Here is a 57671-nt window from a genome sequence, read left to right on the forward strand (position 1 = left end):
GATAATTCCAGCAAACAATTAATTATGCCCCTATAAACAAAGGGACACAGAAACTTTATTGCCCGTTTTCAAAAACTTTTGGACGGCAGTGCCCAAATATAAATTAGCCTCACTTTTGTGAGGCTTTTTATTAAAATATAGTTCATACTTAACAATATTTTTTAAATTCGTAATTATAAAACAAACTCTTTAAATCAATCCTAAATGAAATTCAATAAATATTTAGCAACTATAACTCTACTTGTTTTTTTATCTTTCCCTTTATTTGGACAAAATACTCCCCAAGAAGATGATGACCTTTCATTAGACAAAAGCACGCTTAATAATCAATTTGAATATGTTTTAAAAAAATCAGGAAATTTTAAAGGCACCAACGGACAAATGTATGAAGCGGTAAAACTCAGCATGCTCCTTACTCTTCAGGCACATACGGTAGACTCGTTAAAAACATTATACAAAAATTTAGCAGACACACAGACTATTGTTGATAGCCAAGCTAACGAAATCTCCGATTTAAAAACAAAACTTTCAACAACTCAAAGCGATTTAGATAAAACAAACACAGAAAAAAATAGTATGTCACTTTTTGGGTTACAAATGAGCAAAACAGGGTATAATTTATTAATGTGGTCTATTATTGGTGGTCTTCTTGCATTACTTATTTTATTTATATACAAGTTTAAAAACAGCAACTCTGTCACTACAAAAGCAAAATTAGCTCTCTCTGAAATTGAAGAAGAGTTTGAAGAACACCGTAAAACAGCTTTAGAAAGAGAACAAAAAGTAAGACGTCAACTTCAAGATGAAATTAATAAACATAAAGGAGTTTAACATTCCTTAGTTTAGATTTACAAAATCTGCAATTTTTTGATTGCAGATTTTTTTTGTTTGAATACTATAAGATTTACCTATATACTAAAAAGCTATCTTTGTACCATGAGAATAGATATTATAACAGTATTGCCCGAATTGCTTAAAAGTCCTTTTGAAGCTTCAATATTAAAGCGTGCCATAGAATCTAAATTAGTTGAAGTCCACCTTCACAATTTACGTGACTATGCGACGGACAACTATAAATCGGTTGATGATTACCAATTTGGTGGTGGAGCCGGTATGGTTATGATGATTGAACCTATTGACAAGTGCATTTCAGCACTAAAGGAAGAACGCCCATATGATGAGATTATATACATGACCCCAGATGGGAAAACCTTAAATCAGGGTATCGCAAATCAACTATCACTAAAAGAAAACATTATTATTTTATGTGGTCACTATAAAGGGGTAGACCAACGTGTTCGTGACCACTATATCAGTCGTGAAATTTCTATAGGCGATTATGTCCTGTCTGGCGGCGAATTAGGAGCGGCCGTACTATGCGATGCTGTAATTCGTTTAATTCCTGGTGTTTTAGGCAATGAAACTTCTGCTCTAACCGATTCATTTCAAGATAACTTATTAGCACCACCTATTTACACTAGACCTAGGGATTATAATGGTTTACAGGTGCCTGAAATCCTTTTTAGCGGTAATTTTCCTGAGATAGAAAAATGGCGAGAAGAACAGGCTTACGAACGCACAAAAACACATCGACCTGATTTACTCGATGAATAACAGTTATATCTAATGAAGAAACATATTATAGTCCTTACTGGTGCAGGCATAAGTGCCGAAAGTGGCATTAAAACATTTCGTGATGCCGATGGGTTATGGGAAGGACACGATGTGATGCAAGTTGCTTCACCACAAGGCTTTGCTGCCAACCCAGAACTGGTTTTGGATTTTTATAACCAACGACGAAGACAATTATTAACGGTTGAACCGAATAGTGCTCATTACGCTTTGGCTGAGTTGGAACGAAATTTTAGAATGACCATAATTACTCAAAATATCGATGATCTCCACGAGCGTGCTGGAAGTAGCAATATTGTCCATTTACACGGCGAGTTGTTTAAGGTAAGAAGCACCGTTGACAAAACCGATATACAGGAATGGAAAACCGATTTGATTTTAGGTGATGTATGTAGCAAAGGACATCAGTTGCGTCCACATATTGTTTGGTTTGGTGAGGATGTTCCGATGATTGAAAAGGCCTTAACCATTTGTAAAACATCCGATATTTTAATAGTTATTGGTACATCGATGCAAGTTTATCCCGCTGCTGGTTTAATACATTATATTCCAAAAAATACACCTACGTTTTTTATTGACCCAAAACCTAATATTAACAGTAAAAAAAACTTAATGGTTATTCCTAAAAAGGCTACTATTGGTGTAAAGCAGGCTATTGAAGCTATAAGGAATTTATAACCCTAAATGTTAAGTTTATCCTCGGGTTAATTTCTCTAGTGGTTTTTGGTATTTTGTGCCGCCAAAAATGTTGGGTGGCTCCCTTCATAAGCAATAAACTCCCAGATACTAATGGAATAGTAATCGTTTGTAAGCTAGTATCTACCAAATGTTTTAATTTAAAAGGTCTGGTTTGTCCAAATGAAACTGAGGCTATTATTGGGTTTTGACCAAGTTCCTTTTCATTATCTTGATGCCAATCGTTACTATCTTGCCCAGTTCTATAAAGGTTCAACAAGCACGAATTGAACTTAGTTTCTGTAATTGCCTCAATTCTTTTCTTAATGAATATTAAATCGGAAGTCCAAGATTGGGATTGTAAAGTTATACTAGAATAACTATAAACTTTATTAGCTTCACCATAAAACGCTGTTAGCCTCGGTACATTAAATTCTTTACCATAAAATTTTATTGTATCCTGTTGCCATTTTATGGTTTTAAGTAAACTTGTGAAAAGCGTATGGCTCTCCTCTACATTAAATACATTGTTGTAAAGGCTAACATTAGCATCAGGTAAATCGAATTGTTTCAATTCAAGTGCATTTTCAAATAAGTTAAACTGATTATGATCTAACATTCTTACCTTAAATAATTTTATTCTTTTCTTCTATCCATTTCCCCATATACTTGGTACTTTGCATAGTGTGGTGTTGTAGCATCTGTCCTATAAAGTTGTTTAATCGATTTCCGTTAAGGTGTGTGAAAGTTTCTTCTAACCTACTTAAAAATTTTTTTTGATATATTTCTTTAGTAAAACGCTTATTAATTATATAAAATCCGTTTTGTTGCTTTTTATCCCAAAGTTTTTCATTTTTATACATTTCAACTGCTTTATTAGCAAAACCTTCTGGACTATCTTCAATAAACCCGTTAACTTTTAAACTACCAAACATACCTTCAGCAGCAACGCTAGTCATTAAACAGGGGGTTCCATTTTGCATAGCATCGACCAGTTTGCCTTTTAGTCCAGCACCAAAACGCAAAGGTGCCAAGCATACTCTAGCCTGTTGCATAACATAATTTGCATCCTCAACAAACCCTTTTATTAAAAAGCCTTGATTTTTATTGTGCAACTGTTGTAATTTTTGAGTGGTATAAGCACCATAAATGTGCAATTCAGCATTGGGGAGTTTTTTCTTAATTAAAGGCCAAATTGTTTTCTTTAAATATAAAACACCATTGTAATTGGGCTCATGCAAAAAATTTCCAATAAATATAAAGTAGTGTCGAGCTTCAAATTTCGGCAAAACTTCAGTCATAGCCTTTTGAATTTCATCCAACATAAACGGTAAATAACACAATAAAGTATTATCTACCTTAAAATCATTCTTAAGGATTTCCATTTCCAATTCTGAAATAACCAGACTCAAATCACTCCTATAAATACTAGCTATTTCTCGTTTTGCTATATCATTAAATAAGTAGGACTTATTAAAATGAACCTCGTCCTTATAAGCTTGATATCTTCCTTTACGTAAAAAGTGCAAATCTTCAGTATCCAAAACCCTACAGGCATTGGGGCACTGTTTGGCCACCCGCCATCCAAATTGTTCTTCAACCATAAACCTATCAAACAGTACTACATCTGGAGACAATGCTTTAATAAATTTATCAAAACTAGAATGGTTCAATTCAATTTTAACTTGCGAAATCCCAATACCTTCAAGATTAAAAGCATGTTCTGTTTTTACACTGGTACTGGCAAAAGTAATAGAATAATTTACAGATTTAAAGGTTTCTATAAGCTGCATCATCCTACTTCCTGCAGCAGAACTTTTGGGTTCTGGCCATACAAAACCAATAATCAATAACTTTTTTAACATCATTAATTCACTATTTCTTAGGATGCCGTTTCTTTTTTAACAACAATCAACTAATACTTACTGTTATTAAGAACTTAAACCTTTATTCTGGTTTTGGTTTTAAGGCATAAATGGTGCGAACCATTTTAGCCCAATCGATAACCGACTGAATTTGGACATGGGTTAATTTAGCCTCGGCATGCATCCACGTATAGGATTTCAATGGCATGGTTTTGTCTTCGACCATTTCAATAAGCTCTTCAAACTTATGGTCTTTTCGCTTTATCGAATTTCCCACCCAATTGGATACATTAAAATGCTTTTTTCCTTCTTTTACATGTTCTGCTAACCAATAATTCACAGGAGTAATATTATTATACCATGGGTATCTTGTATAATCGCTATGGCAATCGTAACATGATTCTTTTAATATTAATTTAACATCCTCTGGAGGGGTGGTTTCTGTTAAGAATGGTCCAATTGAACTTATATCTCCTTGATTTTTTTCTGGGCCAAAAAATTGGGCCAATACCAATATAAGCAATAAAACCAATATTATTTTTTTTGTTCGCTTCATCGGTTTAAGATTATTAAATATAGTATTTTTATAACTCATAAATTTATGAAATAATTAGATGACCTCAGCAGGATTATACGAAGAATTAAGTCTTGTTAACGCATCCCGTGAAAACCGATTAAGATATGCTCGATTGGTTTTAAATAATTCGAGCTTACTTGCCGAACTCATAGATATTTTATGTAAAGTAAATGATAAAAATTCTTGTCGGGCCGCTTGGATATTAGAATTTGTTTGTATCGACAATATTTACACCATTACACCTCATTTAAATAAATTTACTAATAACCTAAAACATATTTATTTAGACTCCGCTGTTCGACCTATATCAAAAATCTGTTGCTTAATTGCAAATGTGTACTGCCTCCAAACTTCCAATCCGATAAAAGATATGGTAACACAAATACACAAAGAACTCATTGTTGAAGCTTGTTTTGATTGGATGATTAGTGACCATAAAGTAGCGGCTAAGGTTCATGCCATGGAGACTCTATTTCTATTTGGACAAGAGAACAACCCATGGATACACAACGAACTTGCAATAATTTTACAACGAGAGTTTTATGAACAAAGTGCTGGTTATAAATCCCGTGCGAAACGTATTTTGAAAAGGATGAAAAAATAAAAAGACAACAAGGGTAGAAGAAAATCAAACTGTTTATAGCATTTTAAGTATCGTAAAGGCACTTGTTTCTAAAAACATACTACATTATTCACACTTTAAACTATGCGCTTCAAGCTTCCCTCTTCCAACTTTCTTTCCTATCTTTGCAACTTCTAAAAAAAGATCAGAAACATGTCATTATCAGTCTTAAATGCCATTTCTCCAATTGACGGGAGGTACAGAAATAAAGTAAACGAATTAGCGCCTTTTTTCTCTGAAGAGGCTTTAATTAAATATCGTGTTTTGGTTGAAATAGAATACTTTATCGCGCTTTGCGAATTGCCTTTACCACAGTTAAAATCTGTTGATTCATCTCATTTTGAATCTTTAAGGGGCATTTATAAAAATTTTACAAGTGAAGACGCTATAGAAGTTAAAGACATTGAAAATGTAACCAACCACGACGTAAAAGCTGTTGAATATTTTATTAAGAAAAAATTTGATGCTTTAGGGTTATTGCAGTACAAAGAATTTATTCATTTTGGACTGACATCACAGGACATTAACAATACTGCTATTCCATTAAGCATAAAAGAAGCCGTTAATTCAGTTTACATTCCAGAATATCAAAACGTTTTAAATAAGCTTAAGGCATTGTCCAATGAATGGACACATGTACCTATGCTTGCCAGAACGCATGGACAACCGGCCTCTCCTACTCGACTAGGTAAAGAAATTGATGTTTTTGTTGTACGATTGGAAGAGCAGTTTAATTTGCTTAACGATATACCTAATGCGGCTAAATTTGGTGGAGCTACGGGTAATTTTAATGCACATCATGTGGCGTATCCAAATATTGATTGGAAAGCATTTGGAACTAGCTTTGTACAAGAAAAACTAGGATTACAGCATTCGTTTCCAACAACACAAATTGAACATTACGACCACATGGCTGCTTTGTTCGACACGCTTAAGCGAATAAACACGATTCTTATAGACTTAGACAGGGATATTTGGACCTATGTTTCTATGGATTATTTTAAACAAAAAATTAAAGCAGGTGAAGTTGGTAGTAGTGCCATGCCACACAAGGTAAACCCCATAGATTTTGAAAACAGTGAAGGAAACTTAGGTTTAGCTAATGTCATTTTTGAACATCTTTCAGCAAAACTCCCTATTTCAAGATTGCAGCGTGATTTGACCGATAGTACTGTTTTGCGTAATGTTGGTGTTCCCTTTGGTCATACCATTATTGGATTTAAATCGACATTAAAAGGGTTGAATAAATTATTGTTAAACGATTCAAAGTTTGCTAAAGACTTAGAAAACAACTGGGCTGTTGTGGCCGAAGCAATCCAAACTATTTTGAGACGAGAAGGCTATCCTAATCCCTATGAAGCCTTAAAAGGGTTGACCAGAACCAACGAAGAAATAAATCAAAATTCCATTTCAAATTTTATTGATACCTTAGAGGTGTCTAATGATATTAAAACAGAACTAAAACAAATTACACCGAGAAATTACACAGGCATTTAATGATATTACGCGACAAACAATCGTTATTACTATGTGGTACTTTGGCAGCAGGTTTATTTGTTTGCGGCGTCTTTAATATGCTTGATAATTTTGTCGTTTTAACATTATTAGTACTTATCTATTTATTAATTGTGGTTAATATCGTATACACCAAAAGCAAATATCCAGAAGAGGACATGGACAGTAATACCCCAGAAAAAAACTCCTAGTTGTTGCTAGGAGTTTTTTAAACAAGATTTTTATAATCTATTTAAAGAAGTTCATGATATCCTTAATTTGATTTGCTTGAAAATCACTATCTCGTAAAGCAGAAACCAAAGTTACCATTTTATCGGGGCTCATATTGTTACCCAAAACCCTAACAATAGCAAAACCTAAATTGTTCGCATTTGCAAATACAACAACTTCTTCTGCCTCTTCATTATCTCCAATATATTTAACAACCACTTTATTGCCTTTGTCATTAAATTCAATTAAGTCGTTATACTTTTTATGTTTTAAAATGGAATTAACTTTAGACAATTCTGTGTTGTAAGAGCCTATATTAGTATCGTTAGCTCTGTAAGCCAGAAAGTTTAATCGATTAACCGACTCGTAAGCTTCCCTCTGTTCTTCATTAAATCTAGATTGATCAATTTCTATCATAGATAATGGGACATCTTGTGAGATAAAGTTTTTAGATTCCTGGTTATCTACAAAATACCGTTGTAAACTAACCCCATCGCCACAGCTTGTTAAAAAAAATGTGACAAATAAGGCGAATATTATATATTTAACTGTACGTTGCATGATTGATGATTTGTTTATTTTTTCTTTGTCAAATGTTCTCCAGCAGGAATATTCATTTTTTGGGTAAGCTTAGAAATCTCATTTAAGTCGATATTTCCGGTAAGAGACACAACAACTGTTTCAATTTTTCGCTCCTTACCATTCACCTCAATCTTATCCTCCATAACCTTATCCACGCCATTCACAAAGATTAAAAGTTCTTCTACATGATCAGCATCCCTACCTTCTTTTACATAAAACTTAACTTCGGTGCCATCATCCTTAACCTCCATTAATTCTTCTAAAGCACTAGCTCGCGATTTTACCCATTTAGAAATATCAGCTGATATAGACATGTTGTCCGTTACAATAGTCTTAAAGCTAGTAATGCTTTTAACCATATCCATATAAGCTTTGGCCTCAGCATCATCTGTATCTATGCCTATTTTGGCAATCATCTGAAACATTTTAGGCTTAATGTTTACATAAGTAACATCTGGGTTTTCACTATATTTTTCGAATACATTTTTTTGAGCCATTCCTGCCATTGGTACTAGCATGATGGCTATTACGAATACTATTAATCTATTTTTCATGGTATTTATTTTTTGCGTTTGCATAATTGATTATTTGTTTGTTTTAAAAATTATATTAGTTGTATTTTCTATCTCAGTAAGGTAACTCAAAGTTGAAGTGCCTTTATTTACTTCGTTTAAGTAGCCCACTGTTGAAGTTCCTTTGTTAAAATGATCTGAAATCATCGCTAACGATTTTGAAACTTCGTTAAAAGCAATTTCAGGATCATCAATTGTACCAACATCGCTAGGATTATTAAAATAAAACCCTAACATAAGAACTGCTACTGCTGCGACAGAAATCCACTTGTAATTAAATGCTTTCTTAGTTTTTAATGGAACGTCCTTAGCAAACTGTTCTTGTTGATTTGCCAAAAAATACGTAAACAGTGGTTTATACATTTCTAAATGTGGGGCAACCGTGTCGCTCGTAAAGTAGTTTTTCAACACTTGCTCTTCTTTAAGTGATGTTTCACCATTCTCGTATTTTTCGATTAATTTTTCTATACTATTTAATACCATAATTATGTGTATTAGTTAATTTTTCTCTTATCGTTTTTCTAGCTCTAGATAGGTTTACACGTACAGCTGTGTTATTCATGCCCAGCATTTCAGCAATCTCGTCAAAATCGTATTCCTCAATATCCCGCAACTGAATTATTAAGCGTTGTTGTTCTGGTAATTCTTCAATTATTTTTCCCACCCAGTTAATACTATCGTTTAATTCAACTCGCTTTTGTAAACCCGTTTGCTTATCCTCGTAATTACTATGTACAATTTTTAAGTTTTGAGCCTGTTTCGACTTCAACTTATCCAAACAAAAATTCTTGGTCATGGTCATTGAAAATGCTTCCACATTTTTATAGCCTTCAAGCTTTGTTTTATTGTTCCATAATTTCAATAATATCTCTTGCGTAGCATCTTCAGCTTCCTCAGTAGATATAAGTAATCGTTTTGCTAAACGAAACACTTTGTCCTTAAAGGGCATTACAATATTTAAAAACTCACTTTGAGTCATAATTGATTGGTTATATTATAAATAACTTTATATGCTATTTGAAATTACGACGAACAACATGTCTTTTTGTTACAATTATTTTTTTATTATACAATAATGTAAGTAAATTTAGGGTTTTGTAGACTACTTATGATAAAAAAATTGCTATGAAACATCTAAAAGTCCCAATACTGCTTCTGTGTCTATCAATCATAAATTACGGTTGCTTTGAAGACAATGACGACAACACCATTAGTGCCAACCAAATAAATGATTTTGTTTGGAAAGGTATGAACCTTTTTTACCTATATAAGGACAATATCCCTAACCTAGCTAATGACAGGTTTTTCTCAGATGACGAATATGCCGATTATTTAAATTCGTTTTCCAAACCAGAAGATTTATTTGAGAGTTTAATATACCAAAGGGAAAATGTAGATCGTTACAGTTGGATTGTTAATGATTATATCGCTTTAGAACGTTTTTTTGATGGCTGTAGTGTTATTAACGGTATGGAGTTTAGTCTATTTAACACACCTAATACCTCTAACAATGTTTTTGGCATTGTTCGTATGGTTTTGACTGGTAGTGATGCCGATAGCAAAGGCGTAAAACGAGGTGATATTTTTTATGAGGTTGATGGAGATCAACTATATTATAATTCTGAAAGTGATAACAACTTCAATTTATTTGGTTCAAGTTCTTATTCTATAACATTGGGGACATATAATGATAATGGTACTCCAGAAACTACTGACGATACTATCGATTCAATAAACGAAACAATTACGCTTAACAAAGTAGAGCTATGTGAAAACCCTATATTTAAAACCGATATTTTTGATCTTGGTTCAAAGAAAGTCGGTTATTTAATGTATAATGGGTTTACAGCCGATTATGATGCACAGTTAAATACTATTTTTGGTGATTTTAAATCCAATACTATTGATGATTTAGTTTTAGATTTAAGATATAACCCTGGAGGATCGGTTAATACTGCCATACTGCTTGCGAGTATGATAACCGGCCAGTTTACAGGTGATGTGTTCAGCACTGAAGAATGGAACACAGAGTTTCAAACTGCTATTGAAAATGAAAATCCAGAATTGCTCATCAATAGATTTGTTAATAATGATGCTGGTGCTAGCTTAAACAGTCTTAACTTAAGTAAAGTTTACATTATTGCTACAGATTTTTCAGCATCAGCGAGCGAATTGGTTATAAATAGCCTCGACCCTTATATTGATGTGATTCATATTGGTGAAAATACAGAAGGTAAATACCAAGCCTCCACCACACTCTACGACTCCGAAGATTTTAGTAGAGAAGGTGTAAATCCAAGTCATTCCTATGCTATGCAACCGTTAATCTTTAAATCGCTTAACAGTGTTGGTAAAACAGACTATAACAACGGGCTAACCCCTGACATTTATTTAGAAGAAGATTATTTAAACCTTGGTGTTTTAGGCAATGCAAACGAAACGCTTTTAGCTGCTGCTCTAGCTGTCATTGAGAATTCAGGAAAACTTTCCAAAATCAAATCACAGAATAATTTCACGCCGTTAAAATTAATAGACGACAGCAATAGTTTTGAAACTTCAGGCAGTGGTATGTATGTAGACAAAGAACTTCCATCAGAAATGATAAACAGATTTTTATTTGAACAAAATTAAAACCTACTTCAATTGGAGTACAGGCAAGGACTCTGCATTAGCCTTACATCATTTATTACAAAATCCTAATTATACTGTTGATGAACTTGTTACAACTCTTAATAGTCATTATAACAGGGTATCCATGCATGGATTACGAAAGGAACTTTTAATAGCACAAACCCAAGCCATTGGCATACCATCCACTTTAATAGAGTTGCCCAAAATGCCCAGTATGGACATCTATGAGAAAAAGATGCTTAAAATGGTAAAACGTTTAAAAAATAATGGTTTTACCCATAGTGCCTTTGGTGATATTTTTTTAGAAGACCTAAGAACCTACCGTGAAAAACGATTGGCCCAACAAGGCTTAAAAGCCGTGTTTCCAATTTGGAAACGTAATTCAAAAGATTTGCTAAATGAGTTTTTAGATTTAGGCTTTAAAACTATTGTCGTTTGCGCCAATTCAAAATATTTTGCTAAGGACTTTGTAGGTACTATTATAGATAAAAATTTTATCGACAGTTTACCTGAAGATGTTGATCCCTGTGGCGAAAATGGGGAATTCCATACCTTTTGTTTCGATGGACCAATTTTTAAAAACCCCATTTATTTTAGTATTGGAGAAAAAGTATATCGAGAATATAACAATCCAAAAACCGACGATGATTCCGTTTGTATAAGTGACAAATATGGAGTTTGGTATTGTGATTTGATTCCATAAAAAATGCCTCCAAATAAGGGAGACATTTCAAAAAATGAGGCTAAATAGCAGCTAATATCATTAAAGGCTAATATTCAATCCTAGGTTTACATTTCTGCCTTTAGTTGTGTAACCTAGAATTTCGAAATAATCTTCATTCAACAAATTGGTTACACTAACAAAGAATTTTAACTTATTTTTAATTACTTTCTGGCTAAAATATAAATCAACTAAAGAAAAAGGGGTTAGTTTAACATTTTCAAAGGTAGAAAAATCAGTATCTGTCCTATTACCAATATACTGGTAACTTAAGGAACCAAAAGTGTTTTTACAAAAATTATAGCCTAAATTGGCATTCACCTTATGCTTTGGTAAACGCAAACGCACACCATCTTTTAATTCAGTAAAAGTATAGTTTGCTGATACTTTTAAGTTTTCAATCAATTCTAATTCAGCTTCTATTTCAATACCATGAACCCCAGCATCTGCACTCGCATTTTCATAACCCGTTGTATAGATAATAGTATTCTCTTCTTTTCTATTAAAATACACACCACTTAGCCGAACCCCCTTTTTTAAATTGTATTCAAAACCACCCTCGATAGTCAAATTTTCTTCTGGCTCTAAATCTGGGTTAGCCCCAAAATAACCAAATAACTGAGACAGATTAGGTGCAATAAATGAAGTCGCATAAGAACCAAATATTTTGGCATAACCTTCACCTAAATCTACTCTATAAGATGGATTTAAGCTATACACAAAGTGTGAGCCATATTCACTATGGTTATTTAATCGTATTCCAGCATTAATATTTAGTCCGAAATGTGATATGTAAACTACATTTGCATAAGGATCTGTATTTGTAAAACTCTCTTCTTTAGCAAATTGACTATTATAATCACCGTAATTTAGTCCAACAATGGTATAAAATGTATCATCAAATACATATTTATTAAATGCATCAAAGACATAACTTTTCGCCTTGTTAACAGAGCTTAAGTTTGATACAGTTTCCCTGTTAATTTCGGTGAATGCAGTATTGATTTGAAAGCTTCCGTTTTTGTAGGTGAACTTAGGGGACACCCCTATCCTTTTCTGCTTTGCAATGTATTCATCGTAAGTGTCTGCAAAAGTATAAGTAGGAGCTGGATAACCATCAATATCAGTTTTGAGTTTATCATAACTTGCAAAAGCTGTAAGGTTAAAAGCCTTACATAATTCATAACCTAATTTAACATTGGTGTTAAACCTAGAAAATGGGTCTTTCTCTGGATTATTAGATTTGGCAGCTGAAAGTCCGTCAACAAATCGATTACCAAAACCTATTAAATAATTAAACTTTCTATTACTACCACTAAAGGAAACATTGTTGGTGAAACTAGAAACTTTATAGTTTAAATCGCCTTGTGATTGATTGGTACTAACGACCGTTAAAAAACTCCCTGATACACTTTCTTTTGAAGCCTTTTTAGTTGTAATATTAATAACGGCAGTAGCAGCGGCATTTCCATATAACGTACTCGCAGCACCTTTAATAATTTCAATGGATTCTACCATATTTAAATCCAATAGGCGTAAATCAAAATCATTAGCTACAATAGAAGGATCGTTTACCTGTACTCCATCTATAAGTACCATTATTTGTCTATTGTTTCCTCCTCTAATATAATTACCCAAGTTTTGGCCTTCAACACTTCTACTCCCATTAATTTCAATACCACTCTTTGTATTGATTAATTCTGAAATTGTTCTAGCTTGATTTCTTTCGATTTCTTGCTTGGGAATTTTGATAACCATTTTTCCTGAATTTTCACGTTTTAACTTAAATCGTGAATCCGTAACAACAATTTCTTCTAATTGTTCGACTTTTGTTGAATCGCTTTGCTGTTGCGTAAAACCAACCATAGATATACCTAAACATAGTACACCAAAAACACTTGTTTTTTTGTTCATTTAAATGATTAATTACTCGAGAATCGCATGGATTGTAACATACAAACTTTTATCCCGAAAGCTTAACTTATTTGTTTAAAAAATGGCAGGTCTCCTGACTTATCCTTCACTATTATACCTTCCCATTAATCTATATTAACAGTGGCCTAGAAGAAATAGTGACTCTTAAAGAGATACCCAATCACGTTGAGCATAGTACTTACAGTTGCGGGAACAGCTCTGGAATTTCACCAGATTCCCTTTTTAATCCCACCGAGGCAGGAACCAAATTTCGCGGTAAAAATAAACATTTTGTTTATTCTTTTACTCAAAAGTTTAAATAATGTTACTTTTGAACTTAAAAAATAAACCTTGCGAAAAATAATATTTATAATAGCTATTATATGCTTTAGCTGTAAAAATGCAGCACCCAAACCACTTTTTAATGAAATGGATACAAAAGATTTAAAACTGGAATATGCCAAAGGGTTTTCTGTTAGCGATTTGGGTGTTTATAAAGTGTTAACTATCCATAGTCCTTGGCCAGAATCTAAAACTTCTCATAGTTATGCGGTAATTCATAAAGATTCTCTACCAAAAATCACCCTAAATCCTAATGACTATAGTGGTATAATAGAACTTCCAATCAAAAAAATTGTTGTTACCTCTACGACTCACCTTCCTGCTTTAGAATTACTATCTGTTAATAACACATTAGTTGGATTTCCTGGATTGGATTACATTTCGTCTAAAAAAATAAGAAAACAAATAAATACCAACAATATTAAGGAGTTGGGTAAAAACGAAGTTATAAATACCGAAATACTTTTATCACTAAGCCCAGATGCGGTTGTTGGTTTTGGCATTGATGGAGGTAATAGGGCTTATGAAACTATAAAAAAATCTGGAATCCCTGTTATTTTCAATGGTGATTGGGTTGAAAGCTCTCCTTTGGCAAAAGCTGAATGGATCAAGTTTTTTGGCGTTTTGTATGATAAAAAGGCTCAGGCTGATTCAATTTTTAAGATGATAAAAACTAATTATTTGGAAGTAAAACAATTGGCAAATCATGTAAAATCAATACCAAGGGTTTTAAGCGGTGCCATGCACAACGATATTTGGTATTTACCAAACGGCACTAGTACTGAAGCACAGCTTTTAAAGGATGCCAACGTTAACTATCTATGGAATAACACCAAAGGCGTCGGAAGTTTAAAATTAAGTTTTGAATCGGTTTTTATAAAAGCTCAAAATGCAGAGATTTGGTTAAGTCCATCTAACTATAACAGTTTAGAAAACTTAAAAAAAGGCAATGAACATCATGCTTTATTTGACGCCTTTAGGAATAAAAACATCTACTCCTTTACCAATACTACTGGTGATACTGGAGGTATTTTGTATTTTGAATTGGGTATGACCAGGCCCGATATCGTGCTTAAGGATATTATAAAAATTAGTCACCCTGAGTTACTTAAAAATCACGACCTTTACTTTTTTAAACGTTTAGAATAAGTTGCCCAATAAACAAACATATCAATTGACTTTTGCCCTGTTTATCCTGCTGTTAATATTGTGTTTTATTATCAATATTAGTTTAGGTTCTGTTTCTATTTCCAATTCAGAATTAATAGAAATATTTTTAGGATCAAGTAATAACAATGCGCTTAAAAAAATCGTGTTAGACTACCGCTTACCAAAAGCATTAACTTCTATTATTGTAGGTTCTGGATTGGGCGTATCTGGACTTATGATGCAAACGTTGTTTAGAAATCCCTTAGCAGGTCCTTTTGTACTTGGAATCACTTCTGGTGCTAGTTTGGGTGTAGCCTTAATAATTATGGGGTCATCTGTTTTTGGAGGACTTTTAGCTAATGCTTTAGTAAGTAAATGGGGAATTGTTGCTGCTGCCAGTACAGGCAGTTTTTTGGTTTTGTTATCGGTTTTGATTGTATCTACCAAAATCAGGGATACTATGGCCATTCTTATTATTGGTCTTATGTTTGGAAGTATCATAACTGCTATAGTTAGCGTTCTTTCGTATTTTAGTTCAGCAGAAGAGTTACAACAGTATATTTTTTGGGGCTTTGGCAGTTTGGGCAACTTAACATGGGGTGAGGTGTTAATTTTGTTTATTATTTACTTCATTGGATTACTGTTAAGTCTCGCTTCTGTAAAAGCTTTAAACACGTTATTGTTGGGAGAAAATTATGCGCGTAGTTTAGGTTTGCATATTAAAAAAAATAGAATGCTTATCATTTTAGCTACTAGTTTATTAGCCGGAACCATAACAGCTTTTTCTGGTCCTATAGCCTTTGTTGGATTGGCAATTCCACATATTACCCGACAAATTTTTAACACCTCCAACCATAAGCTTTTGTTGCCTGCAGTATTTATTTTTGGTGCCATTATAATGCTTATCTGTGATAGTATTGCTCAACTTCCAAATAGCGATTATACGTTACCTATTAACGTGATTACTTCAATGTTTGGAGCCCCAATAGTCATTTGGCTATTGGTTAGAAAACGTAAGATGATTTTTTAAAAAGTTTTTGTTTTGAAATTAATAAAAGACACTCCAAAACATGTTGTTTTAAGCACTAAAAACTTAGCAATTGGCTATACTTCAAAAAATTATAAAAACACTGTTGCTTCAAATATTAATATTGAGCTTAATCGTGGTGAACTGGTAGGTTTGGTAGGTGCTAATGGTATTGGTAAATCTACTCTGTTAAGAACACTAACCGATATTCAAAATCCACTAAGCGGTAAAATTATTTTAAACCTTAAGCCACTGTCAAGATATAGTGCCGTGGAACTAGCCAAAACCATGAGCCTTGTATTAACCGAACAGATTGTATCTAAAAATTTGTCTGTTTTTGAATTGATTGCCTTAGGAAGGCAGCCCTACACAAATTGGATTGGTAGTTTGACTGCTAAAGATATTGCTATGGTAAATAATGCAGTAAAACTAACCAATATTAAGGATATTAAAAATAAAAAGTGTTTTGAACTTAGCGATGGTCAGTTACAAAAAGTAATGATCGCCCGTGCCTTGGCTCAAGATACAGATTTAATCATTCTAGATGAACCTACTACACATCTAGACATGTACCATAAAGCTTATATTCTTAAATTATTACAAAGGCTAGCTAAGGAAACCCAAAAAACCATCCTCTTTTCGTCCCATGAAATAGATTTGGCTATTCAATTATGTGATCGATTAATTGTTATGACTGAAGATGAAGTAGTATCAGACACGCCTTGCAATCTCATTATAAAAGGTACATTCAATTCTATTTTTCCTAAAGATTTAATCACTTTTGATGAGACCAATGGAAATTTTCGGGTAAAAAAATAATTTAAGTATTTCGTTGATAACTTCAACACTAGCTCTTTAACCTTCTGTCCAAAAAAATTATCTTTGAATAAATTTCATTATAAATGACCGATAGTATTATTCTTTTCCTTACTATAGTTTTTTCTGCTGCAATTGGTGCCTATTTAGGTATGCTTTTTACTAGATTAAAAACAAACAGTGAAAAAAGTACTTTAAAAGAGCGTGAAAACCAATTGCAAATCACTATTGAAAATTTAAAACAAAGCTTGGATAAAATAGAAAGTGAACGTGAAAACATTAGGCAGGAAAAGGAATTTTTAAATTCTGAGCTGACCCGCCGTAATACAGAGTTTGAGATACTTCATCAAAAAAATGAAGAACAAAAAAATGAAGTAGAGAAATTACAGGAAAAATTCACCAAAGAATTTGAAAATTTGGCCAATAAAATATTTGATGAAAAATCTACCAAGTTTAAACAACAAAATAAGGAGAGTCTAGAAAATTTGCTCAATCCACTTCAAGAGAAAATAAAAATCTTTGAAAAGCGTGTTGAAGATACTAACAAAGAAAGTATTGGCAGACATAGTGAATTAAAAGAACAAATAAAGAATTTGTCCCAACTCAATCTACAAATGAGTAAAGATGCCGATAACCTTACCAAAGCGCTTAAAGGGGATAGCAAAATGCAAGGAAATTGGGGAGAGTTGATTCTTACTCGAATTTTAGAAAAATCGGGGTTAGAAAAAGGCAGGGAATATACCTTGCAGGACAGCCATGTTTCTCCAGAAGGCAAACGCCTGCAAACCGATGTGTTGATACATTTACCCGATGGCAAAAAAATGATCATAGATAGTAAAGTGTCTTTGGTTGGTTTTGAACGTTTTGTTTCCGAAGATGACGACACTTTAAAACAACAATATTTAAAGCAACATATAACTTCTATTAAACGTCATGTAGACCAACTAAGCAGTAAAAACTATCAGTTTTTAGTTGACGAAAGTCCAGATACCGTTTTTATGTTTATTCCTATTGAGCCCGCTTTTGCTATAGCTTCTGCCCATGAGCCTAATTTATACGAAGAAGCTTTCGACAAACAGGTTATTATTGTTACTCCGGCTACCCTATTAGCCGCATTAAGACTGGTTGATAACCTTTGGCAAAATGATAGGCAAAAACAAAATGCCCTAGAAATAGCCAACCAAGCTGGAGCTTTGTACGATAGCTTTACCAACCTTACCGACGAGCTCATTAAAATTGGCAAACAAATTGGAACCGTGCAAAACAGTTATGAAGGCGCCATGAAAAAATTAACTGGACGGGGTAATTTAATTAAGCGTGTAGAAATGTTAAAAAAATTAGGTGCCAAAGCCAGCAAAGCTATTGACAGTAAACTACTTAACCGTGCTGAAGAAGACTAGCTTTCTTTATTTCTATCCTGAAGCCAACAACACCTTAAATCATGTTTTTATGTGATATATTTGTTTATCATGTTTTTATGTGATATATTTGATTATCATATTATAACGTGATAAAATGACAACAAGTGTTATTACAGGAGATATTATAAAATCAAGAGGTCAAACAAATCCAAACATTTGGATAAGGACTTTAAAAAAATCCTTATCCTATATTAGTTCAGATAAAAGTTACTGGAATATATATCGTGGTGATAGCTTTCAAATAGAAATTAAAGATTGGTATCAAAGTTTTTTGTTTGCAGTTTATATTAAAGCATGTATTAAATCTATTCGTGGATTAGACGTGCGTTTGTCAATAGGAATTGGAAATAAAACATATGAAGGTAATACAGTTTCGGAATCGAACGGTGAAGCTTTTATTTTTTCTGGTGAAACTATAGAAGCATTAAAAAAAGATAAACAAAATCTTAGAATCAAAACTAACCATTTTGAACTTGATAAAGAGTTAAACTTATATTTTAAATTAGCCTTGATTGCAATGAATAATTGGACAGTAAATACAGCAGAAGTAGTGAAACTGAGCATTGCCTATCCTAAGGCATTACAAAGCGAATTAGGGAAAATGATTGGTATTAATCAAAATGCAGTAAGTACTAGGCAAAAACGGGCCTACTTAGAGGAAATAATGGAAGTTAATCTAATGTTTAGAAATAAAATATCAAATTACTATTTATGATTTTAATCAAACTCTTATTAGCACATATATTAGGCGACTTTTTTCTTCAACCTAAATCATGGGTTAAGGACAAAGAAAAGAGAGGTTTAAAATCGTCTAAACTGTATCTCCATGTATTAATTCACATTGTTCTTTCCTCACTGTTACTTTGGGATATAACACAATGGCCAATTATATTAACAATAGGCTTATCCCACTTAATAGTAGATGCCCTAAAGCTTACTTTACAAAAGAAAAAAACAAAGCGCATATGGTTTTTTATGGATCAACTTATTCATGTTGTTATTATTTTGATATGCTTTTTCGCAATTACATATAAAGGAATTGAAATAAGTGTTCAACTAACGGAGAAAAGCTTATTAATAGCAGTTTGCTTACTGTTCTTAACCATACCAACAGCAATTATAATGAAAACCATTTTTATAAAATGGAATATTGAAAAATTAAAAAAAGGCAGCAAATCACTTGCAGATGCAGGAAAATATATAGGTATTTTAGAACGCATTTTGGTTTTTATATTCATAATTACCAATCATTGGGAGGCTGTAGGGTTTCTAATTACTGCTAAATCGGTTTTTCGATTTGGGGATTTAAAAGAATCGAAGAACAGGCAACTTACAGAGTATATATTAATAGGCACCTTAATTAGTTTTGGTATTGCAATAGTTGTAGGTATAATTTGCTCGGCAATAATTTAACTAAATGTTGATATATTAAAAATCAACCCTTAATACAGCATTAGGCGTAAACCCTAAAGAATTTTGAAGTGTTTCAACTGGAGCACCTTCATTAATTCTATAAAAATTATTTAGCTCATTTTTTCGACCCATGACATTCCAAACAGATAGACCTGCATTAAGCTTCATATTGTTACTAAGTTTAAAATCATAAATTGCAGATATATCCAATCGTAAATAATCTTTTAAAACTGCCTCATTGGCCTTACCAAAGTTTATTTCATTGTTAACAATTTCATTTCCTTCTTCTGGTTTGGTCGTTGGTTTTCCAGAATGCCAATTTAAACCTGTGGCTATTTTCAAATTGTTCGAAATATATGTTGCACCTAAACTAATATTATGAATTATATCATAGTTGCTTGGAAAAGCTTCTCTTTCCAAAGTCTTAAAACGGTAATTATTATCCATAAATGAATAACCCAACCAAGTGTCAAATTGGTTAAAATGCTTTCTAAATAACACATCAATACCAAAAACACTGTAGTCTCCATGAGTCTTTACAAACTCATACTGATTTTGAAACCCTTGACTTTGTGATGTTATACCTTTAACCTGTTTTAAGTAGGTATCGGCATTGAATAACCACCCCTTTTGACTAAAGTTTATTCCTACTGAAATTTGCTTGCTTCTTATTACGGGGATATTGTCATTGTTGGCAAGCTGCCACCTGCGCTTTTCTATACCCAAAAAATCACTTTGAAAATTAATAACTTGTGAGGTATTTTGATGTTTCAACTCTCCTAAAATTTCTAAGGTTAAACCATCTAATAATTTTTTATTAAAACTAAATCTGGGTTCCAGTATTTGTTTTTTAAATTTTCCAATATAATTGTACCTCAATCCAAAATTAAAGGCTATCTTTTTATTAGATGACCTATATCCCAATTCAGTAAAAATGCCATGTGTTCTAATCACCTCAGAAACTAAGTTTCTAAACAAAGGATTATCCACATCGTCTAAATTGGTAATCTCGGTCTCTACAAAATGATAACCACTTAATAGCTTTAGACTATGGTTTAAATTGTAAAACGTTTTTAATTTTACACTACTTTCAGATACACTATTTTTTTGCAAAAAGCGCTGATCGTCTTCAATATTAACATTTATGGCTTTTAATTTATAATCTGTTTCATAAAACTCAAATACAGTTTTAAATTTATCATTCCAAATACGATTATAACTAAGTCCTTCTGCAATGCTATTTTGACTAAGACTACTTCTTCTTGATTCAGTTGATTGTTCGCTAATTAAATTTTCATCAAACAAAAGCCTATTATAAACATTAATAAAATTAATCTGTAATTGGTCTTTATCATTAATCCTGTATATCCATCTAAAAGAAGTGTCATAAAAATCGAACGTTTTATTTGAATTGATTACAGTTGGAGTATTTGTACTCAGTTCAGTATTTTGCGAGATTCTATCAAAAAAGGCCGTATAAGTAGGTGTTTTAAAAAAATCGTTAACCGACTTTCTTGCAGCAATTTGTATCGATGATTTTTCTCCTAATGGCACATCTAAAAAACTATTAAAATTAGTAAAATTAAGTCCTATACTTCCTTTAAAATCGGTGTTGATTTCTTTATCTGTTTGCATGTCAATAGTACCGGAAACTCCATCGGTTGAAGACACATCAGTACCGTTTTTCTTTAGAAATACTTTTTGGGTAATCTGAGCATTATACATAGATATTAAACCAAAAAAATGACCAGATTGGTACATCTTTATATTGTCCCATAAAATTAAATTTTGGTCGTGTGTACCCCCTCTTAAGTTAATATTAGAGACTGTTTCATTTGTACTGTTTACACCAGGAAGGGCTTGTATAGAATGCAAAACATCTGTTTCTGTTAATCCTGGAAGGATTTTAAAATTTGAAAAATCAATTTCAAATGAGCCGTTGTTAATTTTGTTAATACCACTTACTAAATAGTTTGATATAACGACTTCGGACAGGGTATAAAAATCTTGATCCAAAAACACATCTAAACAATCATTAAATACAAGTGATTTTGGTTCAATTTTGCTGGATTTATAACCCAAACAGTTTATAGCAATTGGTTTTTCAAAATTTTTAACTGTTAATGAAAAGAAACCACTTTCGCCACTCAAAACCATATTGTCACCATTGCTTATTATTGCATTAATAATAGGTAGATTGTCTTTATTATCTTTAACCATACCACAAAACACATAGGCTTCTTTTTGTTTAACAACCACAATTTTATCTCCTATTAGGCTAAACGTCAATGGGGTCTGTTTTGTTAAATATTCTAACGCTTCCAAAATAGTTTCTATAGTATCTGGCATAAATACTTTTATATCCATAATCTGATCTTGAGCGTAATTAAATTTTATTTCATGCTTGGTTTCAAGGTAATTTAAAACATCTGATAATTGTCTTTTTAAAATGGTTTCTTGGGCCGATAAAACGCCAGCAAAAAAAAATAAGGAAAAAGTTATTATGATTAATTGCCTAATTCTTTTTTCCATGAACAATAACTAGGTTTGAAGAGCTCAATTCATAGGTCATATTCATTGGCTGGGTGATCGCTGTTAGTGCATCTTTAAGATTATGGTGTATAAATGCCCCGGTAAATAGTCTGTTACCATCTATATTCTTTGTAACTACTTCTATTTGATATTGTCTTTCAAATTCTGCCAGTACTTCTTTAACAGGAATAGCATCAAAAGTACTCATGTTATCCAGCCAAGTGGGTTTGGAAATTAAAGTGCTCTCTTCCGTAAATTTACCATTTAGAACTTTAAAAATAGTACCCGAACGAATCTCTTTTACTATGGCATTTGATGTAACTTTCACTATACCTTCAAAACATTTGACCTCAAAATAATCATCCCGCTGCTTTACATTAAATTTTGTTCCAATTACAGCTACAACGCCATCTTTAGTAACAACACTGAACGTTTTTCCCTTAGCTACTGTAAAAAAGGCTTCACCGTACAGCCTTACTTTTCTGTTTTTTTGCCAATCATTTACACTGTATTCAATTTCTGAAGCTGCATTAAGTTCAACAGTTGATCGGTCTGGTAGTTCAACAACAATTTTTTCTCCCGATAATGTTTCAACAAGGGTTGTATTTGAATTAAAAAATGTAAAATATACTCCTAGTGCAATTACAATAACACCTGCAATCCTTAAAAGAGGATTGAACCAATTGATTTGCTCACCACCATTTTTTGCAACTTTAAATTTGCTTTTAAATGTCTCAAAATTGTTGTACTCCAAAAACTTTGAAGCTCTAAATTCTTTTGCAGTGTTCGTAATATATGAATTAAGCAAAGCATCATCAAGAGCATCAAATGTGGCTTGCTCGTCACCTGTAAGCTCTCCTTTAAGCCATTTTTTAATTAAATCTTCATTTTTCATTAATCCTTAACTTTATTATATAACAATTAAACTGCTAAATCTCCTTTATTTAATTTTAAATCCATCTAGTTCTTCCCTTAGAATTTTAAAAGCACTATAAATACGATATTCCACAACTTTTTGGGTAACACCTAAAAATTCTGCTATTTCACTATGTTTTTTACCTTCAGCCTTACTCAATAAAAAAGCAACACGTTGCTCTTCGGTTAAAGATTCAAGTATTTGTTTATACCGTTCAAAAAATTGCTCTTTTTCTAAAATAAACTCTGGAGATTCATTTGTGTAATGCTTTTGAGTCTTCAAACTATATTTTAATACAACTTTTTGATGTTTAATTTCATTTAACATCAAATTATTAGCTACGGTAAATAAATACGATTTAACCTTACTATAGCTCACCTTTTTACAATTATCCCATAACTTCTCAAAAGCATCTTGAACCTTGTCATCAGTGTTATATCCCGACCCATATTTGTAATATAGGAAATTCTGTAAATCTTTAGCATATTTATTGTAAATGCTTGAAAATATACTAGTATCGCAGATGTCGTTATTAAGTTGTTTTGGCAAAGTTTCAAATTTTAATTTTTAAAGTTAATTAAAAAAAATATTAAAATATTTTGGGGATTTTTTGTTTTAAGCTGTTATATAATAAAAAAACCTTCCCAAATTACCTATTGCCATGAAAAATGAAAACAATCCTAACCAAATGATACGATCTATAAAAGATCAAGAAATTATATACTTAAGAAAAACCGTTTTACAACTTACAAAACCCATAATTGATCATCCAGAAGAAACTTCATTATCCATTAGGTTAAATCAATCCTTAAAAAGGCTTGAAGATTTATTAATTAGGGAACAATAATTCTTGTAATTAAAAAATCCATTAATCAAAATGCAAAAAAAATTAAATAGAATGGTGAATTTGCTCTCTCACATAAAAAATAGAGAGCTCATGGATTACAAGGAAAAGGTAAGCTATTTAAAAGTCTTGACGCAAACCAACCCAAGTAATAAAGTTTATGCATTAAGGCACAAAATAGCTAAAGAAAGGTTCGATAATTTAATTTTAACAACCCTAAGATTAAAGTATTTAGAACAGGATGTTAAAAAACTCAATAAAGACATATAAAAAATTTTCAGGAGTTTTTATATCTGGGTTGTTATATAATAAAACCATTTATGCAAATGACTTTTGTTTCCAAGTATTTTATTATTCTTACCACCCTATGGGGTATTATTACTTTTAATTCTTGTAGAACAGAAGAGGAAGAATTTATTCAAGCTCCAGATGAAACCCTTTTAACGGCAAACTCCAAAGTTGCCAGCCTAATGCTTAAAACAGCGAGTAACGATGGTTCTATTGATAATATCATTGACAAATCAAACTGTTTTAATATAAAACATCCTTTTGAAGTTACTGCAAATGGAGAGGATATTATTATCAAGTCTATTGAAGACTATAAAATTGTTGAATATATTTTTGATGATGATGATGATGATATTGATAACTTAACAATTAAATTCCCTGTTAACATTTTACTAAATGATTTTTCAGAAGTTAAAATCAACACTCAATCACAATTAAACAGCTATTCTAATAACTGTAATGGTGAAAATGAAGCAGATGATGATATAGAATGTATAGATTTTAATTACCCCATGAGCGCATCTGTTTTTAATTCTAATAATGATTTAATATCTACAAAAACCTTTACCGAAGATTCAAGTCTGTTTAGGTTTATAAAAAATATGGATTCAAATTATTTTGTAAGTATTAATTTCCCTATAACTGTTAAACTATGGGATGATACTGAAATCATTGTAAATAGTTTGTATCAACTTGAGTCCACAATTGATTTACATAAAAATGATTGTGACGAAGATGATGACTATAACTATAATGATGATGATTGCGATGATTGCAATGTTGATGATTTAATTGATTATCTTACAAGCTGCTCGAATTGGACCGTAGACAAACTAGAACGTTATAATACCAATTATGACGATGCTTACGACGGTTATGTCTTTAATTTCTTTTCAAACGGAACAGTTTCTTCTTATTGGTCAGGAATAACAGTTTATGGTACTTATACAGCCAGTGGTTCTGGAAATAACATAACTGTTTCTATAAATATACCCCAACTACCCTATTGTAATAACAATTGGATTTTACATGAAATATCTAAATACACTGAAACAAAAGTAGATTTGCGAGTAGGTTATGGGGATAGAATGCGTTATAAAAACGATTGTAATTAAACATAAAAGCCCTTAACTATGAGAATTGAACAAATAATAACGATTTTACTTTTTTCTTTAGCAATAGTTTCTTGTTCAAACGATGACACTAATCCTAATGACAATAGTATGGAAATTAAAGAGATCAAAACTATTGCCCAATCAAGTTCTTGGAAAATCACAAGCTTTATTGACTCGGGTGTGGATGAAACAAATCATTTTACAGGCTATACATTCACTTTTAATTCAGATGGGACATTAGAAGCAACTAATGGAATTAATACATATATGGGAACATGGTCTGTTACAAATGGTAGTAGTAATGACAATAGTAGTGATGATATTGATTTTAATATCTTCTTTTCATCTCCCGCAAACTTTAAAGACGACCTATCCGAAGATTGGGATATTGTATCAAAAAGTAGTACTAAAATTGAATTAATGCATATTAGTGGAGGCAATGGTGGCACAGATACTCTAACATTTGAAAAAATAAGCTAGTCGAAATAGTATATGAAAAAGAAAGATTTCATTTGTTAATTAATTATTCTAAAGTATAATTTTTTAACACTAGCTCAAACAGCTTCAGCATTTTGCTGAAGCTGTTATTAAAACAACTCAAAATGAAGAAACTTATTTTTATTGTCATAGTAGTTATAGTTGCTTCAGTAATAAGCTATAATTACATTTATCAAGATCATAGAAATATTGAAGAGGAACAAGCTTCTTATAATATGAAAGCATCAATATTAGTTAATGAGTTCGCTATAGACCCCACTACATCAGAAAAAAAATACCTTAACAAATCCATCGAAATAATTGGAAACATTACAGGAATAAGTGATCATACCATAACATTAAATCAAACTGTGTTTTGCCAATTATCAAAAAATATTAAAACCAAACCAAACCTGTATGCCCCTATAAAAATTAAAGGACGATTTATAGGCTATGATGATTTGTTGGAAGAAATCAAATTAGACCAATGTAGTATAATTAATGATTAATCCAAAAGTTATGAAAAAACAATTATCCCTCTATACCTTACTAATGTTATTAACAACATCTAGTTTTAGCCAGAATACATCAGACTTTACCCCTGTAAAAGACAATACCATTTACAGTGAAAACTCTACTTATTCTAATGGAGAAGGTGATTTATTCTCTGGAAGAACAGGTATTTCAAATGGAAATAATAACAGAAGAGCGCTTATTGAGTTTGATATTTCTTCTATTCCTGTAGGATCTACCATTATAGAAGTAAGCTTAAAAATTAGAGTAAATAAAGTGTCTTTTTCAGGTGATGGGACTCACAATTATAAAATTTATCAAGTAAGTAAAGAATGGGGAGAAGGTACTTCATTAGGAGGCGGTACAGGTGCTCCAGCTGTTGCTCCAGATGCAACATGGAATGATGCAATGTTTGGAACGTCTTCTTGGTCTACAGCTGGGGGTGATTATTTATCTACAAGCTTATCTTCCTTAAATATATCTGGAGTAGGATTTTATACTTTTACTTCAACTTCTAATTTTATCAATGCTGTACAGAACTGGTTAGATGATAGTTCTACTAACAATGGAATACTATTAATAGGTGACGAAAATGATGATAATTCAGCTAGAAGATTTGATAGTAAAGAAGCTACAAATTCAAATAATGTTCCAGTACTCTCAGTTACCTGGTCTGCCCCACTAAGTACAAGCGACTTGTTTAAAGAAGAGGTAATCCTATACCCCAACCCTACCAGTTCATATATCAATTTAAAAAATATTGACCAACTAGACATCCAATCGATAGCTATTACAAATGTTTTAGGAAAACAAATAGTTAACACTAAAGTTTTCCAATCTGGAATTGATGTTTCTAATTTAAACCAAGGCCTATATTTTTTACATATTACCTTATCTAGAGGCAAATACACCAAACGATTTATAAAACAATAAAACCAACCTAAATTATGAAGTACAAACTATATCTTCTCCTCTGTTTAATTCCAGTATCACTATTTAGTCAAAATGACCTACTAGACGAAATAGACACAGATAGCACTTGGTCCAATTATGCCGATGCGGCTTTTAAAGGTTTAAAGGTTGTGAATTTTGAATCAACCAAGCTAGTAGCCAAAAAAGAATTCACCTTTATCGTTTCCCATAGATTTGGTAGTTTGAAAAATGGATTGGATAACTTTTTTGGGTTGGATGAAGCCGTTACTCGTCTAAACTTTGTTTATGGGATTACGGATGGTTTAAACATTGGTTTCTCTAGAAGTTCATTTCAAAAAATATATGAGTTCTCATTAAAATATAGTTTGTTAAGACAAAAAGAAGGCGGGTTTCCTTTTACCGTAGTTGGATTTAATGAACTGCTAGTTAATACAGCCTTGGACGAAGTAGACCTGCCTTTGTTAGAGTTTAAACATCGCTTAAGCTATGTAACCCAACTGTTAATTTCCAGAAAGTTCAGTACTAATTTATCATTGGAGATAGCGCCAACATTTTTCCATGATAATTTTGTTTTTATTGATCAACAGGACAATTCTCAATTTGCCTTAGGTTTAGGCGGTCGCTATAAACTCGGAAAAAGATGGTCTCTGAATATGGATTATGGATGGCATATGAACAGAGCAGATAATTCACCATTTAAAAACCCATTTTCCATTGGTTTCGATTTAGAAACAGGTGGCCATGTGTTTCAAATGCACTTCTCTAACGCCCAAGGCATGAATACCAACACCTTTTTAGGTCAAGGTTCTGGTGATTGGGGAGACGGTGATATTTATTTTGGATTTAACCTAAGCAGACGCTTTTAATTATAAATTTTATTAACCTTAATAATAAACGCTATGAATTTTAAAAATTTAATCTTTGTTTTGGCTATTGCCTTTCTAACATTTAGTTGTTCATCCAGCAGTAGTGACGATTTATCAAATCCAGACTCAGACACAAGTGGTAAAACAACCTATAACGGTAACGTAAAAGCTATTATGACAAGTAATTGTACAGGGTGTCATGGAAGCCCAACTTCTAATGGCGCACCATTTTCGTTAACGACCTATACACAAGTCAAAAACAGGGTAAACAGTATTATTACAGCTATTAATAGTTCAACCAACCCAATGCCTCCCTCAGGTGGATTAATGCCTCAATCTACAAGGGATATCATCCAAAAATGGAAAGATGATGGCTTATTGGAAAATTAAACAACCTAACTGGTAAGGTTTTGCTTATTTAATTAAAGTAGTATTATGAAATATATAGTTTATTGTGTTTTCTTTTTAAGTACGACGATTTATTCACAAACCAAATACCTCACCAAAACAGGAACTGTTGGTTTTGAAGCATCAGTACCTTCCTTTGAAGAAGTTAAAGCGGAGAATAACTCGGCAACTGCTATACTCAATGTAGAAAATGGAGAATTTGCTGCCTTAGTTTTGGTAAAAGGTTTTCGATTTAAAAATGCCTTAATGGAAGAACATTTTAATGAGAATTATGCGGAATCGGACACCTATCCTAAGGCCACTTTTAAAGGTACAATTGTAAATTTTGATTTTTCAACATTAGGTGATAACACCGCTTTAGCCATTGATGGCCAATTGAATTTTCATGGAAAAACCAATTCGATAGAAAATGTGCCGGCTACCATATCAAAAAAAGATAAAAACATAATTATTACTGGAGGTTTTAAGGCATTGGCTTCAGATTATGATATTAAAATTCCCAAAATAGTTAGCAACAAAATTGCAGAAGTAATAGAGATTTTCTTTAGTTTTGATTTACAAATCAAACAGTAACATAACCAATGCTTACTAAAATAAAATATATGACCTCATGAAGAAGTTTTTTATTAAAATCCTATTGGCTCTCATTGCTCTAATCACGGTTTATTTTTTATTTATGTACTTTGCTGTATATAGTGAAGGTGTCAGATCAGGAGATTTAATAAAATTCAGTAAAAAAGGTATGCTCTTTAAGACTTGGGAAGGTAAACTTAGTCAAGGGGTCTCGGAAGAGTTGCAATTCAATTTTTCTGTAGAAAAAGGAGATAAAAAGATAATTGAAGACTTAGAAAATCTTCAAGGAACTTATGTAAAACTTACTTATATAGAACGCTACCGAACATTTTTCTGGTTAGGGGATACTAAGTATTTTATAAAACATGTTGAAAAAAGTAAAAGACCCTAATGATAATAAAAAAAGCCGCTAAAAGCGGCTTTTTTTCTATAGATTGTATTATTTACTCAAATACATCTTTCTTCTGGAGTATAAGTCGTAAAACTCGTCATCCTTCAAACTATCTATAAACAGGATACTTTCTCCTGTACTCTTCATTTCTGGACCTAAACGCTTATCAACATTGGGGAATTTATTAAATGAGAACACAGGTTGTTTTATGGCGTAACCTTCCAACTTTGGGTTAAAAATAAAGTCCGTTACCTTTTTCTCACCCAGCATAACCTTAGTTGCATAATTCACGTAAGGCTCTTTATAGGCTTTAGCAATAAAAGGTACAGTTCTGGAAGCTCTTGGATTGGCCTCAATAATATAAACCACATCATCTTTAATAGCAAACTGAATATTAATTAATCCAACTGTATTCAATGCCCTAGCAATGGTATGGGTGTGGTCTATAATTTGTTGCATGACTAAATCCCCCAGGTTAAAGGCTGGTAACGTTGCATTGGAGTCTCCCGAGTGTACACCACAGGGCTCTATATGCTCCATAATACCAATAATGTATACATTGCCATCAGCATCACAAATGGCATCGGCTTCGGCTTCTATAGCACCATCTAGATAATGATCCAATAACAGTTTATTATTGGGGATTTTTCGAAGTAAATCTACCACATGCTCTACCAACTCCTCCTTGTTAATTACAATTTTCATTCCCTGGCCGCCAAGCACATAACTAGGTCTAACCAAAATTGGGAAATTCAATTTATCGGCTAACGCTAAGGCTTCGTCTGCATTTTCAGCCACACCAAACTCTGGATATGGTATGTTATGCTCTTTTAGTAAGGTTGAGAAACTTCCTCTATCTTCTGCCAAGTCTAACGACTCAAAGCTTGTCCCTATAATCTTAATACCGTATTTGGTTAATTTTTCAGCTAGTTTCAAAGCGGTTTGCCCACCTAACTGAACAATAACACCTTCTGGTTTTTCATGTCGGATAATATCGTATATATGCTCCCAGAAGACAGGTTCGAAGTATAACTTATCAGCAGTATCAAAATCTGTCGAAACGGTCTCTGGATTACAGTTAATCATTATGGTTTCGTAACCACACTCTGCGGCAGCCAACACACCATGAACACAACAATAATCGAATTCAATCCCTTGCCCTATTCTATTAGGACCAGAACCTAAAACTACTATCTTTTTCTTGTTTGAAACTATACTTTCATTATCTGCATAACGTTCACCATCAGCTGTTTCCATATCACTTTCAAAAGTCGAATAGTAATATGGTGTTTGGGCCCTAAACTCGGCAGCACAAGTATCTACTAATTTGTATACACGCTGAATATTGAATTCATCTCTTTTGTTATACACCTGACTTTCCAAACAACCAAGCATATGTGCAATCTGGCGATCACCATAACCTTTTTGTTTAGCCTCCAACAATAATTCTTTTTCTAAGGTATCGATGGTATACTTCGAAATTTCTTTTTCCAATTGAAACAATTCCTCATATTGTTTTAAATACCACATATCTATTTTTGTGATATCATAAATTTGGCTTAACGGAATGCCCATTGCAATCGCATCGTAAATGACAAATACCCTGTCCCAAGAGGCATGGGTTAATTTCTCAATAATTTGATTGTAATCCTTATAACCTTTACCATCGGCTCCTAAACCATTTCTTTTGATCTCTAATGACTGTGTAGCTTTATGCAGAGCCTCCTGAAACGAACGTCCAATACCCATAACCTCACCTACAGCCTTCATTTGTAAGCCCAATGTTCTATCAGATCCTTCAAATTTATCAAAGTTCCAACGTGGTATCTTTACAATAACATAATCTAATGTAGGTTCAAATAAAGCCGATGTTGACTTAGTAATTTGGTTATCCAATTCATCTAGTGTATAACCTATGGCTAATTTAGTAGCTACTTTGGCTATTGGATATCCTGTTGCCTTACTAGCTAAAGCTGAAGAACGCGATACACGTGGGTTAATTTCAATGGCAATAATATCTTCTTTTTCATCTGGACTTACAGCAAACTGTACATTACAACCCCCTTCAAAATCACCAATACTGCGCATCATTTTAATAGCCATATCACGCATTTTTTGATAAGTTCTATCACTCAATGTCATGGCAGGAGCTACGGTAATGGAATCTCCTGTATGGATACCCATTGGATCCATATTTTCTATAGAACAAATAATAACAACATTATCATTTTTATCACGAAGTAGCTCCAATTCGTATTCTTTCCACCCCATCATGGCTTTGTCAATCATCACTTCGTGAATTGGGGAAATTTCCAAGCCTCTACGTAATAATTTATCAAAATCCTTCTCATCATGAACAATAGCTGCTCCAGCTCCTCCTAAAGTAAATGAGGAACGAATACATAACGGAAAACCAAATTCTTGCGCAATTTCTTTACCTTGCAAAAATGAAGTCGCTGTAGCTTGAGGCGCCATAGCAACACCTATTTTTTCCATCAACTCTCTAAACTGCTCCCTATCCTCTGTTATATTAATGGCATTTATATCTACACCTATCAATTCTACTCCAAAATCTTTCCAAATACCTTTTTCGTCGGCTTCAATACATAAATTCAACGCAGTCTGCCCCCCCATAGTTGGCAACACAGCATCTATTTGAGGGTGTTCCTTTAAAATCTTAATTATGGATTTGGTATTAAGCGGCAATAAATAAACATGATCGGCCATAGACGGATCGGTCATTATTGTTGCCGGATTGGAATTAATCAATATCGTTTCAATTCCATCCTCTCTTAACGACCTTAAAGCTTGTGATCCAGAATAATCAAATTCGCACGCCTGCCCAATAACAATAGGTCCAGAGCCAATAATTAGTATCGATTTAAGTTTAGAATTTTTCGGCATTTTCTTAAGGTTATATATTGTGTTTTAATTCGTTACAAAAATAGCAATCAATAGATATAAAAAAAGGCGTTACACTTAAGTAACACCTTTATATTATCAACAATTGTTAATCATTATTTCTTATGTCTTGACTCAGATGACACAGATAATTTCTTTCTTCCTTTAGCTCTTCTACGTGCCAATACTTTTCTTCCATTAGCAGAAGCCATTCTTTCTCTAAAACCGTGTTTATTTCTTCTCTTTCTTTTAGAAGGCTGAAATGTTCTTTTACTCATTATCTTGTATCTTTAAAATCTAAAATTGTAATGTTTTCAAGTGTTGTTTTGAGGTCTTCCAAAACTGAGGGCAAATATACAAAGCCTTTACAACTTTGCAAATCATTTTTATAAAATATTTCACAAATATTTTTTTCTGTAAAAAAACCTTATCATCCCTTTATTTATTTGATCTATGCCTACTTTTTGTTAAGCGAACATGCTTCAATTTTGATTAAATTTTAGTTTATTTGCAACGGGAATGAATCTGAAAGTTTCTTTTTCATTAAAATATTTCTTGAAATTATTTAACAATACTCCTTATGTACAATAAAATCATAAAACTCATAATAGCTACTGGAATTTTTGCTTATTCAGTTTATCAATTTTATGAAGGTAATATAGGTAATGGCATAATGTATGTACTTTTATCGTGTATCTTTATTTTTCTTTATTTTAAAAATGAATTCATCCTATTGGCCTTTTTACGTTTACGCAAACAGGATTTTGATGGTGCTAAAAAATGGCTCAATAAAATAAAAAACCCAGAAACTGCCTTGGTTAAAAAGCAGCAAGGCTACTATAACTATTTACATGGTATTATGGTATCCCAGAGCAATATGAACGAAGCCGAAAAGTACTTTAGAAAAGCGATTTCTTTGGGTTTGAATATGAATCATGATCTTGCCATGGCAAAATTAAACCTTGCTGGTATTGCTTTTTCTAAACGCAGAAAGCAGGAAGCACAAAAACTTCTTAGTGAAGCTCAAAAGTTGGATAAACAAGGTATGCTTAACGATCAGATTAAAATGATGAAACAAAATATGAAGCGTGCCGTGGGTCCTAACCAACATTATGGGGCTGGTGCTTCATTAAGAGCGCAAAAACGTCGATCCAAATAAAGTTTAAATTAAAGGAGACCAAAGTCTACAGTAAGATTCTTTTAATTTATCGAACTTTGATCTATTTAAATAGGTTTGATAACTTACTTCTTTACTTCTGCTTATATCTTCCAAAAAATGGGACTTTAGTATTTTACTTTGTTTTGCGTCATAAATAAAAGCATTGATTTCAAAGTTAATATTAAAGCTTCTATAATCCATATTTGATGTTCCAACAGTTGAAAATATGTCGTCTATGACCATAGTCTTGGCATGAACAAAGCCTTTTTGATATTTATAAACTTTTACACCTGCCTTTAACAACTCTTCCAGATAGGAATTGGACGCATGTTTAACAACCCATGAATCAGATTTATCCGGTATAATTAACCTTACATCCACTCCACTTTTAGAAGCAACTTGAAGTGCCGTAATTATTTGGTCGTTAGGCACAAAATAGGGTGTTGTAATATAAATATAGTCTTCTGCCGTAGTAATTGCTGTAAAAATCACTTCCATAATGTTTGCCCAATCTGTATCTGGACCACTAGCGGCTATTTGAATTGCGACATTTTGGTTAGTTTCAACTTCTGGAAAAAAGGTTTTATAAACAGTTAATTTTTTATCGCACACAAAATCCCATGTAGCTAAAAAATGGATTTGAAGTGATTTAACTCCTTCTCCTTTTATACAAATATGAGTATCCCTCCAGAATCTTTTAGTTTGATGATCATTTAGGTATTCATCTGCAATATTTATTCCACCAACATAGGCTGTTTTACCATCAATAATGGTAATCTTTCTATGGTTTCTATAATTCATTTTGCCTGTAAACCTAGAAAATAATACTGGCATAAAAGGGTAATGTTCTACACCTGAATTAGTGAGCTTTTTTTTCATTTTTCTTGAAATTTTACTACCCACATCATCATAGATAAGTTTAACCTCTATACCCTCATTGGATTTTTCACATAATATGTTTAAAACTTCAGTACCTATAGCATCATCCTTAATAATGTAATATTCCATATGTATGTGATGCTTTGCAGCTCTCAAATCCTTTATAAGGTTTTGAAATTTTTCATCTCCATTCTTTAGTATTTTTACATCATTCTTTAAGGTTAAAGGTTCGGCATCACTGGAATAAAGTAATTTTACCAGTTTTACTTTGTCATCTAAATATTTATCAATCTTTTTAATGTCTCGATTAGTTAACTCAAGCTCTTTATTAATAGACTTTACAACATTTTTATTTAAAATGTGTTTTTTACCGAAAATTTTATTCTTTCTATATTCTTGACCAAAAAAGTAATAAACAACTAACCCGAAAAAAGGAAAAAACACTAAAACTATTATATAGGAGAGTGTTTTTGCAGGGTTAATATTTTTAAGAAGAATGGTTATTACAACTGAAATGGAAATAACGTAATTGAATACTATTAATATTTCCCAGTAATAGTCCTTTAAAAACTGAAGCATACCATCAAAGCGTAATTATTGATAATAACCTTCCTTTGGAATTTCAATATGATATAATTTACGTGTCTTGTTATTTAAATGAGGCTCCCTTAACCATGGGTTATGCAACTTTAATATTTTATAGTTTATACCAAATTTTTCAGCGAAATTTGTAAAATCTGTAACAGCTGTGTCCACCTCAACTTTATAGGTTGGCACGCTACTATATAAATCCTTTTCCCTAAAGTTGAATCCATATTTGTTAGGATTGGATAAAATTTCTTTTAAAGCTACTATCCTAAATATATAACGCCCTGTTTCTTCCCCTAAAAGCATGTCGTAATAATTGTTTACGCCTTGTTCTTCAAGGCGTCTTGATATTCCTGAATTCCCAGCATTATAAGCTGCTGCTGCCAACGTCCATGAGCCAAGTTCTTCCTTCGATTTTAAAAGGTACTTGCATGCTACCTCTGTTGCCTTTTCTAAATGGTAACGTTCATCAACATTATTGTTCACCTCTAAACCGTTTTCCTTTCCCGTAGTACTCATAATCTGCCACACACCCCTAGCTCCAGCTGGTGACACCGCATTGGTAAGGCCGCTTTCAATAACTGCAAGATATTTAAAATCATCGGGGACACCATATTTCGCTAGAATAGGTTCTATAGTTGGAAAATACTTTCTGGCTCTCTTAAACATAAGCAATCCATTAGATTGCCAATAAGTATTAACCAATAATTCCCTGTCCATACGTTCCAGGATATCTGGATTTTTTAGAGGCATGATTTCTCCTGCAAAATCTAAATGTTGTGGCACCTGCAACGCATAAACATTATAATCGTTTATAAGTTTCTTTTCAAAATTTTCATCGGTTGGGGCATCTTGTAGAGCATTAATGAACAAATAACACAAACTTAACAATCCCACAAACGCTAGTGCATTTTTTACTGTCTTCATCACCAATAAGTTTTGCTTAAAATTATAAAAAATATTTGAATCTGTTTTAGATGCCCTCTAAAATTATAGCAGGTAAATTCGCATTAAACCATCTATATTTATTTAAAATCATAATATGTGTTCCTCCCTTAACAACTATACAACCTTTTATATTTTCAATGGGAAACACCGAATCATTATCCCCATGAATATGCACAATGTTTTGAATAACCTCTTTTTGGTTCCAGCACAACATACTAGTAATAGCCCACTTTAAATATGCAGGATCGTTTACAGACAAATACATTTTATAGAGTTCCAATCGCTTTTGAACGAATTCACCCATAGCATATTTAGCAAACATCTCTATATTTGAAACCCATTGAAACGGTAACAATTTATATGCTTTAAGTTTTTTAGCAAGTTGCATTCGTTTTGGCATTTCATGCATTAATTTAATGCTAGATACAATAATTAATTTTCTAACCTTAAAATGTTTGCTCATCTCCTGAACCATTACTCCCCCAAACGACACACCCAATAATACTATGTTATTATGCTTTATTTGTTGAACCATACGAAAAGCATAGGCTTCTATAGTCTCATTATTAAATGGATGTACCCATTCTAGATAATGAAGTTTAAATTGGTCTTGGGGTAACTCAATATGTTCAAATATTTTGGGGCTTGCAGCCATCCCCGGCATTAAATACACATGTATTAGTTCTTGACCCATAAGCTTTTAACGGATATTCCCTTTTGTTATGTGGATTTTTTTTGTAATTTTGCAAAACAAATTTAGACAAATAGTTATCACTATTTACTACTCCTAAGAAAATAAATTAATATACTTACCATGGTTGATGTAGCAGAATTAATTGACAATGATTTTTTACGACAATATGAATTAAAAATTGAAAATCATTTAGCTAAAATTGAGTACTCCCTACAAGAACGGAAGATTTTTTTAACAAAACTTGTCATTCCGAGTGAAATTAATGGAGATGAATTTAAAAAGGAATTTTTAGCTGCTGTTTTTGAGCAAATTGGGGAACGCAACTTGAGTATTGTACCTACAAGTCCCGAAATAGCAAAGTTTGTACGAAGTAATAGAAAATACAAACGTATGCTTCCTGTTGGTGTAAGGATATAAATAAGGTAATACATTATAAAAAAAACTCCCAAGTTATAAGCTTGGGAGTTTTTTGTTTTTATTTGGTTTTTGGTTTTCTTAATAGTATTTTGAATAGTCGCTTGAAACTTTAACAAATTGTAAATCACTTGAAACTAATTGTCCTTCGTCATTTATAACATAAGTCCCTTGAGGCGTAGCACCATCTAAAAGCAATACTTCCTTATTATTAATTATCCAATTAAATGGAATAGCACTTGAAGATATTTCAGAACCATTTGAATATGTCTCAATACTTAACCCTGCATTGTTTTGCCCAAAAACCAACGTGTATGTTTTTGTAGATGCCATATTTTCCCAAATACCCAATAAATCAACATCCTGTTGCACTTCTTCTTGTGAACAAGAGGTAAAAGATAAAATAAGTATAAATGCTGTAAGTAGGTTTAAAGAATGTTTCATGACTAATAGATTTGGATTCTTAGTATTGAAATCGTATTTCAACTCAAACCTACATCAGTATTTTGGCTGCATCAAAAAAATCCGTTAAACGTCAATAAAACTAACCTAAAAGGTACTTTAAAGGGTTTTAACGGGCTTCAATTGATTTACAAACTCAAATCTAACCAAGCCATCATCGTCAATTTTAGTCAACTTCACTTGATGTAATGTATTGACCAATATTGGATTCCAGGGAGTTTTTACTTTCACATAATTTTCAGTAAACCCATTTATAAAACCTTCCTTATTCTCGCTTTCAAACAATACCGTTCTGGTTGTACCAATCTGACTTTCATAAAAGGCACGGCGCTTTTTAACTGATAGACCCCTTAGCATTTTACTGCGCTTACTTCTAACGTTATTGGGCACAACGCCATCCATATCGGCAGCTTCTGTATTATCGCGTTCAGAATAGGTAAACACATGCAAATAGGAAATATCCAGTTCGTTTAAAAAATTGTAGGTTTCCAAAAAGTGCGTGTCGGTTTCACCGGGAAAGCCAACGATTACATCAACACCAATACAAGCATGTGGCATAATCGATTTTATTTTTTCAACCCTATCCACATAAAGCTCTTTCAAATACCTACGCTTCATTTTATTAAGTATTTCATTGCTTCCTGATTGTAACGGAATATGAAAATGTGGTACAAAAGCCCTAGAGTTTGAAACCAGTTCTATGGTTTCATTCTTCAATAAATTAGGCTCGATAGACGAAATGCGCAAACGCTCAATGCCTTCTACTTTATCAAGTTCGGTCACTAAATCCAAAAAGGTATGCGCATGGTTTTTGTTACCAGACTCTCCTTTACCATAGTCACCAATATTAACTCCTGTTAGTACAATTTCCTTAATATCCTGTGCTGAAATTTCCCTAGCGTTTTTTAATACATTGTCCATGGTATCACTTCTTGAAATGCCACGAGCCAATGGAATGGTACAATAAGTGCATTTGTAATCGCACCCGTCCTGAACCTTTAAAAAGGCACGTGTTCTATCACCTATGGAATAAGAACCTACATAAAAATCGGCTTCTTCAATTTCACAGGAATGCACTTCACCGTAATCATTTTTGCTAAGGTCGTTTATATATTCGGTAATCTTAAACTTTTCGGTTGCCCCCAATACTAAATCCACCCCATTAACATTGGCCAATTCTTCTGGTTTTAGCTGGGCGTAACAGCCCACAGCTGCAATAAACGCATTTGGATTTGCTTTTTGCGCCTGCTTCACAATGGTTTTAAAACGCTTATCGGCATTTTCAGTAACCGAGCAAGTGTTAATCACATACATGTCGGCTTTTTCCGAAAAATTAACGCGGTCAAAACCTTCATTCTTAAAACTTCTAGATATGGTAGATGTTTCAGAAAAATTAAGCTTACAACCTAATGTGTAAAATGCGACTTTTTTGCTCATTAACCCTTTTGTATGTCCTAACTTGTTTCAGGAACTAATAAGATTTATATTTACCATTAAAAGACTGCAAATTTACAACTAATAAGTTATATGATAAAACCCACATTAAAATGTTTAAAAAACTACTTGTCAATTAGTTGCATTGTTTTAGTCTTTTTCTCCTGCAAAAATATTTCAAACATAAACCAAGACCAATTGGTTTTTCGGTATAACGAATATGCTAATCTAAATACACTAGACCCTGCTTTCTCCAGAACATTACAGGATAATTCGGCCTGCAATCAATTGTTTAACGGATTGGTACAATTGGATAAAAATCTCAATATTCATCCTGCAATAGCCAAACGTTGGCTGATATCTGAAGATGGCACCTCTTATACCTTCATTTTAAGAGACGATGTTTATTTCCATAAGCACCCTTTATTTGGAAAAGATTCTACCCGAACAGTTGTCGCAGAAGATTTTACATTTAGTCTAAATCGGTTAAGGGATTCTAAAACAGCTGCTCCAGGAGGTTGGGTGTTAAACAAAGTTGATGATTTTAAGGCCATCAACGATACGGTCTTTCAAATTGATTTAAAACAGCCTTTTCCTGCATTTATAGGGCTATTGGCCATGAAATATTGCTCTGTGGTTCCTAAGGAAATAGTAGAACATTATGGCACTGAATTTAGATCACACCCCATAGGTACTGGCCCCTTTAAATTTAAGCGCTGGGAAGAAAATATCAAGCTGGTGTTTAGAAAAAATGAGCTTTATTTTGAAAAGGATGAACAGGGCAACCAATTACCTTATTTAGAAGCTGTAGCACTCACCTTTCTCCCTGATAAACAAGGTGAGTTTTTACAATTTGCCCAAGGCAACATAGATTATATTTCTGGCTTAGATGCATCTTATAAGGATGAATTGCTAACAAGTAATGGTAAGCTTCGTAAAAAGTATTTTGAAACCATAAATATGATTCGTGGACCGTATTTAAACACCGAATACTTGGGTTTTTATCTAGATTCTGAAACACCAGAAATACAATCGGAGTTGATAAGAAAAGCTATAAATCTTGGTTTTGATAGAAAAAAAATGATGCTTTATTTAAACAACGGTATTGGCAATCCTGCAATTGGTGGCTTTATACCTATAGGGCTTGCTGGCCATAGTGAAACTAATGGTTATAATTATCAGCCAAAAAAAGCTAAACAACTTATAGAACAATTTAAAACCGAAACAGGAATAAATCATCCAGAAATAACGCTAAACACTACTAGCAACTATTTGAGTTTTTGTGAGTATATACAACAGGAATTGCAAAAAACGGGATTAAAGATTAATATTGATGTAATGCCAGAAGCTACTCTAAGAAGTGCTAGATCCAATGGTAAAATTGATATGTTTAGAAGCTCTTGGATAGCCGATTACTTAGATGCCGAAAACTATTTGTCTATCTTCTATAGTAAAAACTTTGCTCCTAATGGATCAAATTATTTTCATTTTAAAAATAGATTATTGGACAGCCTCTACAACAAAGCCTTTACCATTAAGAATATTGAAGAGCGAAAATTACTTTATACCCAAATGGACTCTATTGCTATGGAGCACGCCATTATGGTTCCATTATACTACGATGAAGTGCTACGTTTTACAAGAAAAAATGTGAAAGGATTGGGTATTAACCCCATTAATTTATTGGATTTAAGGCGGGTAAGGAAAAATTAGTCCATTGGACTTATTTAGGGCTTTACAACAAAATGATAGATGTCATCATCGCCTTTTCCCCCAATGCGCTTTGAAACCAAAAACCCTGAAGCGCTATTAGAATTTATAATCAATGAAAAATCATCCTTATCACTATTTAACGGTTTAGGCAATTTTTCAGCCTTTTCAAAACTACCATCTTCCTTCATGACACATTTATAAATGTCGAAGCCACCATAACCAGGTCGGTTAGACGCAAAATACAAAGTATTGTCATCGCTTACATAGGGAAACATTTCACGGCTGTAGGAATTGACATTACTACCCAGATTTTCTGGTTCACCATAGGTATTGTTTTCCATAATGTTTACTTTAAAAATATCGGAACCGCCTTTGGTAGTCGCTTTTCCTCCCCTTACATTACCCGTAAAATACAAGGTTTCACCATCATTACTAAAAGCAGGATGCGCATAGGAATACCTTGGGTTACAAAAAGGCAACACCTTAAAGTTGGTCCAGCCTATACCTTCTTGATACTCTCCTATTTCTAAATGGAAATTCGTTTCTTTAAAATCACCTTTAGGCCTGTTTTTATTGGTATATAATGTCGTAATGATTAAATGCTTCTCGTTAGGAGATAGTACAGCACTGGTTACCGTTGGTATATTGGCATCGATTGCTACGGGTTGAACTTTCATTATTTTGCCATCACCTGATAACGTACCTTCATAAATGGTTAGTACTGGGTTGCCTCCAGCCAATTCTACTTTACCCCGCTTATTCAATGCAAAGGAAGTAAACAATATTTTTTTTCCTTTGGTTTTCATTAAACCAAAATGGGGGTATTCATTATTAATTTCTAAATTGGTTAGGGTGTAATCTGAAGGCTGCGTAAAACCATAAAAACCCAAAAAGAGAAAAATAAAGTAAATGGACCTCATGATTAAAATGATTTGATGCTGACCAAATATAACATTTCATGGAAAACCCACTAAAGTAATCGGATAAACATCAAAAAATCAAGACCTTCTGTAGGTTTTGGATAGTTCAAAAACACGTTCCAAGATATCCCTATCCTTTTGGTCAAATACCATATTTTGTCTGGAAAACACCTTTTCAATAGTTTCAAAAGCCTTTTTGGTTTGATAAGTTGTCAATCCACTATGGCCACCCCAACTAAAGCTGGGAACAAAGTTTCTAGGAAATCCAGAACCAAAAATATTGACACTTACACCTACAACCGTTCCAGTATTAAACATGGTATTGATGCCACACTTACTATGGTCGCCCATCATAAGTCCGCAAAATTGCAATCCTGTTCTAGCAAACCCCTGAGTATTGTAATTCCATAAACGAACCTCTGCATAATTGTTCTTAAGGTTGGAGGTATTGGTATCTGCTCCCAAATTACACCATTCCCCCAACACAGAGTCTCCAAGATAGCCTTCATGGCCTTTGTTGGAATTACCAAAAAGGACTACATTTTTCACTTCGCCTCCTACTTTAGAATATGGACCTATGGTTGTAGCACCATATATTTTAGTTCCCAATTTAGTTACGGCGTTATTGCATAACGCTAAAGGTCCTCTTATTAAAGTACCTTCCATTACTAGAGCATCTTTACCTATATATATTGGTCCTGTATTGGCATTTAAAGTAGCGAACTCTACTGTAGCTCCTTCTTCTATAAAAATTTGTTCCGCGCCAATAATATTGTTGCTGGATGGGATTGGTTGGGAGGTTCTATCTTTGGTAATTAGATTAAAATCCTCCTGAATAGCTTCATTGTTTTTAGAAAAAATATCCCATGTGTTCTCTATTTTAATAAGCTCCTCTCTAAACTCCAAGACCTCATACTGTTTAAAATCGATATCGTCTTTGGCTTCCTTTGTAAAAAAAGCAATAACATCTTCGTCTTTAAAAATAGCTTGGTTCTCTTTTAGCTCATTTATCATCTCCACCAATCCCAAATTGGGAAGAAAAGCAGCATTTATCATAATGTTTTCGTCCATTTCCAACATGGGGTACTTATCAGACAAATACTCTTCGGTAACAGTAGTTGTAGTGGTTTTTAAAAAGGTTTCCCATTTTTCACGAATGGTTAAAATACCTATTCTAATATCAGCTACAGGCCTTGTATAGGTAAAGGGCAGCAAATTATTTCGGGATGGGCCATCAAAAAGAATATAATTCATAAAACAGTGATTTCTAAGTTTCTTTCTGTAAAAACTAAAAACTTGGATTTAAAAAAATACAAAATTCAGCTATGTTTTTGTTGTCGCTTTATTAGTCAATATAACTTGTCATTTGGTTTTATAGATTTTCAAATGAAAAGATTCATATGCCTTTGAATTAAAAAAATCAAACAAATAAAGATACCCTAAATGTGTTCGAAAACATAAATTCAATTCATAAAAAAAGCCTTTCAACAGAACTGAAAGGCTTTAATTTAAATAATTAAGGCTAAACTTATTTTTTAAATTTAGCATATTTGCTTTTAAACTTATCGATACGACCAGCTGTATCTACCAATTTAGATTTACCAGTATAATATGGGTGCGATGTTCTTGAAATTTCCATTTTAACAAGTGGATACTCAACACCATCAACTTCTATTGTTTCGTTAGTGTTAGCAGTAGATTTTGTTATAAAAACATCATCGTTAGACATGTCTTTAAATGCTACTAATCTATAATTTTCTGGATGTATACCTTTTCTCATCGCTAAATGCTTTTATCTTTTCAATTTTCGAGCTGCAAATTTAAGTATTTTTTATAAATGAACAATATTTTTTATTATTTTTTATTTTCAATAATACAGTAGCGTTTTACTACCTTTGGATACCAACATTTAAAATACTATATTATGGAAAAATCTTTAAAGTCAATTGCCAAAGATTATGGGCTCTATTTAGGGGTTTTACTCACTTTACTTTTAACCATTGCATATGCCATAGACTTAAATTTATTTGTCAACACTTGGTTTGGCTTATCTATATATGCAATTGCAATTATATTTGGGCTTATTTCTATTGCTAAAGTAAAGCAGGCCTTTGATGGTTACACTAATTTTAAAGAAGCATTTACTGCCTATTTCATAACCAGTTTAATTGGTTCAACAATTGTTACTTTAGTTTCTTTTATCCTATTTAACTTTATTGATACCGATGCCGCCACTTTTTTAAAAGAAAAATCAATTGAAAAGGTAGTAGGAATCTACGAAAGCATAAATATGCATCCCGACAAAATTTCCGAAACCGTTGATAAACTTGAAGCTGAAAACCTGTACTCCATAAAAAATAGTCTTATAGCCTTATTTGTTAACTATATGTTGCCTTTATGTGTTATCGGGTTACTAGTTGCAGCTACTATGAAAAAAAACAATCCAGACTCACAATAATTTCTGTATTTTTGAAATGTTAAATTTCAAATAATTCTATGGATATATCAGTAGTTATACCACTACTTAACGAATACGAATCCCTAAAAGAATTGAATGATTGGATTGTTAAAGTCATGACTGCTAATCATTTTTCTTATGAAATTATTTTTATAGATGATGGTAGTACTGATGATTCATGGAGCATTATTAAGAAACTATCAGAAAAAAACAAAAGCGTAAAGGGGATTAGGTTTTTAAAGAATTTTGGTAAATCCCAAGCATTGCATGCTGGTTTTGAAAAGGCTCAGGGTAACATTGTTATTACCATGGATGCGGACTTACAAGACAACCCTGATGAAATACCAGAACTCTACAGTATGGTTATAAATGAAGGTTACGATTTGGTGTCGGGCTGGAAAAAGAAACGTTATGACGATGTACTTACAAAAAACCTACCTTCGAAACTATTCAATTGGGCTGCCAGAAAAACATCTGGGGTTAAACTGCATGATTTTAATTGCGGGTTAAAGGCTTACCATAATGACGTTGTTAAAAACATTGACGTTAATGGTGAAATGCACCGTTATATTCCAGTACTCTCTAAAAATGCTGGATTTACCAAAATAGGTGAAAAAATAGTGCTCCATCAAGCTAGAAAATATGGGGTCACCAAATTTGGCATGGATCGCTTTATTCATGGTTTCCTCGATTTAATTACAATTTGGTTCTTATCACATTTTGGCAAACGCCCCATGCACCTTTTTGGGGCATTAGGCGTACTTATGTTTGCGATTGGTTTTTGTTTCGCGGTGTATTTGGGTATAGATAAATTATTTTTAAACCCAACTGGAAGGCTAATTACCCAACGTCCACAGTTCTATCTTGCTCTTTCGACTATGATTATTGGCACGCAATTCTTTGTAGCTGGTTTTTTAGGAGAAATCATATTACGAACCAAAGAAAGCAAAAAAAGATACCTTATAAAGGATAAATTGAATTTTTAGACCACTCCGGTTCTAACTATTTCGATTTCGTTTATATTTCATTTTAAATCATAGTTCAAAAATTAATATTAGTTTTCAATTACTTAATTTTGTCTTTATTATAATGCTATCATGATATATATAGAACCAAAAATTTTAGAACGCATCAATACATGGTTAACTCCACAGTTTGATAGTGAAACACAAACTATTATTAAAGAAAGCATAGCAAATAACCCTAAGGATATTCAAGAAAGCTTTTATAAAGATTTAGAGTTTGGTACAGGTGGCATGCGTGGTATCATGGGGGTTGGCACCAATCGAATCAACAAATATACACTAGGGAAAAGCACTCAAGGTTTAAGCGCCTATCTGCACAAACAATTTCCTAATGAAAGACCTAAAGCTGTCATTGCTTACGACTGTAGACACAATAGTAAATCTTTAGCCAAAGTAGTTGCTGATGTGTTCTCGGCAAATGGTATTGAAGTGTATTTATTTGGAGATTTACGTCCAACGCCGGAGTTGTCGTTCGCAGTAAAGCATTTAAATTGCCATTGTGGTATTGTCCTAACCGCTTCACATAACCCGCCAGAATACAACGGTTACAAAGTGTATTGGCAAGACGGGGGACAATTGGTTCCTCCTCATGATGGCGCAGTTATTAAAATGATAAACGAAATTGATTATTCCGACATTAAATTTGATGCTAACCAAAACCTAATACACTATATTGGTAAAGACCTAGATGATGTTTTCATTAAAGCTTCAGTGGAAAATGGCTGCATAGGGGCGACTCAAGAAGCTAAAGACAATTTAAGTATTGTTTTTACCTCTCTTCATGGCACATCCATAACGGCTGTTCCAGAAACTTTGAAACAAGCAGGATATAAAAAAGTACATATTGTAAAAGAACAAGAAACTCCTAATGGCGATTTTCCTACTGTTGAATCTCCAAACCCAGAAGAACCAGCAGCCCTAAAAATGGCATTGGAATTAGCTGAAAAAGTAAATGCCGATATTGTTATTGGTACCGACCCTGATTGCGACCGACTTGGGGTGGCCGTGCGCAATAACGATGGTGAACTACAACTGTTAAACGGTAACCAAACCATGCTCATGATGACCGATTTCCTTTTAAAACAATGGAAAGCGGAAGGAAAAATTAAAGGCAAGGAATTTATTGCTTCAACGATTGTTTCAACACCTATGTTGACCAAATTAGCCAATACCTATGGAGTTGAAAGCAAGATCGTACTCACTGGTTTTAAATGGATCGCCAAACTCATTAAAGACCATAAAGAACTTAATTTTATTGGTGGTGGCGAAGAAAGTTTTGGTTATATGGTTGGTGATTTTGTACGCGATAAAGATGCAGTCACTTCAACTTTGTTAGCCTGTGAAATTGCTGCAATATCGAAATCCAATGGAAGTTCTTTCTTTAATGAATTGATAAAACTTTACATAAAGCACGGTTTCTACAAAGAGAAATTGGTATCGCTAACCAAAAAGGGTATTGAAGGCGCTCAGGAAATTAAACAAATGATGAATGAAGCCAAAAAAACACCTGTTAAGACTATTAATGGTTCGACAGTTGTTAAGTTTGAAGATTATGAGGCATCCATAGCTAAAAATATGCTTACAGGAGAAGAAACCGTAATTGACATTCCTAAATCTAATGTATTGATATATTACACTGAAGATGGTAGTCTAGTCGCTTTAAGACCTAGCGGAACAGAGCCTAAAATTAAATTTTATGTAAGCGTTAATACTACTTTAGAGTCTATTGAAGATTTTAAAAATTGTGAAACTACCCTGGACACAAAAGCTGAAGCTATTCTTAAAGATATGAAACTTATTTAATGAACTTATTTTTTAATATTTTAAGGTATGCAAAACCTTATAAACGATTTGCGGTAGGACACATTATCTCCAATGTATTCTTTGCTTTATTTGGTACACTTTCTTTTGTGGCACTCATGCCGATGCTAGATGTAATTTTTGAAAAAGAAAAAGTCATCCCATCTACAAAACCGGTTTACAAAGGAGTCTCTGAAATTGGTCATTTTGCTGAAGATTCTCTAGCGTTTTACATGAACGAATTTACCCAAGGAGACAAATCTAAAGCACTGGTTTTTGTAATAATACTTATTATTATAACCTTTTTTCTAAAAAACATTTTTGGCTATTTAGCCAATTATTTTATGGTGTTTTTACGAAATGGTGTAATTAGGGATATACGAAATGTAGTTTATGAAAAAATATTATCGTTACCGCTTTCTTATTTTTCAGAACAAAGAAAGGGAGATCTAATAGCAAGAGTTACGGGGGATGTTAACGACTTACAATACTCTATGCTTCCTGTATTAGAGCTTATTGTAAGAGAACCATTAACGATCATTTTCACATTGGTTACCATGCTTATTATAAGCGCTAAGCTCACTTTATTTGTATTTATTTTTATACCCATAATGGGATTTATTATTACCAAAATTGGTAAAAGCTTAAAACGAAAATCAGACAGAGTTCAAAAAGAGCAAGGATTATTCTTGTCTACTTTAGAAGAAACACTTACCGGACTTCGAATTATTAAAGGGTTTAATGCCGAAGAAAAATTTAATGACCACTTTCAAGAATCAACTAATAGATATTATAGTTTTTCAAATAAATTACTAAACAGACAAAACTTAGCTTCTCCTACAAGTGAGTTTTTAGGCATTTGCATGATATCAATAATTCTATGGTATGGTGGAAATTTAATTATTGGCGGTGATTCGACTTTATTTCTAGATGGTAGTAAGTTTATAGTTTACATAGGATTAGCATATAACATTCTAACCCCGGCAAAAGCAATTTCAAGAGGATTGGTTAATGTTAAAAAAGGTGGTGCAGCTGCAGAACGCATCCATGAAATTATAGATACTCCAAATCCTTTAATGGATAGTGTTAATGCAGTAAATAAATCAGGTTTTGCAAAAAATATTGTGTTTAATGACATTTCATTTAAATATGAAAAAGAATATGTTTTAAAGAATTTCTCCTTAACCATAAACAAAGGACAAACTGTTGCTTTAGTTGGGCAATCAGGTAGTGGCAAATCTACCATTGCCAATTTAATAACCCGCTTTTACGATGTAAACAAAGGAGCTATTTTAATTGATGGCCAAGATATAAGGGAATTAACAACTAAATCACTAAGAGGGTTACTTGGCATTGTAACCCAAGATGCTATTTTATTTAACGATAGTATAAAAAACAATTTAAAATTAGGAAATACTAATGCTTCCGAGAAAGATGTTATAGAAGCCTTAAAAGTAGCCAACGCCTGGGAATTTGTGAAAGATCTACCTAAAGGTATAGAGACCAATATAGGAGACTCAGGAAATAAACTCTCTGGCGGACAGAAACAACGCTTAAGCATCGCAAGGGCAGTGTTAAAAAGTCCTCCAATTATGATTCTAGATGAAGCCACTTCTGCGCTGGACACTGAAAGTGAACGCTTAGTACAAGTGGCTTTGGAAAACATGATGAAAAACAGGACATCCATAGTTATTGCACATCGATTATCTACTATTAAAAATGCCGATATCATAGTTGTACTTAATAAAGGTGAAATTGTTGAACAAGGCAAACACAATGAACTCATTGCTAAAAATGGTGTTTACAAGAAACTGGTTGACATGCAAAGTTTTGAGTAAACCTAACTACTTAAGACAATGACAAGAAGACATGTTTAATACAAAAAAGGATAGAGATTTGGGCATCTATCCTTTTTTTATTCATTGTTAGATTTGGGGACAACTAACAACATAAGTAGGTTTATGATACAAACTTAACACAAAACGTTTTACAAAACAAGAAAAAATAACATTTTATCGTATTTTTGTGTATTTTATCGATATTTAAACCATAAGAAGGTTGAAATCTTATTTAAAATAATATTTTAAACTTTTGTTATATTTAAGAGTCAAATAAGAAAAAATTAGTGACCGACGAGGTACAGTTAGTTAAACAATTACAGTCCAAAACCAATAAGGAGCAAGCATATAGAACATTAGTTTCTCTATATAAAGAACGTTTGTATTGGCACATTCGAAATATTGTAAAGTCACATGATGATGCAGATGACGTATTACAGAACACATTTATAAAGGTGTTTAAAAACATTCAAAATTTTAAAGGCGACAGTAAATTATTTTCATGGATGTATCGCATAGCAACCAATGAAGCCATTACACATATAAACAGGAATGCAAAACGAATGCAAATCACTAATGAACAGGCCCAACAAATTGCTATTGGTAAATTAATTTCTGATATTTATTTTGTGGGTGATGATATTCAGATAAAATTGCAAAAAGCTATCGCTACGCTACCAGAGAAGCAACAATTGGTATTCAATATGAAATATTTTCAAGATTTAAAATATAAAGAAATGGCCGAGATTTTAGAAACAAGTGAAGGTGCTCTAAAAGCATCATACCATTTTGCCGTAAAAAAAATTGAAGCTTATCTTACTAATAATTAAACCTTTATTGAAATTATAAGTCATATAGTAGAAATGAAAAAGAATTTACTTCATACCATAAAGTCTACAGGGTTTAAAACACCGGTTGGGTATTTTGAAACTTTTGATGACAAGGTATTGAGCTCCATAAAACCCAATAGAAAACTAAAATTTGCAGAAACATCAGGTTTTAATGTACCTAAAAACTATTTTAAAAATTTAGAAGATAAACTAATTGATAAAGTTTCAACTAATGATAAAACCAAAGTCATTGCCTTGTTTAGTAAGAAACAATTGCTTTACGCATCAAGCATAGCTGCAGCCATGATTGTATTTTTAAATGTTTTTGTTTTTAACAGCCAACCTTCTTTTAATACCTTAGAAACCCAAACCGTTGAAAATTTTCTTATAGATGAAAACATAAGCTCTTATGAATTAGCCATATTATTAACTGAGGAAGAACTTACAGAAGACACTTTTGTTGATTACAACCTCGAGAAAGAAAACTTAGAAGAGTATCTTTTAAATAATGTAGATATTGAAACTATATTAATTGAATAAATGCAATTGGATATGAACATAAAACAAACCATTTTTATAGTGCTTTTACTGGTTTCACTTAACATAAAAGCACAAAACCATAGGGAACGCATTAAAGCGCTGAAAGTGTCTTTTTTAACTGAACGTTTGGACCTTACTGAAAAAGAAGCCCAAAAATTTTGGCCAGTTTACAATGATTTTGAGAAAAATAGTTCTAAAATTAAATATATAAAGATTAAAAACATTCGAAGAGAAATTAAGGAAACATTTGACACCATGTCTGATGAAAGAGCAAGAGAACTTATTGAAAAATACAATGAAGCTGAAAACAGTCTACATCAACTTTGGGTTGAATTTTCAAATAAACTTACCGATATCATCCCTCCGAAAAAAATAATATGGCTTAAAATAGCTGAAGAAGATTTTAAACGAAAAATGATTGATGAATTTAAAAAACGAAGAAAAGAGTAAGGCTAACATCTCTCTTTATTATTTAAATTGCAATTTAGAGATTCGTCCAGCACCAGCAGCATAAGCTACACTATCATTTAAAAATCTTAGGGTGTAAAAACCTTCATCACTTAAATGTTTCCAAGTTTTACCAGAATCGTTACTATAATCAATACCTTTAAAACCAAGGACTACCAACTCCTTGCCTTCCCTATTTGGCATATATTGCACACAACTTCTATAACCTGGATTTAGGTTTTCACCTACCAATTGCCAAGTTTTGCCGCCATCTATTGTTCGTATTTTATTAGCAGCATTGGTATCGGGATTGGTATAATCGCCACCTATAGCAAAACCGTTTAGTACATCATAAAAATCAATGGAATAAATACCTTCAGTAGCTTTTTCCTTAACAATGGGAGTATCAAACACCTCCCAATTATGGCCTTTATCGGGTGAAAAATAAATACGGCCGGCTGTAGTAGCCACCCAAGTATTATTTCCTATTAAAGCTATATTTGTATCGCTCGCTGCAAAAGCACCTTCATTTTTTAATCCTTTTGGTAATTGATCACAGGACAATTTATTCCATGTACTACCACCATCCCTTGTAATAATAACCGATAAACAACCATCGACACTATCACCAATGGCTATACCTTCTTGATCATTCCAAAAGTTCATGGCATCGTAAAACACTCCTTCAGCATCTTCTCTATATACCAAATCCATTTTGCCTTTTTCACCTGTTTTAAATAATAATGCTGGGTTTTCAATACTCAACATAAAAAAGTCTTCAGTTGTATGTGCTACTGCTCGAAAATGTAATTTCAATGTATCGTACTTCTGTATCGAAGTTTTCCATAGCTTGGTTTTGGGGTTAAACAACCCAAAAGTGTTATTATTCGCTGCAAATGACAAACTCTTATCATCCAAAATTTCTATCGCTCTTATACTTAACAAAGAATCCTCAAAAACAGTTTCAATGTCAACCTTATTAAAATGCCTAGGCTTAAAATTATTGTCCTTAGTTCTGCATGAAATTAAAAACAGTGAACACAAAAAAAGAAGTAAACAAGATTTCATAAGCATTAATTTTTAGAAAGATAAGCCTAAATGTCGAAAAAATAAAAACATTAGTCAATTCATGCTTTTAATGTAACTTAGCGCACTCAATAACTTAAAACAGTTTGGTTTTTAGAAAATGTAGAAACTGCCTACTGAACACTGAGAAATAAAAAAATGCGACTACACAGAAATTTATGCTTTGCCATTATAGATGGTTTAACCTTAATCTTTAACGAAAGTAAATATGCCGATAAAGTTATTGAGCAATTGCTAAAACGTGACAAACGTTGGGGTGCCCGAGATCGTGCATTTGTTGCCGAAACAACTTATGATATAGTTCGCTGGAAACGTTTATATGCTGAAATCGCTGAAGTAAAGGAGCCTTTTGATCGTGATAACCTCTGGCGTTTGTTTGCTGTTTGGGCAACGCTAAAAGGCATTAAATTGCCCGATTGGAAATATTTTGAAAATACACCAACCCGAAAAATAAAAGGACGTTTTGATGAGCTTTCTAAAATTAGGAAGATTAGGGAATCTATCCCTGATTGGCTAGATGAACTGGGTCAAAAAGAATTGGGTAACACCATTTGGACTAGAGAAATTGCTGCACTTAACGAACAGGCCCATGTTATTTTAAGGACAAACACCCTAAAAACGACCAAAGAAAAATTACAAGCAGAACTATTTGACTTAGGTTTTGAAACTGAATTTCTGAAAGGCTACCCTCAAGCTTTAAAACTGAAGGAACGCTCCAATGTGTTTTCAACCCAAGCATTTAAAAATGGTTTGTTCGAAGTACAGGATGCCTCGTCTCAATTGGTTTCAGAATTTTTAAATGTAAAACCTGGTATGCGCGTGGTCGATACCTGTGCCGGTGCCGGAGGCAAAACCTTACACATTGCCTCTTTAATGGAAAACAAAGGGCAGATTATCGCCATGGATATCTATGCCAACAAACTATATGAGTTAAAGCGTAGGGCCAAACGCAATGGTGCTCATAATATAGAGACACGCCATATCGACTCTACAAAAACCATTAAAAAGCTTTATGACAAAGCCGATCGTGTGCTTATTGACGCCCCTTGCTCTGGGTTAGGCGTACTAAGAAGAAACCCAGATGCGAAATGGAAATTAGAACCTAAATTTTTAGACAAAATTAAAACTACCCAACTAGAGATTTTACAGCAATTCTCCAAAATGGTGAAGTCTGGAGGACAATTGGTTTATGCTACTTGTTCTGTGTTACCTTCTGAAAACCAAGAACAAGTGGATAAATTTTTAACATCTGAGTCTGGAAAAGATTTTATATTTGTTAAGGATAACAAGGTCTTAGCACACCTATCGGGATTCGACGGATTTTACATGGCGCTTTTACAACGAAAATAATTGTTTATGAAGCATCTTTACTTTTTATTTTTATTCATTTCAATTACCTGCTTCGGGCAACTCGAGCCTCCTGCAGAATTACAGGATTATTATTCTGGTATAGATTTTTCGGAAACTGGGCTAACATTAAAAACAAGCTTAAGTAATTTAACCATAAATAAGCACACTAATATATTATCCTATGGTTGGGATGCCATACAATCTACCGACCAAAACCCAAGTAATGCTTCCAACGTTTTATTAATTTATGGATGGGAAGATGGTTCTGACTCAGATTGTACAAACGATTTAGAAAGAAACATAAACTTAAATGGGGGTTCAAATTGTGACTATAACAGAGAACATATCTATGCTAAATCTAAAGCCACTCCAGCTATGGACAATACTGGTCCCGGTGCTGATGGTCACCACATAAGAGCTTCAGATGTTCAGCGTAATGGCGAAAGGGACAATTTACCTTTTGCAGATGGAACAGGGAATTCAGGTAAAGTAAATAGCAATACAAACTGGTACCCTGGTGATAATTGGAAAGGTGATGTTGCAAGGGTAATTATGTATATGTATATCCGATATGAAAACCAATGCCTGCCAACAAACATTGGCGTTGGAAGTAGTGCCTCTACTCCAGATGACATGATTGATTTATTTTTAGAATGGAATGCCGAAGACCCTGTATCTTCTTATGAAGATAATAGAAACGCCTACCATGTGAGTGAAAACACTTATGCACAAGGCAATAGAAATCCTTTTATAGACAACCCGTACTTAGCTACTTTAATTTGGGGTGGTCCTGTGGCAGAGAACAGATGGAGTTCACTTGGAGTTACGGATAAATCAATAGTAAATATTAGAATGCATCCTAACCCCACAACCCATAACTTAGTTTATTTTACAACTACCGAAAAACTAGAAGTAGTTGTTTATAATTTACTAGGTAAAAAAATCATGACACATACCATAAATAACTCTAAGAATTTTATAGACATTTCTATATTAAGCAAGGGCGTTTATTTAGTAAAACTAAATTCTAATGAAGTGTCCATAACAAAGAAGCTAATAATACAATAACACACTATCAATAAAACAAAATAAAAAGACCAACATTAATCTGTTGGTCTTTCTTATTTTTAGACTATGGTTAACAATTTCAAAATATTCATCTCGAGTATTATAAACGATACTATCACAAAACTAACTCCTGTTGGAGGAGGAGATATTTCAAAAACTTATAAAATTGAATCTTCTAGGCATTCTTACTTTTTAAAACTAAACAACAAAAATGCTTTTCAGATGTTTAAAACTGAAGCAAATGGATTGGAATTAATAAGCAATACAAAAGCCATAAAAGCACCAAAAGTTTATAATTATGGTACTTTTGAAAATACTGCTTACTTACTTTTAGAATACATTGAAAAGAAAACCCCTGCTCCAATAGATTTTGAAAACTTAGGGTTACACCTTTCCAAATTACATCAATGTACGTCAAACAATTTTGGATTTAACAAGGATAATTTTATTGGAAACTTACCCCAAAGCAATAATAAACATAGATCATGGACTGAATTTTACGCAATTGAACGTTTGTCACCCCAAATTGAATTGGCTAAACAAAGTTATTTACTTTCATCTAACGAATGTCCTACCTACGATCGCATTATCCAAACCTTAGAGCCATTATTTAACAACATAAAACCATCACTGTTACATGGCGATTTATGGAGTGGTAACTATTTAATATCAAGAGATGGAATCCCTTACCTCATAGACCCTGCAATTTATTACGGCCATTCAGAGGTCGATATTGCCATGAGTAAACTCTTTGGTGGCTTTGGTAATAAATTCTACGAATCCTATTTTAATCGTATTCCCCAAGACGAACACACACCAATCCGTATTAAAATTTATCAGTTATATTATCTTTTGGTTCATCTTAATTTATTTGGAATTTCTTATTACCAATCGGTGATTTCTATTTTAAAAAAGTACTTTTAGATATTATTGATTAGTGATTATAATGTTATAAAAGCTTTTCTTTAAGCTGTAACCAAAGACTACCATCTGAATTGTTAAAACGACTGTTAAAAAGCTTGTTCACAAACTGCTTAAAAATCAAAAATCCTTAATCAACAATCTAAAATAAAAACGTATTTTTGCATTTTCAAAACGCAACATAATACATCTATAATGATTCATTTCTTTGGAAACACAGATAGCAAGGTTTTTGCTGTTCAAACCACAAAAGAATTATCACCTGAAACTATATCAAAATTAACATGGTTATTTGGCAACCAACCTAAAATAGAACAAGCATCCTTAGATGCTTTTTTTGTTGGTCCGCGTGCAGCCATGATTACCCCATGGAGCACCAATGCAGTGGAAATAACCCAAAATATGGGCATTACAGATATTATCCGCATTGAGAAATTTAAGGCTGTGGCTGAAAATTTCAAAGATTACGACCCTATGATTTCTGAGAAATTCAAAGGGTTAAACCAAGATTCATTTACTATAAACATTACACCAAAGCCTATACTTAACATTGAAGATATAGCGGCTTATAACGAACAGGAAGGCTTGGCTTTAAGTAACGAAGAAATTGAATATTTAGAAGGTGTTGCAAAAAAAATTGGTAGACCATTAACAGATTCTGAAGTATTTGGTTTTTCACAAGTAAACAGTGAGCACTGCCGTCATAAAATTTTTAATGGCACATTCATAATTGATGGTAAAGAAAAACCAACGTCACTTTTTAAACTGATAAAAAAAACATCGGAAACCCATCCAAACGATATCGTTTCTGCATATAAAGATAATGTAGCCTTTATTAAAGGCCCTAAAGTAGAGCAATTTGCACCAAAGCGTGCTGATATTCCCGACTACTATGCAACACAAGAATTTGAATCGGTTATCTCATTAAAGGCCGAAACCCATAATTTCCCTACTACAGTTGAACCTTTTAATGGTGCTGCTACTGGATCTGGAGGTGAAATCCGAGATAGATTGGCAGGCGGTAAAGGCTCTATTCCTTTAGCAGGGACCGCAGTTTACATGACGTCCTATTCGCGATTGGAAGCAAATCGCCCATGGGAACAAGCCTTTAATGAACGTGACTGGTTATATCAAACCCCAATGGATATTTTAATAAAAGCTTCCAATGGCGCGTCCGATTTTGGAAACAAATTTGGACAACCACTTATTTGTGGTTCGGTTTTAACTTTCGAACATGAAGAACAGGCAAGAAAACTTGGTTTCGATAAAGTAATTATGCTTGCTGGTGGTATTGGTTATGGTAAAAAAGACCAAGCATTAAAAGACACACCAAAAGCAGGAGATAAAATTGTAATTCTAGGGGGTGAAAACTATCGTATTGGTATGGGAGGTGCCGCGGTATCATCAGCCGATACTGGTGAGTTCTCTTCTGGTATAGAATTAAATGCCGTACAGCGCTCTAATCCAGAAATGCAAAAACGTGCTTCCAACGCTGTGCGTGGTATGGTAGAAAGTGAAGAGAATTTTATTGTGTCTATTCATGACCATGGTGCGGGAGGTCACTTAAACTGTTTATCTGAACTAGTAGAGGATACTGGAGGAATAATAGATCTAGATGCCTTACCTATTGGTGACCCAACCCTATCGAGTAAAGAAATTATTGGTAACGAATCGCAAGAACGTATGGGATTGGTTATTGCCGAAAAGCACTTGGAAACACTTCATAAAATAGCAGATCGTGAGCGTTCGCCCATGTATAGTGTAGGTGATGTAACTGGAGATAATCGGTTTACGTTCCAATCTAAAACCAATGGTAATACGCCTATGGATCTAGCTTTAGAAGACATGTTTGGTAGCTCTCCTAAAACAATTATGATCGATAAAACGGTGAAACAAAACTACCAAGATGTTAACTATACTACGGATAAATTCCACGATTATCTCGAACAATTATTACAACTGGAAGCCGTAGCCTGTAAAGACTGGTTAACCAATAAAGTAGACCGTTGTGTGGGGGGAAAGGTTGCCAAACAACAATGTGCCGGACCATTACAACTGCCTTTAAACAACCTAGGCGTTATGGCCTTGGATTTTAAAGGAAAGGAAGGGATTGCAACCTCCATTGGTCACTCCCCTATCTCTGGGCTCATCGACCCTATTGCTGGTAGTAGAAATTCCATTACCGAAGCCTTAACCAACATTATATGGGCGCCTTTAAAAGAAGGCTTAAAAAATGTGTCCTTATCTGCCAATTGGATGTGGCCTTGTAAAAATGAAGGTGAAGATGCCCGGTTGTATGAAGCTGTAAAAGCTGTTTCAGAATTCGCTATCGAGCTAGGCATTAATGTTCCTACTGGTAAAGATTCGTTATCCATGAAACAAAAATACCCTAATGAAGATGTTATTTCTCCAGGTACGGTTATTATTTCTGCTGCAGCAAATTGTAATGATATCAACAAAGTAGTTGAACCTGTTTATAAGAAAAATGCAGGTCCTATTTATTATATAAACATCTCACAAGACAGCTTTAAATTAGGTGGTAGCTCATTCGCTCAAATACTAAACAAAATTGGCATTGAAACCCCTACCGTAAAAGATGCCAACTATGTTAAAACAGTTTTCAATATCATTCAACAATTAATTGTTGATGAACAAA

The 57671-nt window shown here is 33.1% G+C and carries 60 protein-coding genes and 1 riboswitch (1 of these 61 running past the window's edge); of the genes, 38 read left to right on the forward strand and 22 right to left on the reverse strand.

Annotation, left to right across the window (positions count from 1 at the left end; genetic code table 11):
- Positions 1 to 204 precede the first annotated feature (204 nt).
- The 3 genes from K7G79_RS10525 (at position 205) to K7G79_RS10535 (ending at position 2310) form a co-directional block, all read left to right on the forward strand.
- Positions 205 to 831 (forward strand): tRNA (guanine-N1)-methyltransferase, encoded by a 627-nt coding sequence (locus K7G79_RS10525; RefSeq protein ID WP_223551541.1) that lies wholly within the window; start codon positions 205 to 207, stop codon positions 829 to 831.
- 105 nt (positions 832 to 936) lie between these two features.
- Positions 937 to 1614: a tRNA (guanosine(37)-N1)-methyltransferase TrmD gene (trmD, locus tag K7G79_RS10530; protein WP_223551542.1), complete on the forward strand. Its 678-nt coding sequence runs from the start codon at positions 937 to 939 to the stop codon at positions 1612 to 1614.
- 12 nt (positions 1615 to 1626) lie between these two features.
- Positions 1627 to 2310, forward strand: a complete 684-nt coding sequence (locus tag K7G79_RS10535; RefSeq protein WP_223551543.1) for an NAD-dependent deacylase — start codon at positions 1627 to 1629, stop codon at positions 2308 to 2310.
- Here K7G79_RS10535 and K7G79_RS10540 read toward each other — a convergent pair.
- The 3 genes from K7G79_RS10540 to K7G79_RS10550 form a co-directional block, all read right to left on the reverse strand.
- Positions 2294 to 2926 (reverse strand): alpha-ketoglutarate-dependent dioxygenase AlkB, encoded by a 633-nt coding sequence (locus tag K7G79_RS10540; protein ID WP_223551544.1) that lies wholly within the window; start codon positions 2924 to 2926, stop codon positions 2294 to 2296. The genes K7G79_RS10535 and K7G79_RS10540 overlap by 17 nt on opposite strands.
- Before the next feature lie 7 nt (positions 2927 to 2933).
- The gene (locus tag K7G79_RS10545; RefSeq protein ID WP_370634212.1) at positions 2934 to 4175 is read right to left on the reverse strand and encodes a glycosyltransferase; all 1242 of its coding nucleotides are present in this window, start codon (positions 4173 to 4175) and stop codon (positions 2934 to 2936) included.
- A gap of 79 nt (positions 4176 to 4254) precedes the next feature.
- On the reverse strand, positions 4255 to 4728 hold the full coding sequence (locus tag K7G79_RS10550; protein WP_223551545.1) for a heme-binding domain-containing protein: 474 nt from the start codon (positions 4726 to 4728) through the stop codon (positions 4255 to 4257).
- 58 nt (positions 4729 to 4786) lie between these two features.
- On the opposite strand from K7G79_RS10550, the gene K7G79_RS10555 reads away from it, so the two are divergent.
- From K7G79_RS10555 to K7G79_RS10565, 3 genes are all read left to right on the forward strand, one after another.
- Entirely contained in the window at positions 4787 to 5353 is a 567-nt protein-coding gene (locus K7G79_RS10555; RefSeq protein WP_223551546.1) for an adenylosuccinate lyase, read from the forward strand.
- Positions 5354 to 5524: 171 nt separating this feature from the next.
- On the forward strand, positions 5525 to 6868 hold the full coding sequence (gene purB, locus K7G79_RS10560) for an adenylosuccinate lyase (RefSeq protein WP_223551547.1): 1344 nt from the start codon (positions 5525 to 5527) through the stop codon (positions 6866 to 6868).
- Entirely contained in the window at positions 6868 to 7077 is a 210-nt protein-coding gene (locus tag K7G79_RS10565) for a hypothetical protein (protein ID WP_223551548.1), read from the forward strand. Before purB ends, K7G79_RS10565 begins: the two co-directional genes overlap by 1 nt.
- 37 nt (positions 7078 to 7114) lie before the next feature.
- On the opposite strand, the gene K7G79_RS10570 is transcribed toward K7G79_RS10565, so the two are convergent.
- The 4 genes from K7G79_RS10570 to K7G79_RS10585 are packed head-to-tail and all read right to left on the reverse strand — an operon-like array spanning position 7115 to position 9229.
- Positions 7115 to 7657, reverse strand: a complete 543-nt coding sequence (locus K7G79_RS10570) for a DUF4252 domain-containing protein (protein ID WP_223551549.1) — start codon at positions 7655 to 7657, stop codon at positions 7115 to 7117.
- A gap of 14 nt (positions 7658 to 7671) precedes the next feature.
- Positions 7672 to 8232 carry a DUF4252 domain-containing protein gene (locus K7G79_RS10575; RefSeq protein ID WP_223551550.1) on the reverse strand — a complete coding sequence of 187 codons (561 nt, stop codon included), beginning with the start codon at positions 8230 to 8232 and terminating at the stop codon, positions 7672 to 7674.
- Positions 8233 to 8262: 30 nt separating this feature from the next.
- Positions 8263 to 8733: a hypothetical protein gene (locus K7G79_RS10580; protein WP_223551551.1), complete on the reverse strand. Its 471-nt coding sequence runs from the start codon at positions 8731 to 8733 to the stop codon at positions 8263 to 8265.
- Entirely contained in the window at positions 8720 to 9229 is a 510-nt protein-coding gene (locus K7G79_RS10585) for an RNA polymerase sigma factor (protein ID WP_223551552.1), read from the reverse strand. The genes K7G79_RS10580 and K7G79_RS10585 overlap by 14 nt, the downstream gene beginning before the upstream one ends.
- Before the next feature lie 146 nt (positions 9230 to 9375).
- On the opposite strand from K7G79_RS10585, the gene K7G79_RS10590 reads away from it, so the two are divergent.
- Positions 9376 to 10881 (forward strand): S41 family peptidase, encoded by a 1506-nt coding sequence (locus tag K7G79_RS10590; protein ID WP_223551553.1) that lies wholly within the window; start codon positions 9376 to 9378, stop codon positions 10879 to 10881.
- Positions 10868 to 11584, forward strand: coding sequence for a diphthine--ammonia ligase (locus K7G79_RS10595; RefSeq protein ID WP_223551554.1), 717 nt, complete (start codon positions 10868 to 10870; stop codon positions 11582 to 11584). Before K7G79_RS10590 ends, K7G79_RS10595 begins: the two co-directional genes overlap by 14 nt.
- A 60-nt stretch (positions 11585 to 11644) precedes the next feature.
- On the opposite strand, the gene K7G79_RS10600 is transcribed toward K7G79_RS10595, so the two are convergent.
- A complete protein-coding gene (locus K7G79_RS10600; RefSeq protein ID WP_223551555.1) occupies positions 11645 to 13516 on the reverse strand; it encodes a TonB-dependent siderophore receptor in 1872 nt (623 codons plus the stop codon).
- Between the two features lie 66 nt (positions 13517 to 13582).
- Positions 13583 to 13800: riboswitch (cobalamin riboswitch) on the reverse strand.
- A 145-nt stretch (positions 13801 to 13945) separates the two neighbouring features.
- On the opposite strand from K7G79_RS10600, the gene K7G79_RS10605 reads away from it, so the two are divergent.
- From K7G79_RS10605 to K7G79_RS10630, 6 genes are all read left to right on the forward strand, one after another.
- Complete coding sequence (locus K7G79_RS10605) at positions 13946 to 15007, forward strand: ABC transporter substrate-binding protein (protein WP_223551556.1); 1062 nt, start codon at positions 13946 to 13948, stop codon at positions 15005 to 15007.
- 1 nt (position 15008) lies between these two features.
- Positions 15009 to 16037 (forward strand): iron ABC transporter permease, encoded by a 1029-nt coding sequence (locus K7G79_RS10610; RefSeq protein ID WP_223551557.1) that lies wholly within the window; start codon positions 15009 to 15011, stop codon positions 16035 to 16037.
- Positions 16038 to 16058: 21 nt separating this feature from the next.
- A complete protein-coding gene (locus K7G79_RS10615; protein WP_223551612.1) occupies positions 16059 to 16853 on the forward strand; it encodes an ABC transporter ATP-binding protein in 795 nt (264 codons plus the stop codon).
- An 83-nt stretch (positions 16854 to 16936) separates the two neighbouring features.
- Positions 16937 to 18250: a DNA recombination protein RmuC gene (gene rmuC, locus K7G79_RS10620; RefSeq protein WP_223551558.1), complete on the forward strand. Its 1314-nt coding sequence runs from the start codon at positions 16937 to 16939 to the stop codon at positions 18248 to 18250.
- A 115-nt stretch (positions 18251 to 18365) separates the two neighbouring features.
- On the forward strand, positions 18366 to 18986 hold the full coding sequence (locus tag K7G79_RS10625) for a SatD family protein (protein WP_223551559.1): 621 nt from the start codon (positions 18366 to 18368) through the stop codon (positions 18984 to 18986).
- The gene (locus K7G79_RS10630; protein WP_223551560.1) at positions 18983 to 19684 is read left to right on the forward strand and encodes a DUF3307 domain-containing protein; all 702 of its coding nucleotides are present in this window, start codon (positions 18983 to 18985) and stop codon (positions 19682 to 19684) included. Before K7G79_RS10625 ends, K7G79_RS10630 begins: the two co-directional genes overlap by 4 nt.
- A 15-nt stretch (positions 19685 to 19699) precedes the next feature.
- Here the strand turns inward: K7G79_RS10630 and K7G79_RS10635 are convergent, their stop codons facing one another.
- From K7G79_RS10635 to K7G79_RS10645, 3 genes are read right to left on the reverse strand one after another with little or no spacing between them, the layout of a single operon-like run.
- Complete coding sequence (locus K7G79_RS10635) at positions 19700 to 22216, reverse strand: TonB-dependent siderophore receptor (RefSeq protein WP_223551561.1); 2517 nt, start codon at positions 22214 to 22216, stop codon at positions 19700 to 19702.
- A complete protein-coding gene (locus tag K7G79_RS10640; protein ID WP_223551562.1) occupies positions 22200 to 23111 on the reverse strand; it encodes a FecR family protein in 912 nt (303 codons plus the stop codon). Before K7G79_RS10640 ends, K7G79_RS10635 begins: the two co-directional genes overlap by 17 nt.
- Before the next feature lie 45 nt (positions 23112 to 23156).
- A complete protein-coding gene (locus K7G79_RS10645; RefSeq protein WP_223551563.1) occupies positions 23157 to 23681 on the reverse strand; it encodes an RNA polymerase sigma factor in 525 nt (174 codons plus the stop codon).
- Positions 23682 to 23793: 112 nt separating this feature from the next.
- Here K7G79_RS10645 and K7G79_RS10650 point away from each other — a divergent pair, with 112 nt between their 5' ends.
- From K7G79_RS10650 to K7G79_RS10695, 10 genes are all read left to right on the forward strand, one after another.
- A complete protein-coding gene (locus K7G79_RS10650; protein WP_223551564.1) occupies positions 23794 to 23979 on the forward strand; it encodes a hypothetical protein in 186 nt (61 codons plus the stop codon).
- Between the two features lie 30 nt (positions 23980 to 24009).
- Entirely contained in the window at positions 24010 to 24246 is a 237-nt protein-coding gene (locus K7G79_RS10655; RefSeq protein WP_223551565.1) for a hypothetical protein, read from the forward strand.
- Positions 24247 to 24302: 56 nt separating this feature from the next.
- A complete protein-coding gene (locus K7G79_RS10660; RefSeq protein WP_223551566.1) occupies positions 24303 to 25379 on the forward strand; it encodes a hypothetical protein in 1077 nt (358 codons plus the stop codon).
- A gap of 18 nt (positions 25380 to 25397) precedes the next feature.
- Complete coding sequence (locus K7G79_RS10665) at positions 25398 to 25859, forward strand: META domain-containing protein (RefSeq protein ID WP_223551567.1); 462 nt, start codon at positions 25398 to 25400, stop codon at positions 25857 to 25859.
- A gap of 122 nt (positions 25860 to 25981) precedes the next feature.
- Complete coding sequence (locus tag K7G79_RS10670) at positions 25982 to 26365, forward strand: hypothetical protein (protein ID WP_223551568.1); 384 nt, start codon at positions 25982 to 25984, stop codon at positions 26363 to 26365.
- Positions 26366 to 26375: 10 nt separating this feature from the next.
- Complete coding sequence (locus K7G79_RS10675; RefSeq protein WP_223551569.1) at positions 26376 to 27302, forward strand: DNRLRE domain-containing protein; 927 nt, start codon at positions 26376 to 26378, stop codon at positions 27300 to 27302.
- Positions 27303 to 27316: 14 nt separating this feature from the next.
- Positions 27317 to 28168: a DUF5777 family beta-barrel protein gene (locus K7G79_RS10680; protein ID WP_223551570.1), complete on the forward strand. Its 852-nt coding sequence runs from the start codon at positions 27317 to 27319 to the stop codon at positions 28166 to 28168.
- A gap of 33 nt (positions 28169 to 28201) precedes the next feature.
- Positions 28202 to 28558, forward strand: a complete 357-nt coding sequence (locus tag K7G79_RS10685; RefSeq protein WP_223551571.1) for a hypothetical protein — start codon at positions 28202 to 28204, stop codon at positions 28556 to 28558.
- A gap of 45 nt (positions 28559 to 28603) precedes the next feature.
- Positions 28604 to 29149 (forward strand): YceI family protein, encoded by a 546-nt coding sequence (locus K7G79_RS10690; protein WP_223551572.1) that lies wholly within the window; start codon positions 28604 to 28606, stop codon positions 29147 to 29149.
- Between the two features lie 37 nt (positions 29150 to 29186).
- Positions 29187 to 29540: a 6-phosphogluconate dehydrogenase gene (locus tag K7G79_RS10695; protein WP_223551573.1), complete on the forward strand. Its 354-nt coding sequence runs from the start codon at positions 29187 to 29189 to the stop codon at positions 29538 to 29540.
- Between the two features lie 48 nt (positions 29541 to 29588).
- On the opposite strand, the gene carB is transcribed toward K7G79_RS10695, so the two are convergent.
- A complete protein-coding gene (gene carB, locus K7G79_RS10700) occupies positions 29589 to 32444 on the reverse strand; it encodes a carbamoyl-phosphate synthase large subunit (protein WP_223551574.1) in 2856 nt (951 codons plus the stop codon).
- 113 nt (positions 32445 to 32557) lie between these two features.
- Positions 32558 to 32719, reverse strand: coding sequence for a 50S ribosomal protein L34 (rpmH, locus tag K7G79_RS10705; RefSeq protein ID WP_038527912.1), 162 nt, complete (start codon positions 32717 to 32719; stop codon positions 32558 to 32560).
- Positions 32720 to 33021: 302 nt separating this feature from the next.
- Between rpmH and K7G79_RS10710 the strand changes: the two genes are divergently transcribed.
- Positions 33022 to 33600 (forward strand): DUF2892 domain-containing protein, encoded by a 579-nt coding sequence (locus K7G79_RS10710; RefSeq protein WP_223551575.1) that lies wholly within the window; start codon positions 33022 to 33024, stop codon positions 33598 to 33600.
- Between the two features lie 3 nt (positions 33601 to 33603).
- Here K7G79_RS10710 and cls read toward each other — a convergent pair whose 3' ends face one another.
- From cls to K7G79_RS10725, 3 genes are read right to left on the reverse strand one after another with little or no spacing between them, the layout of a single operon-like run.
- On the reverse strand, positions 33604 to 35058 hold the full coding sequence (gene cls, locus K7G79_RS10715; protein WP_223551576.1) for a cardiolipin synthase: 1455 nt from the start codon (positions 35056 to 35058) through the stop codon (positions 33604 to 33606).
- A gap of 15 nt (positions 35059 to 35073) precedes the next feature.
- Positions 35074 to 35994 carry a lytic transglycosylase domain-containing protein gene (locus K7G79_RS10720; RefSeq protein WP_223551577.1) on the reverse strand — a complete coding sequence of 307 codons (921 nt, stop codon included), beginning with the start codon at positions 35992 to 35994 and terminating at the stop codon, positions 35074 to 35076.
- Positions 35995 to 36040: 46 nt separating this feature from the next.
- Positions 36041 to 36709: an alpha/beta hydrolase gene (locus K7G79_RS10725; RefSeq protein WP_223551578.1), complete on the reverse strand. Its 669-nt coding sequence runs from the start codon at positions 36707 to 36709 to the stop codon at positions 36041 to 36043.
- Between the two features lie 120 nt (positions 36710 to 36829).
- On the opposite strand from K7G79_RS10725, the gene K7G79_RS10730 reads away from it, so the two are divergent.
- A complete protein-coding gene (locus K7G79_RS10730; RefSeq protein ID WP_223551579.1) occupies positions 36830 to 37126 on the forward strand; it encodes an N-acetyltransferase in 297 nt (98 codons plus the stop codon).
- Positions 37127 to 37204: 78 nt separating this feature from the next.
- Here K7G79_RS10730 and K7G79_RS10735 read toward each other — a convergent pair whose 3' ends face one another.
- Entirely contained in the window at positions 37205 to 37567 is a 363-nt protein-coding gene (locus tag K7G79_RS10735) for a hypothetical protein (RefSeq protein ID WP_223551580.1), read from the reverse strand.
- 117 nt (positions 37568 to 37684) lie between these two features.
- Positions 37685 to 39022 (reverse strand): tRNA (N(6)-L-threonylcarbamoyladenosine(37)-C(2))-methylthiotransferase MtaB, encoded by a 1338-nt coding sequence (mtaB, locus tag K7G79_RS10740; RefSeq protein ID WP_223551581.1) that lies wholly within the window; start codon positions 39020 to 39022, stop codon positions 37685 to 37687.
- Positions 39023 to 39112: 90 nt separating this feature from the next.
- On the opposite strand from mtaB, the gene K7G79_RS10745 reads away from it, so the two are divergent.
- Complete coding sequence (locus K7G79_RS10745; RefSeq protein ID WP_223551582.1) at positions 39113 to 40732, forward strand: ABC transporter substrate-binding protein; 1620 nt, start codon at positions 39113 to 39115, stop codon at positions 40730 to 40732.
- Between the two features lie 14 nt (positions 40733 to 40746).
- Here K7G79_RS10745 and K7G79_RS10750 read toward each other — a convergent pair whose 3' ends face one another.
- The 3 genes from K7G79_RS10750 to K7G79_RS10760 form a co-directional block, all read right to left on the reverse strand.
- Positions 40747 to 41652, reverse strand: coding sequence for a hypothetical protein (locus tag K7G79_RS10750; RefSeq protein ID WP_223551583.1), 906 nt, complete (start codon positions 41650 to 41652; stop codon positions 40747 to 40749).
- Between the two features lie 78 nt (positions 41653 to 41730).
- On the reverse strand, positions 41731 to 42906 hold the full coding sequence (locus K7G79_RS10755) for a putative sugar nucleotidyl transferase (protein ID WP_223551584.1): 1176 nt from the start codon (positions 42904 to 42906) through the stop codon (positions 41731 to 41733).
- Positions 42907 to 43180: 274 nt separating this feature from the next.
- A complete protein-coding gene (locus K7G79_RS10760; protein WP_223551585.1) occupies positions 43181 to 43432 on the reverse strand; it encodes a type B 50S ribosomal protein L31 in 252 nt (83 codons plus the stop codon).
- Between the two features lie 144 nt (positions 43433 to 43576).
- On the opposite strand from K7G79_RS10760, the gene K7G79_RS10765 reads away from it, so the two are divergent.
- The 7 genes from K7G79_RS10765 to K7G79_RS10795 all read left to right on the forward strand — a co-directional run bounded on the left by K7G79_RS10765 (position 43577) and on the right by K7G79_RS10795 (position 50593).
- Entirely contained in the window at positions 43577 to 44110 is a 534-nt protein-coding gene (locus tag K7G79_RS10765) for a DUF4199 domain-containing protein (RefSeq protein ID WP_223551586.1), read from the forward strand.
- Between the two features lie 38 nt (positions 44111 to 44148).
- Entirely contained in the window at positions 44149 to 45096 is a 948-nt protein-coding gene (locus K7G79_RS10770; protein ID WP_223551587.1) for a glycosyltransferase family 2 protein, read from the forward strand.
- Between the two features lie 111 nt (positions 45097 to 45207).
- Complete coding sequence (locus K7G79_RS10775; protein WP_223551588.1) at positions 45208 to 46938, forward strand: phospho-sugar mutase; 1731 nt, start codon at positions 45208 to 45210, stop codon at positions 46936 to 46938.
- Positions 46938 to 48773 carry an ABC transporter ATP-binding protein gene (locus K7G79_RS10780; RefSeq protein ID WP_223551589.1) on the forward strand — a complete coding sequence of 612 codons (1836 nt, stop codon included), beginning with the start codon at positions 46938 to 46940 and terminating at the stop codon, positions 48771 to 48773. The genes K7G79_RS10775 and K7G79_RS10780 overlap by 1 nt, the downstream gene beginning before the upstream one ends.
- Before the next feature lie 287 nt (positions 48774 to 49060).
- The gene (locus tag K7G79_RS10785; RefSeq protein WP_223551590.1) at positions 49061 to 49603 is read left to right on the forward strand and encodes an RNA polymerase sigma factor; all 543 of its coding nucleotides are present in this window, start codon (positions 49061 to 49063) and stop codon (positions 49601 to 49603) included.
- 33 nt (positions 49604 to 49636) lie between these two features.
- Entirely contained in the window at positions 49637 to 50143 is a 507-nt protein-coding gene (locus tag K7G79_RS10790; RefSeq protein WP_223551591.1) for a hypothetical protein, read from the forward strand.
- 12 nt (positions 50144 to 50155) lie between these two features.
- Positions 50156 to 50593, forward strand: a complete 438-nt coding sequence (locus K7G79_RS10795) for a hypothetical protein (RefSeq protein ID WP_223551592.1) — start codon at positions 50156 to 50158, stop codon at positions 50591 to 50593.
- Positions 50594 to 50611: 18 nt separating this feature from the next.
- On the opposite strand, the gene K7G79_RS10800 is transcribed toward K7G79_RS10795, so the two are convergent.
- Complete coding sequence (locus tag K7G79_RS10800) at positions 50612 to 51658, reverse strand: oxidoreductase (RefSeq protein WP_223551593.1); 1047 nt, start codon at positions 51656 to 51658, stop codon at positions 50612 to 50614.
- 156 nt (positions 51659 to 51814) lie between these two features.
- Between K7G79_RS10800 and K7G79_RS10805 the strand changes: the two genes are divergently transcribed.
- The 4 genes from K7G79_RS10805 to purL all read left to right on the forward strand — a co-directional run.
- Positions 51815 to 53026, forward strand: coding sequence for an RsmB/NOP family class I SAM-dependent RNA methyltransferase (locus tag K7G79_RS10805; RefSeq protein ID WP_223551594.1), 1212 nt, complete (start codon positions 51815 to 51817; stop codon positions 53024 to 53026).
- A gap of 6 nt (positions 53027 to 53032) precedes the next feature.
- Positions 53033 to 54094, forward strand: a complete 1062-nt coding sequence (locus tag K7G79_RS10810) for an endonuclease (protein WP_223551595.1) — start codon at positions 53033 to 53035, stop codon at positions 54092 to 54094.
- Positions 54095 to 54160: 66 nt separating this feature from the next.
- Positions 54161 to 55018 (forward strand): fructosamine kinase family protein, encoded by an 858-nt coding sequence (locus tag K7G79_RS10815; protein ID WP_223551596.1) that lies wholly within the window; start codon positions 54161 to 54163, stop codon positions 55016 to 55018.
- Between the two features lie 192 nt (positions 55019 to 55210).
- Positions 55211 to 57671: the 5' portion of a phosphoribosylformylglycinamidine synthase gene (gene purL, locus K7G79_RS10820; RefSeq protein WP_223551597.1), read on the forward strand. 1208 nt of this gene lie beyond the right edge of the window; only the first 2461 of its 3669 coding nucleotides appear in the window; the start codon lies at positions 55211 to 55213; the stop codon falls past the right edge of the window.

The sequence above is a fragment of the Aestuariivivens sp. NBU2969 genome (genome assembly GCF_019931125.1).
GTDB lineage: Bacteria > Bacteroidota > Bacteroidia > Flavobacteriales > Flavobacteriaceae > Aestuariivivens > Aestuariivivens marinum.

Bases quoted from the DNA above. Each gene is read 5' to 3' on its own strand.
- K7G79_RS10550 (WP_223551545.1), bottom strand. From the start codon at position 4,728: ATGAAGCGAACAAAAAAAATAATATTGGTTTTATTGCTTATATTGGTA.
- K7G79_RS10535 (WP_223551543.1), top strand. From the start codon at position 1,627: ATGAAGAAACATATTATAGTCCTTACTGGTGCAGGCATAAGTGCCGAA.
- K7G79_RS10630 (WP_223551560.1), top strand. From the start codon at position 18,983: ATGATTTTAATCAAACTCTTATTAGCACATATATTAGGCGACTTTTTT.
- K7G79_RS10690 (WP_223551572.1), top strand. From the start codon at position 28,604: ATGAAATATATAGTTTATTGTGTTTTCTTTTTAAGTACGACGATTTAT.
- K7G79_RS10640 (WP_223551562.1), bottom strand. From the start codon at position 23,111: ATGAAAAATGAAGATTTAATTAAAAAATGGCTTAAAGGAGAGCTTACA.
- K7G79_RS10755 (WP_223551584.1), bottom strand. From the start codon at position 42,906: ATGAATTATATTCTTTTTGATGGCCCATCCCGAAATAATTTGCTGCCC.
- purB (WP_223551547.1), top strand. From the start codon at position 5,525: ATGTCATTATCAGTCTTAAATGCCATTTCTCCAATTGACGGGAGGTAC.
- K7G79_RS10810 (WP_223551595.1), top strand. From the start codon at position 53,033: ATGAAGCATCTTTACTTTTTATTTTTATTCATTTCAATTACCTGCTTC.
- K7G79_RS10780 (WP_223551589.1), top strand. From the start codon at position 46,938: ATGAACTTATTTTTTAATATTTTAAGGTATGCAAAACCTTATAAACGA.
- K7G79_RS10625 (WP_223551559.1), top strand. From the start codon at position 18,366: ATGACAACAAGTGTTATTACAGGAGATATTATAAAATCAAGAGGTCAA.
- K7G79_RS10760 (WP_223551585.1), bottom strand. From the start codon at position 43,432: ATGAGAAAAGGTATACATCCAGAAAATTATAGATTAGTAGCATTTAAA.
- K7G79_RS10685 (WP_223551571.1), top strand. From the start codon at position 28,202: ATGAATTTTAAAAATTTAATCTTTGTTTTGGCTATTGCCTTTCTAACA.
- K7G79_RS10670 (WP_223551568.1), top strand. From the start codon at position 25,982: ATGAAGAAACTTATTTTTATTGTCATAGTAGTTATAGTTGCTTCAGTA.
- K7G79_RS10745 (WP_223551582.1), top strand. From the start codon at position 39,113: ATGATAAAACCCACATTAAAATGTTTAAAAAACTACTTGTCAATTAGT.
- K7G79_RS10735 (WP_223551580.1), bottom strand. From the start codon at position 37,567: ATGAAACATTCTTTAAACCTACTTACAGCATTTATACTTATTTTATCT.
- K7G79_RS10795 (WP_223551592.1), top strand. From the start codon at position 50,156: ATGAACATAAAACAAACCATTTTTATAGTGCTTTTACTGGTTTCACTT.
- trmD (WP_223551542.1), top strand. From the start codon at position 937: ATGAGAATAGATATTATAACAGTATTGCCCGAATTGCTTAAAAGTCCT.
- K7G79_RS10525 (WP_223551541.1), top strand. From the start codon at position 205: ATGAAATTCAATAAATATTTAGCAACTATAACTCTACTTGTTTTTTTA.
- K7G79_RS10680 (WP_223551570.1), top strand. From the start codon at position 27,317: ATGAAGTACAAACTATATCTTCTCCTCTGTTTAATTCCAGTATCACTA.
- K7G79_RS10710 (WP_223551575.1), top strand. From the start codon at position 33,022: ATGTACAATAAAATCATAAAACTCATAATAGCTACTGGAATTTTTGCT.
- K7G79_RS10555 (WP_223551546.1), top strand. From the start codon at position 4,787: ATGACCTCAGCAGGATTATACGAAGAATTAAGTCTTGTTAACGCATCC.
- K7G79_RS10635 (WP_223551561.1), bottom strand. From the start codon at position 22,216: ATGGAAAAAAGAATTAGGCAATTAATCATAATAACTTTTTCCTTATTT.
- K7G79_RS10540 (WP_223551544.1), bottom strand. From the start codon at position 2,926: ATGTTAGATCATAATCAGTTTAACTTATTTGAAAATGCACTTGAATTG.
- K7G79_RS10600 (WP_223551555.1), bottom strand. From the start codon at position 13,516: ATGAACAAAAAAACAAGTGTTTTTGGTGTACTATGTTTAGGTATATCT.
- K7G79_RS10790 (WP_223551591.1), top strand. From the start codon at position 49,637: ATGAAAAAGAATTTACTTCATACCATAAAGTCTACAGGGTTTAAAACA.
- K7G79_RS10660 (WP_223551566.1), top strand. From the start codon at position 24,303: ATGACTTTTGTTTCCAAGTATTTTATTATTCTTACCACCCTATGGGGT.
- K7G79_RS10655 (WP_223551565.1), top strand. From the start codon at position 24,010: ATGCAAAAAAAATTAAATAGAATGGTGAATTTGCTCTCTCACATAAAA.
- cls (WP_223551576.1), bottom strand. From the start codon at position 35,058: ATGCTTCAGTTTTTAAAGGACTATTACTGGGAAATATTAATAGTATTC.
- K7G79_RS10770 (WP_223551587.1), top strand. From the start codon at position 44,149: ATGGATATATCAGTAGTTATACCACTACTTAACGAATACGAATCCCTA.
- K7G79_RS10750 (WP_223551583.1), bottom strand. From the start codon at position 41,652: ATGAGGTCCATTTACTTTATTTTTCTCTTTTTGGGTTTTTATGGTTTT.
- K7G79_RS10800 (WP_223551593.1), bottom strand. From the start codon at position 51,658: ATGAAATCTTGTTTACTTCTTTTTTTGTGTTCACTGTTTTTAATTTCA.
- K7G79_RS10805 (WP_223551594.1), top strand. From the start codon at position 51,815: ATGCGACTACACAGAAATTTATGCTTTGCCATTATAGATGGTTTAACC.
- K7G79_RS10665 (WP_223551567.1), top strand. From the start codon at position 25,398: ATGAGAATTGAACAAATAATAACGATTTTACTTTTTTCTTTAGCAATA.
- K7G79_RS10675 (WP_223551569.1), top strand. From the start codon at position 26,376: ATGAAAAAACAATTATCCCTCTATACCTTACTAATGTTATTAACAACA.
- K7G79_RS10695 (WP_223551573.1), top strand. From the start codon at position 29,187: ATGAAGAAGTTTTTTATTAAAATCCTATTGGCTCTCATTGCTCTAATC.
- K7G79_RS10775 (WP_223551588.1), top strand. From the start codon at position 45,208: ATGATATATATAGAACCAAAAATTTTAGAACGCATCAATACATGGTTA.
- rmuC (WP_223551558.1), top strand. From the start codon at position 16,937: ATGACCGATAGTATTATTCTTTTCCTTACTATAGTTTTTTCTGCTGCA.
- K7G79_RS10590 (WP_223551553.1), top strand. From the start codon at position 9,376: ATGAAACATCTAAAAGTCCCAATACTGCTTCTGTGTCTATCAATCATA.
- K7G79_RS10725 (WP_223551578.1), bottom strand. From the start codon at position 36,709: ATGGGTCAAGAACTAATACATGTGTATTTAATGCCGGGGATGGCTGCA.
- K7G79_RS10765 (WP_223551586.1), top strand. From the start codon at position 43,577: ATGGAAAAATCTTTAAAGTCAATTGCCAAAGATTATGGGCTCTATTTA.
- K7G79_RS10720 (WP_223551577.1), bottom strand. From the start codon at position 35,994: ATGAAGACAGTAAAAAATGCACTAGCGTTTGTGGGATTGTTAAGTTTG.
- K7G79_RS10650 (WP_223551564.1), top strand. From the start codon at position 23,794: ATGAAAAATGAAAACAATCCTAACCAAATGATACGATCTATAAAAGAT.
- K7G79_RS10570 (WP_223551549.1), bottom strand. From the start codon at position 7,657: ATGCAACGTACAGTTAAATATATAATATTCGCCTTATTTGTCACATTT.
- mtaB (WP_223551581.1), bottom strand. From the start codon at position 39,022: ATGAGCAAAAAAGTCGCATTTTACACATTAGGTTGTAAGCTTAATTTT.
- K7G79_RS10815 (WP_223551596.1), top strand. From the start codon at position 54,161: ATGGTTAACAATTTCAAAATATTCATCTCGAGTATTATAAACGATACT.
- K7G79_RS10730 (WP_223551579.1), top strand. From the start codon at position 36,830: ATGGTTGATGTAGCAGAATTAATTGACAATGATTTTTTACGACAATAT.
- carB (WP_223551574.1), bottom strand. From the start codon at position 32,444: ATGCCGAAAAATTCTAAACTTAAATCGATACTAATTATTGGCTCTGGA.
- K7G79_RS10605 (WP_223551556.1), top strand. From the start codon at position 13,946: ATGGATACAAAAGATTTAAAACTGGAATATGCCAAAGGGTTTTCTGTT.
- K7G79_RS10565 (WP_223551548.1), top strand. From the start codon at position 6,868: ATGATATTACGCGACAAACAATCGTTATTACTATGTGGTACTTTGGCA.
- K7G79_RS10545 (WP_370634212.1), bottom strand. From the start codon at position 4,175: ATGATGTTAAAAAAGTTATTGATTATTGGTTTTGTATGGCCAGAACCC.
- K7G79_RS10575 (WP_223551550.1), bottom strand. From the start codon at position 8,232: ATGAAAAATAGATTAATAGTATTCGTAATAGCCATCATGCTAGTACCA.
- rpmH (WP_038527912.1), bottom strand. From the start codon at position 32,719: ATGAGTAAAAGAACATTTCAGCCTTCTAAAAGAAAGAGAAGAAATAAA.
- K7G79_RS10585 (WP_223551552.1), bottom strand. From the start codon at position 9,229: ATGACTCAAAGTGAGTTTTTAAATATTGTAATGCCCTTTAAGGACAAA.
- K7G79_RS10580 (WP_223551551.1), bottom strand. From the start codon at position 8,733: ATGGTATTAAATAGTATAGAAAAATTAATCGAAAAATACGAGAATGGT.